The sequence below is a fragment of the Puia sp. P3 genome, from assembly GCF_050632245.1.
Classification (GTDB): domain Bacteria; phylum Bacteroidota; class Bacteroidia; order Chitinophagales; family Chitinophagaceae; genus Puia.
The window spans coordinates 5337716-5392646 of sequence record NZ_CP192583.1; the positions used below are offsets into that span (position 1 = coordinate 5337716).

Annotated in this window: 72 protein-coding genes and 1 pseudogene (1 of these 73 only partly in view); 26 read left to right on the top strand and 47 right to left on the bottom strand. The window is 54.6% G+C overall.

Annotated features, from left to right (window positions below):
• Window positions 1-24 precede the first annotated feature (24 nt).
• The 5 genes from ACQ86N_RS33545 to ACQ86N_RS33565 are packed head-to-tail and all read right to left on the bottom strand — an operon-like array spanning window position 25 to window position 1839.
• The gene (locus ACQ86N_RS33545) at window positions 25-408 is read right to left on the bottom strand and encodes a hypothetical protein (RefSeq protein ID WP_431210845.1); all 384 of its coding nucleotides are present in this window, start codon (window positions 406-408) and stop codon (window positions 25-27) included.
• A complete protein-coding gene (locus tag ACQ86N_RS33550; RefSeq protein ID WP_431210846.1) occupies window positions 330-695 on the bottom strand; it encodes an FAD-binding oxidoreductase in 366 nt (121 codons plus the stop codon). Before ACQ86N_RS33550 ends, ACQ86N_RS33545 begins: the two co-directional genes overlap by 79 nt.
• Before the next feature lie 20 nt (window positions 696-715).
• A complete protein-coding gene (locus ACQ86N_RS33555; RefSeq protein WP_431217700.1) occupies window positions 716-1057 on the bottom strand; it encodes an MBL fold metallo-hydrolase in 342 nt (113 codons plus the stop codon).
• Window positions 1058-1063: 6 nt separating this feature from the next.
• Window positions 1064-1228, bottom strand: coding sequence for a hypothetical protein (locus ACQ86N_RS33560; RefSeq protein ID WP_431210847.1), 165 nt, complete (start codon window positions 1226-1228; stop codon window positions 1064-1066).
• 8 nt (window positions 1229-1236) lie between these two features.
• Entirely contained in the window at window positions 1237-1839 is a 603-nt protein-coding gene (locus tag ACQ86N_RS33565; protein ID WP_431210848.1) for an MBL fold metallo-hydrolase, read from the bottom strand.
• A 97-nt stretch (window positions 1840-1936) separates the two neighbouring features.
• On the opposite strand from ACQ86N_RS33565, the gene ACQ86N_RS33570 reads away from it, so the two are divergent.
• Both ACQ86N_RS33570 and ACQ86N_RS33575 read left to right on the top strand, forming a co-directional pair.
• Window positions 1937-2578 carry a hypothetical protein gene (locus ACQ86N_RS33570; protein WP_431210849.1) on the top strand — a complete coding sequence of 214 codons (642 nt, stop codon included), beginning with the start codon at window positions 1937-1939 and terminating at the stop codon, window positions 2576-2578.
• Between the two features lie 36 nt (window positions 2579-2614).
• Entirely contained in the window at window positions 2615-3982 is a 1368-nt protein-coding gene (locus tag ACQ86N_RS33575; RefSeq protein WP_431210850.1) for a hypothetical protein, read from the top strand.
• A gap of 48 nt (window positions 3983-4030) precedes the next feature.
• On the opposite strand, the gene ACQ86N_RS33580 is transcribed toward ACQ86N_RS33575, so the two are convergent.
• Window positions 4031-4243 (bottom strand): hypothetical protein, encoded by a 213-nt coding sequence (locus ACQ86N_RS33580; protein WP_431210851.1) that lies wholly within the window; start codon window positions 4241-4243, stop codon window positions 4031-4033.
• A 16-nt stretch (window positions 4244-4259) separates the two neighbouring features.
• Between ACQ86N_RS33580 and ACQ86N_RS33585 the strand changes: the two genes are divergently transcribed.
• From ACQ86N_RS33585 to ACQ86N_RS33595, 3 genes are all read left to right on the top strand, one after another.
• Window positions 4260-4808, top strand: coding sequence for a hypothetical protein (locus ACQ86N_RS33585; RefSeq protein ID WP_431210852.1), 549 nt, complete (start codon window positions 4260-4262; stop codon window positions 4806-4808).
• 358 nt (window positions 4809-5166) lie between these two features.
• Entirely contained in the window at window positions 5167-5328 is a 162-nt protein-coding gene (locus tag ACQ86N_RS33590) for a hypothetical protein (protein ID WP_431210853.1), read from the top strand.
• Complete coding sequence (locus ACQ86N_RS33595) at window positions 5313-5507, top strand: Dabb family protein (RefSeq protein ID WP_431210854.1); 195 nt, start codon at window positions 5313-5315, stop codon at window positions 5505-5507. The genes ACQ86N_RS33590 and ACQ86N_RS33595 overlap by 16 nt, the downstream gene beginning before the upstream one ends.
• On the opposite strand, the gene ACQ86N_RS33600 is transcribed toward ACQ86N_RS33595, so the two are convergent.
• A complete protein-coding gene (locus tag ACQ86N_RS33600; protein ID WP_431210855.1) occupies window positions 5504-5938 on the bottom strand; it encodes an FKBP-type peptidyl-prolyl cis-trans isomerase in 435 nt (144 codons plus the stop codon). The two genes, ACQ86N_RS33595 and ACQ86N_RS33600, sit on opposite strands and share 4 nt — an antisense overlap.
• Window positions 5939-5986: 48 nt before the next feature.
• On the opposite strand from ACQ86N_RS33600, the gene ACQ86N_RS33605 reads away from it, so the two are divergent.
• Entirely contained in the window at window positions 5987-7219 is a 1233-nt protein-coding gene (locus ACQ86N_RS33605) for an MFS transporter (protein WP_431210856.1), read from the top strand.
• Window positions 7220-7266: 47 nt separating this feature from the next.
• Here ACQ86N_RS33605 and ACQ86N_RS33610 read toward each other — a convergent pair whose 3' ends face one another.
• From ACQ86N_RS33610 to ACQ86N_RS33630, 5 genes are all read right to left on the bottom strand, one after another.
• Window positions 7267-7683, bottom strand: a complete 417-nt coding sequence (locus ACQ86N_RS33610; protein WP_431210857.1) for an SDR family NAD(P)-dependent oxidoreductase — start codon at window positions 7681-7683, stop codon at window positions 7267-7269.
• Window positions 7680-8015 carry a hypothetical protein gene (locus tag ACQ86N_RS33615; protein WP_431210858.1) on the bottom strand — a complete coding sequence of 112 codons (336 nt, stop codon included), beginning with the start codon at window positions 8013-8015 and terminating at the stop codon, window positions 7680-7682. Before ACQ86N_RS33615 ends, ACQ86N_RS33610 begins: the two co-directional genes overlap by 4 nt.
• Window positions 8012-8701 carry a ribose 5-phosphate isomerase A gene (gene rpiA, locus ACQ86N_RS33620; RefSeq protein ID WP_431210859.1) on the bottom strand — a complete coding sequence of 230 codons (690 nt, stop codon included), beginning with the start codon at window positions 8699-8701 and terminating at the stop codon, window positions 8012-8014. Before rpiA ends, ACQ86N_RS33615 begins: the two co-directional genes overlap by 4 nt.
• A 201-nt stretch (window positions 8702-8902) precedes the next feature.
• Window positions 8903-9430 carry a 3-keto-disaccharide hydrolase gene (locus tag ACQ86N_RS33625; protein ID WP_431210860.1) on the bottom strand — a complete coding sequence of 176 codons (528 nt, stop codon included), beginning with the start codon at window positions 9428-9430 and terminating at the stop codon, window positions 8903-8905.
• 14 nt (window positions 9431-9444) lie between these two features.
• Complete coding sequence (locus ACQ86N_RS33630) at window positions 9445-9642, bottom strand: hypothetical protein (protein ID WP_431210861.1); 198 nt, start codon at window positions 9640-9642, stop codon at window positions 9445-9447.
• 409 nt (window positions 9643-10051) lie between these two features.
• Here ACQ86N_RS33630 and ACQ86N_RS33635 point away from each other — a divergent pair, with 409 nt between their 5' ends.
• Both ACQ86N_RS33635 and ACQ86N_RS33640 read left to right on the top strand, forming a co-directional pair.
• Window positions 10052-10450, top strand: coding sequence for a YciI family protein (locus ACQ86N_RS33635; RefSeq protein WP_431210862.1), 399 nt, complete (start codon window positions 10052-10054; stop codon window positions 10448-10450).
• Between the two features lie 358 nt (window positions 10451-10808).
• Complete coding sequence (locus tag ACQ86N_RS33640; RefSeq protein WP_431210863.1) at window positions 10809-12212, top strand: hypothetical protein; 1404 nt, start codon at window positions 10809-10811, stop codon at window positions 12210-12212.
• A 91-nt stretch (window positions 12213-12303) separates the two neighbouring features.
• Here the strand turns inward: ACQ86N_RS33640 and zwf are convergent, their stop codons facing one another.
• The 6 genes from zwf to ACQ86N_RS33670 all read right to left on the bottom strand — a co-directional run bounded on the left by zwf (window position 12304) and on the right by ACQ86N_RS33670 (window position 16162).
• Window positions 12304-13620, bottom strand: coding sequence for a glucose-6-phosphate dehydrogenase (gene zwf / locus ACQ86N_RS33645; RefSeq protein WP_431210864.1), 1317 nt, complete (start codon window positions 13618-13620; stop codon window positions 12304-12306).
• Window positions 13572-13850 (bottom strand): hypothetical protein, encoded by a 279-nt coding sequence (locus tag ACQ86N_RS33650; RefSeq protein WP_431210865.1) that lies wholly within the window; start codon window positions 13848-13850, stop codon window positions 13572-13574. The genes zwf and ACQ86N_RS33650 overlap by 49 nt, the downstream gene beginning before the upstream one ends.
• Before the next feature lie 53 nt (window positions 13851-13903).
• Window positions 13904-14827: a M1 family aminopeptidase gene (locus ACQ86N_RS33655; protein WP_431217701.1), complete on the bottom strand. Its 924-nt coding sequence runs from the start codon at window positions 14825-14827 to the stop codon at window positions 13904-13906.
• Window positions 14779-15252, bottom strand: coding sequence for a hypothetical protein (locus tag ACQ86N_RS33660; RefSeq protein WP_431210866.1), 474 nt, complete (start codon window positions 15250-15252; stop codon window positions 14779-14781). Before ACQ86N_RS33660 ends, ACQ86N_RS33655 begins: the two co-directional genes overlap by 49 nt.
• A complete protein-coding gene (locus tag ACQ86N_RS33665) occupies window positions 15212-15868 on the bottom strand; it encodes a hypothetical protein (protein ID WP_431210867.1) in 657 nt (218 codons plus the stop codon). The genes ACQ86N_RS33660 and ACQ86N_RS33665 overlap by 41 nt, the downstream gene beginning before the upstream one ends.
• Window positions 15869-16039: 171 nt before the next feature.
• On the bottom strand, window positions 16040-16162 hold the full coding sequence (locus ACQ86N_RS33670; protein ID WP_431210868.1) for a hypothetical protein: 123 nt from the start codon (window positions 16160-16162) through the stop codon (window positions 16040-16042).
• A 78-nt stretch (window positions 16163-16240) separates the two neighbouring features.
• On the opposite strand from ACQ86N_RS33670, the gene ACQ86N_RS33675 reads away from it, so the two are divergent.
• On the top strand, window positions 16241-16645 hold the full coding sequence (locus ACQ86N_RS33675) for a DUF1963 domain-containing protein (protein WP_431210869.1): 405 nt from the start codon (window positions 16241-16243) through the stop codon (window positions 16643-16645).
• Between the two features lie 3 nt (window positions 16646-16648).
• Here the strand turns inward: ACQ86N_RS33675 and ACQ86N_RS33680 are convergent, their stop codons facing one another.
• The gene (locus ACQ86N_RS33680) at window positions 16649-17530 is read right to left on the bottom strand and encodes an ABC transporter ATP-binding protein (protein WP_431210870.1); all 882 of its coding nucleotides are present in this window, start codon (window positions 17528-17530) and stop codon (window positions 16649-16651) included.
• A 33-nt stretch (window positions 17531-17563) separates the two neighbouring features.
• Between ACQ86N_RS33680 and ACQ86N_RS33685 the strand changes: the two genes are divergently transcribed.
• The 3 genes from ACQ86N_RS33685 (at window position 17564) to ACQ86N_RS33695 (ending at window position 19435) form a co-directional block, all read left to right on the top strand.
• On the top strand, window positions 17564-18421 hold the full coding sequence (locus ACQ86N_RS33685) for a HipA family kinase (RefSeq protein ID WP_431210871.1): 858 nt from the start codon (window positions 17564-17566) through the stop codon (window positions 18419-18421).
• Window positions 18399-18782, top strand: a complete 384-nt coding sequence (locus tag ACQ86N_RS33690; protein WP_431210872.1) for a DUF3037 domain-containing protein — start codon at window positions 18399-18401, stop codon at window positions 18780-18782. The genes ACQ86N_RS33685 and ACQ86N_RS33690 overlap by 23 nt, the downstream gene beginning before the upstream one ends.
• An 83-nt stretch (window positions 18783-18865) precedes the next feature.
• On the top strand, window positions 18866-19435 hold the full coding sequence (locus tag ACQ86N_RS33695; protein ID WP_431210873.1) for a DUF4337 domain-containing protein: 570 nt from the start codon (window positions 18866-18868) through the stop codon (window positions 19433-19435).
• A 26-nt stretch (window positions 19436-19461) separates the two neighbouring features.
• Here the strand turns inward: ACQ86N_RS33695 and ACQ86N_RS33700 are convergent, their stop codons facing one another.
• From ACQ86N_RS33700 to ACQ86N_RS33780, 17 genes and pseudogenes are all read right to left on the bottom strand, one after another.
• Window positions 19462-20106 (bottom strand): DUF4412 domain-containing protein, encoded by a 645-nt coding sequence (locus ACQ86N_RS33700; RefSeq protein ID WP_431210874.1) that lies wholly within the window; start codon window positions 20104-20106, stop codon window positions 19462-19464.
• A 58-nt stretch (window positions 20107-20164) separates the two neighbouring features.
• Window positions 20165-20467, bottom strand: coding sequence for an alpha-L-rhamnosidase C-terminal domain-containing protein (locus tag ACQ86N_RS33705; protein ID WP_431217702.1), 303 nt, complete (start codon window positions 20465-20467; stop codon window positions 20165-20167).
• Between the two features lie 15 nt (window positions 20468-20482).
• Window positions 20483-21716: pseudogene (locus tag ACQ86N_RS33710) on the bottom strand (family 78 glycoside hydrolase catalytic domain); the annotation flags it as partial.
• Complete coding sequence (locus tag ACQ86N_RS33715) at window positions 21713-22633, bottom strand: alpha-L-rhamnosidase N-terminal domain-containing protein (protein WP_431210875.1); 921 nt, start codon at window positions 22631-22633, stop codon at window positions 21713-21715. The gene ACQ86N_RS33715 and the pseudogene ACQ86N_RS33710, both read right to left, overlap by 4 nt.
• A 362-nt stretch (window positions 22634-22995) precedes the next feature.
• Window positions 22996-23313: a VOC family protein gene (locus tag ACQ86N_RS33720; protein WP_431210876.1), complete on the bottom strand. Its 318-nt coding sequence runs from the start codon at window positions 23311-23313 to the stop codon at window positions 22996-22998.
• 73 nt (window positions 23314-23386) lie between these two features.
• Window positions 23387-24937: a RagB/SusD family nutrient uptake outer membrane protein gene (locus ACQ86N_RS33725; protein WP_431210877.1), complete on the bottom strand. Its 1551-nt coding sequence runs from the start codon at window positions 24935-24937 to the stop codon at window positions 23387-23389.
• A 79-nt stretch (window positions 24938-25016) separates the two neighbouring features.
• Window positions 25017-28202: a SusC/RagA family TonB-linked outer membrane protein gene (locus ACQ86N_RS33730; protein WP_431210878.1), complete on the bottom strand. Its 3186-nt coding sequence runs from the start codon at window positions 28200-28202 to the stop codon at window positions 25017-25019.
• 362 nt (window positions 28203-28564) lie between these two features.
• Entirely contained in the window at window positions 28565-29611 is a 1047-nt protein-coding gene (locus tag ACQ86N_RS33735) for a PAS domain S-box protein (protein WP_431210879.1), read from the bottom strand.
• Window positions 29612-29691: 80 nt separating this feature from the next.
• Window positions 29692-30924, bottom strand: coding sequence for a DUF2264 domain-containing protein (locus tag ACQ86N_RS33740; RefSeq protein ID WP_431210880.1), 1233 nt, complete (start codon window positions 30922-30924; stop codon window positions 29692-29694).
• Window positions 30903-31199 carry a hypothetical protein gene (locus ACQ86N_RS33745; RefSeq protein ID WP_431210881.1) on the bottom strand — a complete coding sequence of 99 codons (297 nt, stop codon included), beginning with the start codon at window positions 31197-31199 and terminating at the stop codon, window positions 30903-30905. The genes ACQ86N_RS33740 and ACQ86N_RS33745 overlap by 22 nt, the downstream gene beginning before the upstream one ends.
• A 66-nt stretch (window positions 31200-31265) precedes the next feature.
• Window positions 31266-31457: a hypothetical protein gene (locus ACQ86N_RS33750; protein WP_431210882.1), complete on the bottom strand. Its 192-nt coding sequence runs from the start codon at window positions 31455-31457 to the stop codon at window positions 31266-31268.
• Between the two features lie 2 nt (window positions 31458-31459).
• On the bottom strand, window positions 31460-32218 hold the full coding sequence (locus ACQ86N_RS33755; protein WP_431210883.1) for a LytR/AlgR family response regulator transcription factor: 759 nt from the start codon (window positions 32216-32218) through the stop codon (window positions 31460-31462).
• A complete protein-coding gene (locus tag ACQ86N_RS33760; RefSeq protein ID WP_431210884.1) occupies window positions 32215-32649 on the bottom strand; it encodes a sensor histidine kinase in 435 nt (144 codons plus the stop codon). The genes ACQ86N_RS33755 and ACQ86N_RS33760 overlap by 4 nt, the downstream gene beginning before the upstream one ends.
• Entirely contained in the window at window positions 32624-33958 is a 1335-nt protein-coding gene (locus tag ACQ86N_RS33765; RefSeq protein WP_431210885.1) for a histidine kinase, read from the bottom strand. Before ACQ86N_RS33765 ends, ACQ86N_RS33760 begins: the two co-directional genes overlap by 26 nt.
• Window positions 33959-33979: 21 nt before the next feature.
• A complete protein-coding gene (locus ACQ86N_RS33770; RefSeq protein WP_431210886.1) occupies window positions 33980-34372 on the bottom strand; it encodes a hypothetical protein in 393 nt (130 codons plus the stop codon).
• Between the two features lie 88 nt (window positions 34373-34460).
• Window positions 34461-35486: a hypothetical protein gene (locus ACQ86N_RS33775; protein ID WP_431210887.1), complete on the bottom strand. Its 1026-nt coding sequence runs from the start codon at window positions 35484-35486 to the stop codon at window positions 34461-34463.
• Between the two features lie 184 nt (window positions 35487-35670).
• On the bottom strand, window positions 35671-35895 hold the full coding sequence (locus ACQ86N_RS33780; protein WP_431210888.1) for a two-component regulator propeller domain-containing protein: 225 nt from the start codon (window positions 35893-35895) through the stop codon (window positions 35671-35673).
• A 308-nt stretch (window positions 35896-36203) separates the two neighbouring features.
• Between ACQ86N_RS33780 and ACQ86N_RS33785 the strand changes: the two genes are divergently transcribed.
• The 4 genes from ACQ86N_RS33785 (at window position 36204) to ACQ86N_RS33800 (ending at window position 38425) form a co-directional block, all read left to right on the top strand.
• Complete coding sequence (locus ACQ86N_RS33785; RefSeq protein WP_431210889.1) at window positions 36204-36752, top strand: Crp/Fnr family transcriptional regulator; 549 nt, start codon at window positions 36204-36206, stop codon at window positions 36750-36752.
• A 99-nt stretch (window positions 36753-36851) separates the two neighbouring features.
• Entirely contained in the window at window positions 36852-37226 is a 375-nt protein-coding gene (locus ACQ86N_RS33790; RefSeq protein WP_431210890.1) for a sigma factor, read from the top strand.
• Between the two features lie 29 nt (window positions 37227-37255).
• A complete protein-coding gene (locus ACQ86N_RS33795) occupies window positions 37256-37750 on the top strand; it encodes a hypothetical protein (RefSeq protein WP_431210891.1) in 495 nt (164 codons plus the stop codon).
• 123 nt (window positions 37751-37873) lie between these two features.
• Entirely contained in the window at window positions 37874-38425 is a 552-nt protein-coding gene (locus ACQ86N_RS33800) for a hypothetical protein (protein WP_431210892.1), read from the top strand.
• 44 nt (window positions 38426-38469) lie between these two features.
• On the opposite strand, the gene ACQ86N_RS33805 is transcribed toward ACQ86N_RS33800, so the two are convergent.
• A complete protein-coding gene (locus tag ACQ86N_RS33805) occupies window positions 38470-38664 on the bottom strand; it encodes a hypothetical protein (protein ID WP_431210893.1) in 195 nt (64 codons plus the stop codon).
• Between ACQ86N_RS33805 and ACQ86N_RS33810 the strand changes: the two genes are divergently transcribed.
• Window positions 38573-39010, top strand: a complete 438-nt coding sequence (locus ACQ86N_RS33810; protein ID WP_431217703.1) for an NAD(P)-dependent oxidoreductase — start codon at window positions 38573-38575, stop codon at window positions 39008-39010. The two genes, ACQ86N_RS33805 and ACQ86N_RS33810, sit on opposite strands and share 92 nt — an antisense overlap.
• Window positions 39011-39119: 109 nt before the next feature.
• Here the strand turns inward: ACQ86N_RS33810 and ACQ86N_RS33815 are convergent, their stop codons facing one another.
• The 4 genes from ACQ86N_RS33815 to ACQ86N_RS33830 all read right to left on the bottom strand — a co-directional run bounded on the left by ACQ86N_RS33815 (window position 39120) and on the right by ACQ86N_RS33830 (window position 40632).
• Window positions 39120-39263 carry a hypothetical protein gene (locus tag ACQ86N_RS33815; RefSeq protein WP_431210894.1) on the bottom strand — a complete coding sequence of 48 codons (144 nt, stop codon included), beginning with the start codon at window positions 39261-39263 and terminating at the stop codon, window positions 39120-39122.
• Complete coding sequence (locus tag ACQ86N_RS33820; RefSeq protein ID WP_431210895.1) at window positions 39260-39613, bottom strand: substrate-binding domain-containing protein; 354 nt, start codon at window positions 39611-39613, stop codon at window positions 39260-39262. The genes ACQ86N_RS33815 and ACQ86N_RS33820 overlap by 4 nt, the downstream gene beginning before the upstream one ends.
• A complete protein-coding gene (gene pstS / locus ACQ86N_RS33825) occupies window positions 39561-40127 on the bottom strand; it encodes a phosphate ABC transporter substrate-binding protein PstS (protein ID WP_431210896.1) in 567 nt (188 codons plus the stop codon). Before pstS ends, ACQ86N_RS33820 begins: the two co-directional genes overlap by 53 nt.
• 226 nt (window positions 40128-40353) lie before the next feature.
• Window positions 40354-40632, bottom strand: coding sequence for a hypothetical protein (locus ACQ86N_RS33830; protein ID WP_431210897.1), 279 nt, complete (start codon window positions 40630-40632; stop codon window positions 40354-40356).
• Window positions 40633-41684: 1052 nt separating this feature from the next.
• On the opposite strand from ACQ86N_RS33830, the gene ACQ86N_RS33835 reads away from it, so the two are divergent.
• The 3 genes from ACQ86N_RS33835 (at window position 41685) to ACQ86N_RS33845 (ending at window position 43170) form a co-directional block, all read left to right on the top strand.
• Window positions 41685-42017: a lytic transglycosylase domain-containing protein gene (locus ACQ86N_RS33835; protein ID WP_431217704.1), complete on the top strand. Its 333-nt coding sequence runs from the start codon at window positions 41685-41687 to the stop codon at window positions 42015-42017.
• Entirely contained in the window at window positions 41975-42319 is a 345-nt protein-coding gene (locus ACQ86N_RS33840) for a hypothetical protein (RefSeq protein WP_431210898.1), read from the top strand. Before ACQ86N_RS33835 ends, ACQ86N_RS33840 begins: the two co-directional genes overlap by 43 nt.
• A 428-nt stretch (window positions 42320-42747) precedes the next feature.
• Window positions 42748-43170, top strand: a complete 423-nt coding sequence (locus ACQ86N_RS33845; RefSeq protein WP_431210899.1) for a hypothetical protein — start codon at window positions 42748-42750, stop codon at window positions 43168-43170.
• A gap of 83 nt (window positions 43171-43253) precedes the next feature.
• Here ACQ86N_RS33845 and ACQ86N_RS33850 read toward each other — a convergent pair whose 3' ends face one another.
• The 6 genes from ACQ86N_RS33850 to ACQ86N_RS33875 are packed head-to-tail and all read right to left on the bottom strand — an operon-like array spanning window position 43254 to window position 48952.
• Window positions 43254-45902, bottom strand: coding sequence for an efflux RND transporter permease subunit (locus ACQ86N_RS33850; protein ID WP_431210900.1), 2649 nt, complete (start codon window positions 45900-45902; stop codon window positions 43254-43256).
• Complete coding sequence (locus tag ACQ86N_RS33855) at window positions 45856-46401, bottom strand: efflux RND transporter permease subunit (RefSeq protein WP_431210901.1); 546 nt, start codon at window positions 46399-46401, stop codon at window positions 45856-45858. The genes ACQ86N_RS33850 and ACQ86N_RS33855 overlap by 47 nt, the downstream gene beginning before the upstream one ends.
• Window positions 46395-46904: an efflux RND transporter periplasmic adaptor subunit gene (locus tag ACQ86N_RS33860; RefSeq protein ID WP_431210902.1), complete on the bottom strand. Its 510-nt coding sequence runs from the start codon at window positions 46902-46904 to the stop codon at window positions 46395-46397. Before ACQ86N_RS33860 ends, ACQ86N_RS33855 begins: the two co-directional genes overlap by 7 nt.
• Window positions 46873-47649 (bottom strand): efflux RND transporter periplasmic adaptor subunit, encoded by a 777-nt coding sequence (locus ACQ86N_RS33865; protein WP_431210903.1) that lies wholly within the window; start codon window positions 47647-47649, stop codon window positions 46873-46875. Before ACQ86N_RS33865 ends, ACQ86N_RS33860 begins: the two co-directional genes overlap by 32 nt.
• A 57-nt stretch (window positions 47650-47706) precedes the next feature.
• Window positions 47707-48519 carry a metallophosphoesterase gene (locus tag ACQ86N_RS33870; RefSeq protein WP_431210904.1) on the bottom strand — a complete coding sequence of 271 codons (813 nt, stop codon included), beginning with the start codon at window positions 48517-48519 and terminating at the stop codon, window positions 47707-47709.
• Window positions 48500-48952 carry a hypothetical protein gene (locus ACQ86N_RS33875; RefSeq protein WP_431210905.1) on the bottom strand — a complete coding sequence of 151 codons (453 nt, stop codon included), beginning with the start codon at window positions 48950-48952 and terminating at the stop codon, window positions 48500-48502. The genes ACQ86N_RS33870 and ACQ86N_RS33875 overlap by 20 nt, the downstream gene beginning before the upstream one ends.
• Before the next feature lie 78 nt (window positions 48953-49030).
• Between ACQ86N_RS33875 and ACQ86N_RS33880 the strand changes: the two genes are divergently transcribed.
• The 6 genes from ACQ86N_RS33880 to ACQ86N_RS33905 all read left to right on the top strand — a co-directional run.
• A complete protein-coding gene (locus ACQ86N_RS33880) occupies window positions 49031-50104 on the top strand; it encodes an SPFH domain-containing protein (RefSeq protein WP_431210906.1) in 1074 nt (357 codons plus the stop codon).
• Between the two features lie 53 nt (window positions 50105-50157).
• Entirely contained in the window at window positions 50158-52293 is a 2136-nt protein-coding gene (locus ACQ86N_RS33885; protein ID WP_431210907.1) for a zinc finger domain-containing protein, read from the top strand.
• 128 nt (window positions 52294-52421) lie between these two features.
• Entirely contained in the window at window positions 52422-52586 is a 165-nt protein-coding gene (locus ACQ86N_RS33890; protein WP_431210908.1) for a hypothetical protein, read from the top strand.
• 71 nt (window positions 52587-52657) lie between these two features.
• A complete protein-coding gene (locus tag ACQ86N_RS33895) occupies window positions 52658-53638 on the top strand; it encodes a hypothetical protein (RefSeq protein WP_431210909.1) in 981 nt (326 codons plus the stop codon).
• A complete protein-coding gene (locus tag ACQ86N_RS33900; protein ID WP_431217705.1) occupies window positions 53598-54482 on the top strand; it encodes a S41 family peptidase in 885 nt (294 codons plus the stop codon). The genes ACQ86N_RS33895 and ACQ86N_RS33900 overlap by 41 nt, the downstream gene beginning before the upstream one ends.
• Window positions 54483-54591: 109 nt before the next feature.
• Window positions 54592-54931: the start of a DUF7133 domain-containing protein gene (locus tag ACQ86N_RS33905; RefSeq protein WP_431210910.1), read on the top strand. The gene runs 1241 nt beyond the window's last position; 340 of the gene's 1581 nt are visible here — the first part of the coding sequence; its start codon is at window positions 54592-54594; its stop codon lies beyond the right edge, outside the window.

Below are 54931 nucleotides of genomic sequence, written 5' to 3' on the forward strand. Positions count from 1 at the left end.
GTGGCCGCGGCGGAGAAAGTAACCCTATTTCTCGAAAATCAACCCCTCCGCATTCGCCCCCATCCCCGCCAGCAGATCAGCCACCCCCTTCACCATCTCGTCCGGCCCGCAGATATAAAAAGGCTGCTTAAAATCACTAACCCTCCTCTTCAAAAACTCCCCGTCGATCCGCCCATGATCATACCCCTTCTTTTCTTCCCTGCTTAGGACAAAATGCGCTCCATCCCCCAATATCTCCCGCAGCTCGTCCTCAAGGATCACATCCGCGGCCGTACGGTTGGAAAAATAAAGCGTGTTCCCCGCCGCCCCGCCCTTCCGGCGCAGATCCCTCAGTATCGCCAGAAAGGGAGTGATCCCCGCGCCACCGGCAATAAAAAACCCGGCCCCTTGTACTCGATCGCGCCCCAAACGTCGTGCAGCAACAATTCATCACCAGGCTCCAGCTGGTGCAGCAGATCGGTCACCCCATGATGATCCGGATATCGTTTGATCGTAAACTCGAGATATGGATCATCCGTCAGACAGGTAAAAGTGAACGGCCTCCGCTCATTCTGCCAGCCCGGCCTATTCACGCACACATCCGTAGCCTGCCCCGGATGAAAACTATAACCCTCCGGCTTCTCCATCCGGAATCTCTTTACATTATGCGTCACCTGCTTCGTCTCCAGCAGTCGCACTACATATTCCTGTTCCATATGCTGTAAGATTTAATTACTCAAAATCCCACCAGTCCGAATTCGGATAAAAATGTTCCAGCACCACCGGCTGCCCGATCATCGGCGTCGTAATATGCTCGCTGCATCCTGGCCGCCTCCGCCACCACCCGTTTCACCGACTCATTCCACGGATGCAGCGCCAGCGAAAACTTCCCCCAGTGCACCGGCATCAGCTTCTTCGCCCCCAGATCGCCCGCCGCCTGCACCACCTGCTCCGGGAACATATGTATCTTCGGCCAGTACTTCCCATACTGCCCACACTCCAGGAGAGCTATATCAAAAGGCCCGTACCTCCGCCCGATCTCTTTAAAATGTTCCCCATACCCCGAATCCCCACCCAGAAAAAATCATGCCCGCCCATCTTCAGCACAAACAGAAGACCACAAAGTCTGATACCTCTTCAAACTCCTCCCCGAAAAATGCCGCGCCGGCGTCGCCACCAGCGAAAAATCCTGCCCGCCGCCACGCCCCGCGACGTCCACCGGCATTTCCCCTTCCGGTTTCACCCCCATTTCCGGGCTCACTCCCCTTCCGGGCTCACAAACCCACTCCACCGCTCCCACCAGTCCAGCTCCGTCACCTTCCCCATATCAAACCCCCAGGACTCCAGATGACTCCCCACACCCAGCGAAGTAACGATATGTCCTACCCGATCCTTCAACTTCAAAACCGTCCTGTAATCCAAATGGTCAAAATGATCGTGCGTCAGCAACAGGACGTCGATCGCATCGGGAAGCGCATCCACACCATATACCCCCGTCCCTGCAAACGCCTTCGCAAAACCCGCGAACGGCGCCGCATGATCGCTGAACACCGGATCCACCAATATCGTCCTCTTATATACCTTCAGTAAATAAGACGAATGCCCAAACCACACGATCGACACCCGATCATCCGGCAACGCCTTCAGATCAGTCTGAACCGACGGCACCGGCCTTGCCGGTCTGGTATTGGCCGGCTTCCGCATCACATCCCACAATACTTTATAGATCGGAGCACCCTCTACCCCAATCGTCGTGGGCTCCAAATTCTGAAAAACACCATCCCGGTAGTTAGGGGAAGCAAGAACACGCTCAAGCCTCGCTCCGCTGGGATTCCTGCCAAAAACTGGAAATAATGCCATGCCGTCAGCAACAATCGTTTGACAATTTGGTTTAGACGGCTCCAAACTTCCCTGAAAGTAGTATTGCTTAAATCCGAAAAACTCCCCATATTCACGCATGCGTAACTTCCATCTCCTGTTCTGGCCCTTGCTGGTAGCGGCTCTTATTGTCTTATTTATCAAACTTAAGGATAAATCTTACCTGCAGAACGACACCACCCCCAACGGGATCATCTCCCTCGAGCTGGGCTCCACCTATACCGCCGATACCGCCATCGTCCAGTCCTCGAAAAGCGACACGCTCGACCGCACCACCATAACACTCTGCCAGCCACACCCCCGCCCCATCCAGCGCCTGCACAAGGCCCGATTCGACGTCTTCGTCGACTTTGGCTTTATCTTCATCTATACCCTACTGGGCTTCGTCATCATCACCACCCTCCAGTCCCGCATACAAAAGGGCGGACACTGGTCCACCCGCCTCCTCATCGGCCTGCTCCTGCTCGCCGCCTTTCTCGACTGCCTCGAGAACATCGGCCTTCTGAGCTTTATCAACGACGGCATCAACCACGAGCCGAGAGCTTCCGGCACCACCGCCTTCATCACCCATATCGCAGCCTGGGCAAATTCATCATCCTCGGCGGACTACTCTTCCTCTATATTCCGCTCACACTCATCATCAGGGACAACGGCCTGCTCGTCCTCTCCGACTATATTGCATCCAAGACCTTCCAGCTGTTCCGCTACCGCGTCCTCCTGATCGGCCTCGGCCTTCTTTGCACTCCCCATCTGGGTCATGGACCAGGGACAGGACCTCCTCATCAATATCAACTCCTCCGACCAGGGCGTGCTGCTGTTCATGACCGTGGTCACCGTCGCCGCCTTCCTCAACTGGTGGCTGGCCAAACTATTTTTCGAAAACAAAGCGCTCCGCCCCGTCTTCCCTTTGAAAGAGCTGCCCATCTCAGCCGCCGACGAAGAACGACAGGAAAAGAAAGCCTCCCGATTCCTCGGCGTCGCCACCATCATCGTCCCCGCAGTCGCCATCCTCAACGCCCTTCAGGTGATCCGCATCCCCTCCTGGATGGACTTCTTCCCGGCCCTGCTGTGGCTTGTCGGCCTGCTCGGTATCTTTTTCACCCTCATCAAACACAACATCGTCGAATCACTGTACCTCCGGCTGCAACAGCGGCTCGGAAATAAAAAGCAGGAACCTCGCCTTCCTCACCCTCTTCCTGCTGAGCTTCGGGATACCCACCATCATCCGCCTCTCCGTTATCCAGCAATCCAGCAATACACCCCAGTCGCTCATCTATCTTTTCTGGCACCTCGTTTTTCTCGCCTTCGCCTTTTGGTATTCGTCAGCGTCAGGACCTGCATCTTTAAAGAGGGCCTCGTCGGCAGCCATATCGGAGCGCCCATCATCGGCCTCTCGACACTACTCGCCATCGCCTTTATCCTTTTCAACGTATATCCCCAGACTATCCTCTCACTGGACTGCAACTACCTCAGTCTTCCCGTCCTGCTGTCCGGGATAATCCTGTATATCCTCGTTCTCACCATGCTCATCCGATTCAGTCGCCTGCGAAAAACAAACTTCGTCCTGTTCTTCATCGCCACGGCCACTATCGTCTCCGTCACCGTCGACAACGAATACCACTCGGTAAGGACGATGGACAGACCGGCCACCGCCAACACGGCCGCCGTCCAGCTGCCCGACTATTTCAGACAATGGCTGCTCCACCGCAAAGACGAGATCAACTCATCCACGACCTACCCGATATTCCTCGTCAACAGCTACGGCGGCGGCATAAAAGCCGCGACGTTTACGAATCTGGTGGTAACATATCTGGACTCGGTCCTCATCGCGCAGCAGAAAAAGGGCTTTGAGCACTATACCTTCTCGTTCTCCGGCGCCTCGGGAGGCACCGTCGGCTCAGCTGTTCAGTGCGCATGGCGCGCCCGCCACCTCGACAGCGCCGCCTATTCGCTGGACCGCTTCACGGACTTCTATAGTCACGACTTCCTCACACCTACCCTCGGCGCCATGTTTGGCAGGGACATCTGGGCCTCAATAACGGGACAGCATACCTGGCGCGACCGCGCGGCAGTACAGGCCAATATATGGGAAGGATTCGGAAAAAATCGCTGCAGGTCGACCTGAACACCCCTTCGACGCGATATGGGACACCAGCTCGGCTAACCCGGCCCGTTACGAAGTACCCCTCCTTTTCTCCAACACCCTCAACGTCGACGACGGACAAAAAGGCATCTGCGCCCCCGTCACCCTCAGCCGCGCGGACTTCCCCGGCGCCATATTTATCCGCACAAGACTCGACTCACTCAACGCACACCACGGCGACAGACCCGCACAGACGATATCGCTGATGACCGGCGCCTTCCTCAGCGCCCGCTTCCCCTTCATCAGCCCCTCCGGTAAGATGGGACCAGGCTACCACTTCATGGACGGAGGCGGAAAAGACAACTCCGGCGCCTCCACATCGGAAGACGTCTTTCTTCGTCTTAGTAAAGAAATTGAACTCGAAGCAAGGACAAACCCGGGCTCGGAGATGGATAGCCTGATGAAAAAATTGCGCTTCTACTTTGTCTCTATTACCAATAACCCCAACTTCGTCCGCGACCCCCGCAAACTCGTTTCGAATCGGTGGGAACCCATCAGTCCCCTCGTCGGCATCATCAACAGCGGGATCTCCGGCAACGCAGTCGAGGCCGACCGCGCGCTGCAGATGCGCTATTCCTCCAATCCCTCCATCGAAGGTCTTCATGCGGCATACGTCGAAGTATGGATCACCGGCTGCTGTATTGAATACAACGACGGACGACTCTACGAACCCGTGCTGCCACTCGGCTGGCAGATCTCCTCCCCTTCCGTCCAAAGACTAAAAGGCACCTTCGCCACCGACGGCCTCCACGACTTTTACCGCGACGGCGTCCCACGCATCTTGCAGATCGTAAAAGAACGCCACTGACCCGCCTCCGGCTGAACGCGTAGCACCATCGTCCCGACAGCGGGCCCACGAACATTCAGACTCGCCCTGCCACCGGTGATCACACCGGACTGCGGGCCCCTTCCGTCCATCGCGACAAGTATATAAAACAAGCGCGATGCCAAACCACAACATACTGTAAACCAATTACTAAAACGATTGAGGCAAATTTATATTTTCCCCTGATAAGGATTAAAATTCTCCCCTATCTTTAACCCTGGAAAATCAAGTCCATGCAATCATCCAATCGCAGAAAATTCCTCGGCACAGTCGCCGCCCTCGCCGCACGGCTCGGCAGCCGCCAGCCAATAGCTTTAATCATCCGAATCACCAGCCAAATATGACCACCCAAAATAACAACAGCCAACAACGTCCCCCCATCGTCCACCACGTCTTCTTCTGGCTAAAGAACCCTGCCTCGAAAGAAGACCGTGACCGACTGATCGAAGGCGTAAAGACCCTCAAAAATATACCTACGGTAAAGAATTGCACGTCGGCGTAGTCGCCAGTACAGAAAAAAGAGACGTCGTAGACAACAGCTGGGCCGTGTCCGAACTAATGTTCTTCGACGACCTCCAGGGACAGGCCACCTATCAGACGCACCCCATCCACCTGGAATTCATTAAAAACTACAGCCACCTCTGGGAAAAAGTAGTCGTCTACGACGTCGTGGAAGCCTAGCTTACTCCGAGTAACTCCACTTCGAATATCAGCGTGCTGTTGGGCCCGATCTGGCCGCCTACCTGCCTGTCGCCATATCCCAGATGCGGCGGGATAAAGAAACGCCATTTGCTACCGGTGGGCATCAACTGCAGTCCTTCGGTCCAACCCTTGATCACCGCACTCAAAGGGAACGTAGCCGGCTGTCCGCGGCGAACACTGCTGTCGAACACAGTCCCGTCGATCAGCGTGCCGTGATAATGGCACGTCACATTGTTTTTGGCCAACGGCTTGACCCCGCTGCCCTCCGTAATGACCTCATACTGCAAGCCGCTCGGCAGCGCAACTACCCCGGGCTTAGCCTTATTCGTTTCCATAAAATCCTGCCCCGCCTTCAGATTGGCGGCGGCCTTTTCATTTTTCATGTTGAATAACTTATCCGCCAGACTCATTGTTATTGGTTTTATGCAAAGATAAAACATCGTAATTTCACCGCCCAAATGACCAAAAAGACATATATCACCTATATTCTCGTCCTCGGCTTACTCACCGCCCTCGGCCCGTTCTCGATCGACATGTACCTCCCTGGCTTCGGGGATATCGCCCACAGCCTCAACACATCCGTCGCTACCGTCGCCCCTCTCGCTCTCCAGCTATTTCATCGGCATCTCCCTGGGACAGCTGCTCTACGGCCCCCTCCTCGACCGCTACGGTCGCAAACGGCCCCTCTACGCCGGCCTCACACTCTATATCATAGCCACCATCATCTGCATGCAGGCCCGCGATATCCATACCCTCATCATCCTGCGTTTCATACAGGCCGTCGGCAGCGCGCCGCCGCGGTCGCCGCCATGGCCATGGTCCGTGACCTCTTCGGACCAAAAGAAAGTGCCAAAGTCTTTTCCCTTTTGCTGCTCGTCCTCGGCGCATCCCCCATGATCGCCCCTACAGCCGGCAGCGGCTACATCGTAGTCAGCTTTGGCTGGCGCTCCATCTTCCTCGTCCTCGCCATCCTCGGCGCCGTCATCACTGCCCTGACCATCTTTGTCCTGCCCGAAAGCTACGGCGCCGACAAAAATTTTTCCCTCAAGCCACGCCCCATCGTCAAGAATTTTATATCCGTCCTCCGCGAACCCCAGTTCATCGTCTTCGTGCTGGTCGAATCCCTCGCCTTCGCCGGCCTCTTCGCCTACGTATCCGGTTCCCCCATCGTCTTCATGGATATCTTCCACGTCGACAAAAAGACCTACGGCTGGATCTTCGCCTTCCTCTCCGTCGCCTTCATCGGCCTCAGCCAGTTCAACAGCCTCCTGCTGAAAAGATACAGCAGCCAGCAGATCATCTGGGTCGCACTCTTCGGCCAGGTCCTCGTCGCAGCAGTCTTCCTCGCCGGCAATATCGCCGGCTGGTATGGCCTGTCCCACACCATCTTGTTCATCTTCCTCTTTCTCGGCTGCCTCGGCTTCACCAACCCCAATGCCGCCGCCCTCTCCCTCGCCCCCTTCTCCAAAAACGCCGGCAGCGCATCCGCCCTCCTTGGCGCCCTCCAACTGGGTATCGGCGCAATCGCCTCCTTTGGCATCGGCGCCTTCAGCAACGGCACCGCCAACCCCATGATCGCCATCATGGCCATCTCCTCCTTCGCCGCCCTCCTCGTCCTAATCATCGGCAAACGCTCCGGCAAACTCACCGCCACCACCAGATCGACCATCACCAGCCCACCGGCACACTGACCCGGCCACCAATCACCCCATCCACTAACCGACCACCGGCTCACCCCCTAAGGCAACTTCGCCACCAACCCCTCCGGCAACACCTTCAATATTCCATAAATGATCTTCCATTTCCACCCCGGCACCACCACAAACCTCCGCGGCGCCTCCACCACAAACCGGGCTACATACGCCGGCTCCATCAGCAGACTTCCGGGCAAATCCAGCCCCGCCGTCAACTTGCTTCTTATATACCCCGACACGATCGCATTCACCACTACTCCCCTCGTAAAAAGATACTGACGCAATCCCGCAAGATAGGTCGTGAACGCCGCCTTTGTGCTTCCATAAATAAAATTACTCTTGCGTCCACGCACACCCGACAACGACGAAAGCCCAACTATCCGCTCGAGCCCCCTATTTCCGGCGTCCATCGCGATAATATTGAGTATCGACACAGCCCCCGCATACAGCACATTCATCATCCGGTAACTCCCTCCCAGGAAACCAGCGCCTCCTCATTCGTCACCTGAAACCCCGCCGCATACACGACGATATTCGGCTTCTCACCCAACCCTTCATAAAAAGCCCGGTGACTCCCAAAATCCACAGCGTCGAAATACTCCACGCTCACACCGGGCGAATCCCTCACGGCGGCCGCCCCGGTCAAACCATTCAACCCCCGGGCCTCCACAAACTTCGACAACTCCCCCACACTCCGCGAAGCGGCAATCACCCGATATCCCTTTTTCACATACAACACGATCGCCTCCTTCGCCACATCCGAATTGGCGCCAAGCACGAGCACTGTCTTCATGGCTTACCCAGAATTTCGACACCACCGGGGCCGGCAATCACCGCCCTGTGCGCCATGTTAAAAAATAAGGAATGCTCCACTACCCCCGGAATAGCCCTCACCCGGTCGTTCAGCATGGCCGGCTCGGGAAACACGCCAAACCAGTTGTCGATCAAAAAATTTCCCCGCTCCGTTACAACCGTACCATCCTTCCCTGGCGCACCCATCCGCAACTCCGACTTCGCAGGATTAAAGAATTTCTTCATACAGGATGACACATACTCCAGCGCCTCCGGCAATACTTCCACTACCAGCGGGAATTTGCCGTCCAACCGGTCCGCTTTCTTCGATATATCTCCTACCAGCACAAACGAACCCGCCATCGCCGCCAGCACCTTCTCCGAAACAAAAACCCCGCCCCCGCTCTTCAGCGCCGTCAGCCTCCAGTCGAACTGATCGCAACCGTCGAAATAGATATCGAGCCCGGAAAGCCACCCCGCCTCCACCACGGTAAAACCCTCAGCAAGCAATAGCCGCCGCGTCGTAAACGACGACGTCACCAGCTTCACTGACCCATATAGCCCCGGCTCCCCTTTCAATAAATTGACCATATGAGCCATCGTCGTCCCCGCTCCCAATCCCACCGTCATCCCCGGCTCTATCAGCTTTAGCGCCGCTTTGGCAGCTTGCATCTTAAGATCAGACATGCTTATAATTTGGCGGTAAGATACCGATTTACCTCGTCCAACGCCACAAACCGCCCATTCACCGATTCCTCTTTTTCAGGTTTCACTACCGCGGCCGGCAGTTCCTCCTCTCCCCCGGCGCTTCCACCGCGGTCTCCATCAGCCGGCGACCCAAACCCATGACCTATTTCAACACATCCGCAGGTATCGCCCCGATCCCCCTTATCTTAATTTGTTTATAAAATACTTCTGCCCCTCCGACTGCAACTGTATCCTCCCCTTCGTCAGCGGCTGAACATTCCCGCCGTCCACCTGCGCATTATTATACAACACCATCATCACTACCCCATTTACCACATGCACACTCGTATCCCCATGACAATAAAGATCCAGCTGGTTCCACTCCCCCGTGGGCTTCTCCGCATTTCCTTTTTTGATACAATGCCTCCCGATCTTCGCATCCGCCCGAAAAGTGAACATTGCCCCCGCCGGATCATACACATAATCAGTGTCATTCATCTTCACCGCGGGGATCGCCGCAATCCCTCCCGCACAACCCCAGTAATCACCGCAGTCCCCCTCCTGTATCTGAAACTCCTGGCTGCGCATCCACGCTCCATAGTCCGCTCCATAAGGACCCACTGAATGATACAACAACCCGCTGTCCTTTTTCTTCCCCTTCTTACTTCCCCAACTCTGCGAGCCCCAGCGAAACAACAGCTGAAGATGATAATCGGAATACTCCTTCACCGTCGTGATCGCCCCTACATCCTCCCCGAGATCCGGATCACATTCTCGTCCCCGTCCTTCACCACCGTAAAAACATGATGTGGATCCTGATTCAAGCCTATCGGCATTTTCAAATAACTATCCCAGCCTTTCAGGTTCTTCCCATTGAACAAAGAGGTCCAGTCTCTCCCCGCGGCCCACGAGGTAAAATCGCCCTTCCCACGGGCAGCCATTTTCCCAAAAGCACAATCGCCCTTCCCACGGGCAGCCACCAAACCTGTCACCCCCACCACCAGGCAAAAACAAATAAATCGTACCATAGTCAAAGATTATACCCTAATATACCAAAAATCCCCAGTTAGTTCCCCCGGACTCTTCTCTCCGACCCGGCAACCGACCATACCGCCTCGGGCACCGTTCGCCGCGTCAACGAATTCATCTACGCCAGCGCACCCCTGGATCCCGCTGACCGCGAGCGCATCAGGGGCGCCTTCCCCATCCAGATCCAGGCTACCTCCGCACCTGACTATACACCGGCGGCCCTGTAGGCACCAATGGCAACAAAGGCAGCCCCGGCAACGCACGGGACTTTTTGTAATTTTATATAGATACATCTTTCACTCACCACAAATTCACCCCAAAATGAAAGAGTTCATGCTGATCATCCGCAACGAAGGCGACGCAAAAGCCGACATGTCCGCCGAACAGCAGCAACAGTTCCTCAACGCCTGCAGGATCTACATAGAAGACCTGAAGAAAAAAGGCCAGCTGAAAAACGCACAGCCCCTCGTCCGCGAAGGGACAATGATCTCCGCCACCAAAACCCCCGCCACCCCTGACTCATTCACCGAAAACCCCTGGAACGAAACCACCGAAATTCTCGTCGGCTACTACCACATCCTCGCAAACGACATCACCGAAGCCATCACCATCGCAAAAGCCAACCCCGAATTCGCGTTCGTAAAAGGCGCGAAGGTCGAAGTCCGCCCCATCAAGACAAAAGAAGCATCAACCAACTACGAATACCCCTCCGGCCAATAATCCGCGCCTCCCAACGCCGGCCAATAAGTACATCTACCTGGCCGCACAACCCTACCACCCGACCCACTGGCATCCTGCACCATCTCGCTACAAGCCTTCAACCAGTGGTTCGTCAACGGCCGACCCGATACTAACGGCGCCGTACAGCCTGCCAACAGCGTTCTCTTCCCTTCCAGCGACAACTGCGACTTCTACCAGTGGTCCCAGCAAATGTTCCTGTGGATGACCTCACCCGCATCCGGAATATACGGCGGCAACTCGATCGTCCTCGGAATCGCCCCTGTTCTACGACGTCTCTCCCGAGAATGCCGACACCCAGCGCTTCCTCATTCCCCACCTGCCCCAACATGTCTTTAATATGTCGTCCCACCTCGTCAAGAACGGCCCCGAAAGGCTGCCGCTCGTCAAAGCCACCGATGGCAAAATGTACGAGGTCGAACCCGCAACAACAACAGACAAGGGAAAACCCCAGGTCAGCGATGCCGCCGGCAACCAGGTCGTCATCGATCGAATAGAGACCAACAGCAACGGTACACACCGCTTCTACGACAAGACAGGCAAGGAGATCACCCATCCAAAAGCCATCCTCACCCATCGCCAGAACAGGATCCCGATAGCAAAAGAATTGATTGCCGGTAACACACACGCCTTCGTCGACACGGCAGGAAATGAGGTCGGCTTCGAGCTCGACCAGGCCACCGGCGACGTCCTGATGTCCCAAACCGGCTCCCTCGTCTACTACCTCACAATGGTCAACGACGTATACGCCTGGTTTCTTACCGCAGCAAAGAGCAAGGCCATCAGCGGCCAGCACTTCCCTGTTACAGCCGCGGACAAAGACAGCATCTGCGCCATGGCAAGACTGTACAACCAGACACTTCCCGATTCCAACGCACTTGCCATAGAAATAAAATCGTCGTGGGTAGAAGCATCCTCGATCCCGCCCGCAAACCTCAACAACTACATCACCGTGAACGCCGCCATCCCAGTCTATAAAAAAACCGCCTCTTACTGGGTCCCCGACAGCACCCGCCAGGCCAAAATGGCACTGGTAGGGATCCACGTCGTCGGCAGCGTTGCCCACCATCCCGAAATGGTCTGGGCTACCTTCGAGCACGCCGGCAACGCACCCAATGCAGCTTACACATATCTCGACTCCAACAAGAACCTGAAGACTGTCCCCGCCGATAACGGCGCCAACTGGCTGTTCTCGAATAACACCGCCGATACGGCCTTTAACAGGTCCCATATGACGGCCTACAATCCGAACCTGCCCTTTAAGATCACAGATACCATCTATGCACAGCCCAACCATACCATAAGTCCGAGCAATACGAACCGGACAACGCCCTGGGGCAGCGTTGCCGACTCCGCCACCAACCAGCAGGACCTCAGCTCCGCCGCTTCGAACAGCGAGATCATCTCTTTCGACAATAACATACAGTCCTTCCTTCCCCGCGACAAAAGGAACAACTACCTCCTCATTGGCGCCACATGGACCTTCGGCGGCACGCCACCCAACGGCGGCAGCTACGGCTCGGATACGACCCACGGCGTAGCCATCGGCACCAGCGCCCTCGCCAACACGACGATGGAGACCTATTTTCAAAACAATAATCCACCCGCCCACACATTTACCCAAACGACCTGTTTCCTTTGTCACTCCAACAACAACAGCAACCTCCCCGGAGACCTCAGCCATATCTATACAGCTACACAACGGCTATTCCCCGACCCGATGAAGTCCAGAGCAACTCACTGAGTCCAATGCACCTCACTGAGTCCAGAGCAACTCACTAAAAACGCAAATGCCCCGCCAAAGCGGGGCATTTATAAAATCAATAATTTAACCTCTACGTCGCCGCCACCAGCTGAGCCTTCTTCTCCGGCTCCGACAGTTTCTGCTCCACCCCATTCTCATGGCTCAGCCTGAACCAATCCTTTGCAAACGGCTTCAGCAGCGCATTCGCAGCCTTCGGGCCCCATGTCCCCGCCTCATAGGTGAGCAGCCCCTTCTTCGGCGACTTCTTCCAGGCATTCAGCATCGGCATCACCACCTTCCACGCCGCCTCGATCTGGTCATCCCGCATGAATTGCGTAGCATCACCCTCCAGCACGTCCAGCAATAAAGCCTCATACGCCTCGGGCAGCGACTCCTTGAAATTGTCCTTATACATAAAGTCCATTTCCACCGACTCCAGCTTCATGTGAAGGCCGGGCACCTTGCCCTCGAACATCAGCCCGATCTCCAGCTCCGGCTGGATACTGATGATCAGCTGATTCGGCATCAGGTCATCCTTGAATATTTTATGCGGAGATTCCTTGAACTGGATCATGATCACCGAAGACTGACGCGGCATACACTTCCCGGTACGCAGATAGAACGGCACTCCCTTCCACCGCTCCGTATCGATGAACATCCGGGCCGCTACAAAGGTTTCCGTGCTCGAATCCGCCGCCACCTGGCCCTCTTCTTTGTAGCCGACCTGCGGCTTCCCGTGGATCTCACCCGCCGTATACTGCGCGCGCACCACGTCTTTAAAGACACCCTGCGGCGTAAAAGGCCGGACATTCTTCAACACTTTCACCTTGGCATCCCGGATCGCCTCGGCTTCATACGCCTTCGGACAATCCATCGCGACTATACACAACAACTGCAGCAGGTGATTCTGGATCATATCCCGCAACGCCCCGCTGCTGTCATAATAGCCGCCCCGGCTGCCCACGCTGACCTCTTCCGCCACGCTTATCTGAATATGATCGATATACTTGTTGTTCCACAATGGCTCAAAAACGTAATTCGCAAACCGGAACGCCATTATATTCTGCACCATCTCCTTGCCCAGATAGTGGTCGATATGATAGATCTGCTTCGCCTTGAAACGTTTGTTGATATAATGGTTCAGCTTCCGCGCAGACTCGAGGTCGGTTCCGAACGGCTTCTCGACCACGATCCGGTCAAGCGCATCCCTGTTGCACAGCTTCTGATTACAAAGCGCATCGGCAATTGCCTCTATGAATCGTGGTGCGACCGCCAGATAAAACATCCGGACCCCACGCTGCTGCTCCCGCTCTTCAAAATCCTTGATCCTGTCCTTCAGCGTCGTATAAGTCTCCTTATTCATAAAATCCCCTGGACATAATTGACCCGCGCCGCAAAACTCGCCCATTTCTCCCTGTCTGCTTTTCCTTTCCGGCTGAACTCGTCCACACCCTCCAACAGATAATTCCTGTATTCACCCTCGTCGACCGTCACAAAATCCACACAAAAGATCGAAAAAATAGGCGGGAGGTGATCGTCTACATATAAATTGAAGAGCGCAGGTATCAGCTTGCGTTTCGTCAGGTCGCCCTTGGCGCCGAAGATGGTGATCGCGGATGGGAATATTTTTCTGCTCATATCTCAAAACTAATGAAAAACCCGCTGTCTCGCAGCGGGTTTTGATGGTTAAATTACTGTTTCCATGTATTATTCGTCACATCCACATCCGGGTATCGCTGATCCGGATCCACCGTCACCTGAACAATCTTACTGGTCGAAGCATAATGGAACTTCCATACCGGACCATGCATCCAGATTTCCACGGGAAGTTTGACCCGGGACGTCTTCCCATTCTCCTCCTTCACTTCCACGGTTACAGGCATGGGTAGCTTTTCCTTGTTCTCGATGGTGATCAGCGCCCCTTCTGCCTGGTTGCCATTGACATATTCCACTGCATTCACAGCCTGGTCGATCTTCCAGTTGTTAAAGAACCATCCCCGCCAGAACCAATCGAGCGTCTCCCCCGAGGCATTCTCGATCGCATGAAAAAAGTCATAAGGAGTCGGATGCTTGAACGCCCACTCGTGTACATAATACCGGAACGCGTAGTCAAATCTGTCCTTGCCCAACACTTCCTCCCTCAACAACTCCAGCCCCGTCCCCGGTTTGTTATAGGACAGGGTCCCCCACTCCCTCGTCGGCATCGCATCAGGAATGGTCATTATCGGATTGGTTGCATTGAAGAACGCATTGGCGAACCGGCCCCTGTCCTTAACAACACGCAGATACTCCCCCTTGTTAAACGCCGAATCCGCCACCGTGTTGATAAAAGTATTGAACCCTTCATCCATCCAGGGATACTTCCGCTCGTTGCTTCCCACGATCATCGGAAACCAGTTGTGACCGAACTCATGACGCGTCACACCCCAAAGATTCCCCTTTCTCGCCCGCTCGCTGCAAAACACGATCCCAGGATATTCCATCCCCCCAACAACACCTGCCACATTGGTCGCGGAAGGATAGGAGAACTCATACAAATAATTGGAGTAATATTCGATACAACCCTTTACAAACTCCGTGCTGCGTCCCCAGGCCGAATCCCCCGCACTCTCCACAGGATACAGCGACTGAGCCAGCGCCTTCTTGCCGCTGGGCAGATCGATCCTCGCCGCGTCCCAGATAAAAGCCTTCGAAGCTCCCAGGCGACGTCCCGGGTATTGATACATTTGAATTTCCATACCAGTCGTCCCTTCGCAGGACGGCTCGAAGCATCTGTCAGCTCACTCCCGCTCCTGATCGCTACAGTCTTCTCACTCGCCTTTGCCTCCTGATAACGCTTCAGCTGCGTGGGCGTCAGTACCTCCGCCGGATTCACCAGCTCTCCGCTGCCACCGACGATCATATCCCCCGGTACGTCTATACTGTACTCGATATTCCCGTATTCCAGATAGAACTCGCCCTGACCCAGGTAAGGCAGGGTATTCCAGCCAGCGACATTGTCATAGACACACATGCGGGGATACTGCATGCGCGACCTCATAGATCCAGCCGTTTTTAGTATCCAGCCGCCCCGTACGGTCGGTTCCGTATTCAGGTATCTTAAAGGAATAGCTGATACGGATCTTCAGTATACCGCCGCCGCCTTTCAACGCAGCAGGCAGCTTCACCTGCATCCTCGTGTCCGATACCAGATAGTCCGCCTTGCTCGTTTTGCCAGTCGTCACACTGACCAGCTCCACGGACTTCAGCTCATACCCACCCTCAAAAGCATTCTTGTTGGCCCAGCGGCCACCCGAGATCTCAGTCCCCGCAACACCCCTCGAATCCAGACTGTAAATATTCTGATCCATCTGCAGCCACACAAAAGGAAGCTCGTTCGGGCTGTTGTTCTTATAGGTAATCGTTACCGTTCCGGACAGCGACTGGTTCACCTCATCCAGTTTCGAATCTATCTTATAGTCGGCGCTGTTCTGCCAGTACTTAGGTCCTGGCTTGCCATCCGCACCACGGACATCGTCCCCGTAAGCCGGATAAAATATCGGCGCAAAAGCCTCATGCGAATCGAACACCGAAGAAGAAGCACCGGACTGGGCATGGACAATCTGTTGTCCCAATATCAGCCCCGCCAGCGCCAGACCACGAATTGATTTTCTCATATCAACACTGATTTTTTTATTATGGTAGCGAAGGTATATTTTCCTAACTTTCATTCCATGAATATCGCTGAAATTAAAAATCGATTGGCAAAAAGGGGCTACAGAACTGTCGGCTGGCGGCTTTAAACCCACCTACACCGACAAGGAAAGCTGGATCGGACGCGTAGCCTTTTACAAAGAAGACGAGTCGATCCCCCTCGACGCCGACGGCACACCCATGCTCCCCCTGCTGCAGCTAAGCCCTCGAAGGGCTCCCCATATCCCCGACGGGTTGGAGAACACCAAAATGATCACCCTCTTCGTCAGCGAGAATCTTCCAACCGACGGAAGCCCCCGGGTAGCGGTGCCCCCTCCAACAACGGCCAGGGCTGGGTGCTGCGCGAATACAGCAAGACCGACCAACTCGTCAACAAAAGACTCGAGAACATCGACTCCTATATCCGCTCTTTCCCCCTCAAAACCACCTTCATCCCCGAAGACTACCCCGTATGGGACGCCGGCGGCATCCCTGCCGATGTAGAAAATGAAATTAACCGCATGGAAAAAGAGGGAGAAATCACCGACTACTATGATATAGTAGAAAATAATTATGGACACAAGCTGGGGGGCTACCCCACCTTCTGCCAGTCAGGTATCGACTTTGGTGAAGACTTCGAATTCATACTGCAGATCACATCGGATGGAAAGGCCAACCTAAATATCGTCGACGCCGGAACGATTTTCCTGGCAAAAAACACGAAAACAGGCGAGTGGAGGCTATATATCGATTTTTTATAATAGTCATCTCAGGGCTATTCTCACACTATCCCCTTTCCTGATTCCCACATTCGTGGTCCGCAGGACCACCCTGCTATTTTTTAATCGTACTTCAACATCATAGTAACTCCCCTGAAAGATAACACCCTCCACCACTCCTTCCAGACTACCCTCCTCCACAATATCGATATCCTCGGGACGAACAAAGGTCTTCCCGATCAGGTTGTACTTCCCGAACAGCCCCGCCACATATTCGTTTATGGGTTGTCGGTATATGCGCTCGGGCGGTCCCTGCTGCTCGACACCGCCGTTTCGCAGCACCAGCACCTCATCCGCCCAGGCCATCAGGTCCAGCGGATCATGCGATACCAGTATACAGGTAATCCCCAGCTGCTCGCCGATATTCCGGATCACCCGCTTCAGGGTATCCTTGTGGATCATGTCCAGATTGGAAAAAGGCTCGTCCAGCAGGAGCAGACGCGGCGGCTTCACCAGCAGCCGCGCGAGTGCGATACGCTGCCTCTCCCCACCCGAAAGCGCATCGGTCCGCCGCCCCAGCAGATGGTCGATATGGCAAATGGCATATAATTCGGCAGACTCATCCGAACTCATATCATTCGCATAGGAAAGTATCTCCTCAACCCGGTAATTATGCCACAGCTCAAAATGCTGCGACAGATAGGCGATACCCGGCTGGCCGGGCACCAGACGTTCCCTCGGTGCCAGCACCCGTTCCCCCTCAAATAATACAACTCCCGCCGAAGGCTCCGCCAGACCCCCGATGATCTTCAGCAGCGTGCTCTTCCCTGACCCGGTTTCCCCCGCGATGGCCAGATTCTGTCCCTTCTTCTGTACAAAACTGATCCCCCCAACACCTCCAATGTCAATTAATTGTAATAGGTCCATAAATCCAAAAATAAGCTAATTTGCCCCCGTTTTATGTCAATCGAATCACCATCAGTCAGGACCGTCCAGGTTACCCGCTACGTTACCCCGCTGCGGGAAGGCGGCTTCCTGCCCGCCATCGCCGAGGCCGATGACGAGTTTCTCTATGTACTAAAATTCCGCGGCGCCGGACAGGGCGTAAAATCCCTTGTCGCAGAGCTCATTGGCGGCGAGATCGCCCGTCTCCTCGGCATGAAAGTGCCGGAGATCGTCTTCGCCACCCTCGATCCCGCATTTGGCCGCTCGGAACCCGACGAAGAGATCCAGGACCTCCTGAAAGCCTCCGTTGGCCTCAATCTGGGTTTGCACTACCTCACCGGCTCCATCACCTACGATCCCGCAGTGACCGCCGTCGACGCCCTCACCGCATCCCGCATCGTCTGGCTCGACAGCCTGCTTACCAACGTAGACCGCACGGCCCGCAACACCAATATGCTGTTTTGGAACAAAGAACTCTGGCTGATCGACCACGGCGCGGCGCTCTACTTCCACCATTCCTCGGACGGCATCGCTAACGTCGGGCCTTCGGCCGATACGACTTCGTCGTATCTGGACCAGTCCGCCCGGCGACCCTTTACACAAATAAAGGACCACGTTCTGCTGCCCTGGGCCTCCAGACTGGACGAAGTCGACCAGGCCTTCCGGGCGATACTGACACCGGACCGCGTCAATGGCATCGTCGCCCTGCTGCCGGACGAATGGCTCGTCAACTGGCCCTCCGGACAGTCGCCCGACGCCGCACCGTCACCGCGCGAGATCCGCGACGTCTACGCCCGCTTCCTCAACACCCGAATCGGGTCCTCTTCTATCTTTGTAAACGAAGCCCAGAATGTCAGAAAAAACACTATTTGAATACGCCGTCATCCGGGTAGTGCCGAGGGTAGAACGCGAAGAATTCCTCAACGTCGGGGTCATCCTCTATTGCCCCAGACTCAAATACCTGCAACTGATCTATACCCTGAACACCGATCGCCTGCAGGTCTTCTGCCCCTCCCTCGATATCGGCGAGCTGGAAGAACACCTCCGTGCCTTCGAAGCGATCACCCTCGGCAATTCGACAGGCGGCCCCATCGCCCGCCTCGACATCGCCAGCCGCTTCCGGTGGCTCACAGCCACCCGAAGCACCATCCTTCAAACTTCAAAAGTACACCCCGGCTTCTGCTCCGACCCCGCAGCAGCACTCACCCGCCTCCACGCGACACTGGTCCTGTAGGCGCAATACCGACAAAACACCGGCCACTACCCATCCAATAAAAATCACCGATTTTCGTTTAATCCCCCAACACGACCTCTACTATGGCAGATATTTCGGAAACTATCCAGCAGCCGCTCGAAGAAGCCTCCAAGAGCAGTATCAACGCCTTCGTCGCCCTCTTCGTCGCCATCACCGCAACCTTCATGGCCATCTGCAACGTAAAGGACGGCAATATCGTCCAGGCCATGGACCAGGCCCAGGCACACAGCATCGACTCCTGGTCATACTACCAGTGCCAAAAGCACCAAACAAGCTACAGTGGAAAGCGTTCTCGAACTGGCCAAACTCCAAAAATCAGCCGGCACCGACGACCTGATAAAAAATACGAAGCGCAGATCGCGCGCTACGACTCCGAAAAAGCTGCTATAAAGAAACAAGCGGAAGACTATCAGAAACAATACGACGACCTCAACCTCTTCGACGACCAGTTCGATATGACCGAGGCCCTCCTAACCATCTCCATAGCCATGTTCGGCATCGCCTCCCTCACCCAACGGAAATGGCTGCTCTGGTTCGCCAGCGGGATGAGCCTGCTCGGCATCATCTTCGGAATCACCGCCTTCTTCAAGGTCAGCCTGCACTCCGACTTCGTCTCAGGCATTCTCAGCTAAGCGCGGCCCGGCCCCCAAGGCGCGGCCTACATCTTCTTATACCCCTCCGGTATCACAAAATTATACGCCGGAGGCATCCTCGTCTGGTAATTCGTTAGCGTAATTACCTGACCCCCCGACTGACACTTCACCACAACCCCATCCCCGCCCGCACTCTTTATCTTATTCAGGATCATCGACCCCATCGGATAGTACACAAATATTCCCGCCAGACAAATATTCGAGCTGCCAAGATCTTTTGTGATCCACAGATCCCGCTGGTCCCCCTTTATCTTCACCACAAAATGCTGACACTCCAGCTTGCCGATCTTCTCAGCACCGACATTCGCCACGCTGATATCCCCATCGGCGAGCTTCATCTCCTTCTCCGTATTTAGCTGGCTAAAATCCCCCTCCGTATACGCGTGATGCTTGTCCAGAAAATGCACCTCCTTGTTGGTCGTAAAATCCAGCAGCGTATTGTCCTGCTCCTTCCCTTTGGTGATATCCGCGGCCCCCTCCTTCATCGGATAGATCTTGGACTCTATCTTCACCTTCGACTTCGTCTCATATAAGGTCATCATCACCTTGGTCTTCATTGTACAGTCATAAACCAACGTACCCTCGAACTGGGCAAACGATACCTGAAGAATGGTCAGTAAAGCGGCCAATACGGTTAGCTTCTTTTTCATACCTGGAGTGAATGGAAAGATCAAATTTACAACTTCCTCCCCTCCCCCCAAATTAAGATTATGGCTGCCGAAACTCATAAGTACCCGCCGTCAATCCCACCTTCTTCCACGGCAACTCCAGCTCCGCCGTCGCCCCAGGTGGCACCACCGCCGTATAAACGATCTTGCCTCCCACCGTCTTCCACGACGAAACGATCTCCCCATACGGACAATCATGGCTCGCCCTCAACTCCTCCAAACCCTTCGCAAAATGCGGACGCAGCAGAATATGCCTGAACCCAGGGTCACCCGCGTCCGGCAAGATCCCGCCCAACCCCTTGAACAGCCAGGCCCCGATCTCCCCAAACATGATATGATTCATTGATATATCGCTCTTCGCATCGATAGGCCAGTTCTCGTACAGCGTGGTGGCGCCGTTGACGATCCACCAGCCCCACGAGGGATAGGTTCGCTGCGTCGCAACAGTATAGGCAAGATCGGCATACCCGTTCTCGCTCAACGCACTCAGCAAAGCCTTTGTCCCCAGCAACCCCACATTCAGATGATTCCCGTCGGCCTGCACCCTATGCGCCAGGCTCGCAGCGACTCGCGCTTTCATTTCGGCGGGCACAAGCCCCCAGTACAACGGCATACACTGCTCGGTCTGTAACCCGCTGCCATAAACACCCTTCACCGTATCGAGCCACCTTGCCGTTAAACGCCTTCTTTATCTTCTCCGCAAGCGCCCAATACTTCTTTTCATCCCCTTTCTTCCCCAACAAACCCGCCGCCTTCGCAAGTATCGACGCATCCGCATAAAAATAGACCGTCGACGTGAACTCCACCGGCGGCTTCGTCGTCACCGGTATCCAATCCCCCAGCCCCCAGTCCGTCAGCCCCGTCGAACTCACTCCATTGTCCCCCCTCTCATCGATACGATCCACATATCTTCTGATATTCTCATAGCAATTCTCCAGCAACCGCGAGTCCCCATAAAACAAATAGATATTCCACGGTATTAGCGCGATCGTGCTCGTCCAGTCCGGACCATTCCCCCACTCATACCCCCACCCGTCCGTCGGCACTATCGAAGGCAGCACGCCATTGGGCTGCTGCTCATCCCGGTGGTCGGCCATCCACTTCTCATATACGTTGATCCCATTGAAATTGTAAAGCCCCGTCTCCACCGCGATATGCGCGTCTCCCGTCCAGCCATTCTTCTCCCGCTGCGGGCAATCTGTGGGATAGCCCATCAGGTTAGACAGATACGAGTTATTTGTGGCAGACCAGAGCCGGTTGACCAGCGTATCCGAACTTTCTATGCGGCCAACCGATGCTACATCGCTGTGCATGAACCAACCCGTAAGACTATTCGCATCCAGCACCACCCCCGGCGAGGACGACACGACCTCCACGTACTGAAAGCCCTTGTATCCCATCAGCGGCTTGAATACTTCCTCTCCCTTTCCGCTGAGGGTATAGATATCCGTTTGAAAAGGGTCTCCGTCGCCGACGGGCCGGTAGTGCACCGAAATATTCGACTGATCGACATGTCCGTTCGGATAAAGCCGCTCCCCATGCACCAGCCGCAGCCTCGTCCCCGCCGGGCCCTGGACATGCAGTTCACTCACACCCGCGATATTCCTCCCCAGGTCATAGACCCAGACGGTGTCGCTGAGCTTTTTACAGAAACCGGCGCTATCTTCTCCACATCCCGGATCGGCGGCAATACCTGCGCGACCACATTTCCCGACGGCGCACTCCGGAAGACCACTTCTTTCCACGCGCTATCATTAAATCCCGGTCTGTTCCATCCCGCCTGCTGGCGACGGTCGTCGACATGTTCCCCCGTATAAATGCTGTTGAAAACGATCGGACTCAATGAAGTTTTCCAGTCCTTCCCCGAAGAGATGGTCTCTACCGAACCATCGTCATACCTGATGCGAATATCCATGCAGAAACAGGGCCGTCCCCGCCACGGCGCCTCATGAAAATACCATACTGCCGTAGACTGCATATTGTACCATCCATTTCCCAGCAAAACACCCACCGCATTATCCCCCTGCTGCAGATAGCTGGTAATATCGTACGTCACATAAAGATTCCTGCGGTCGAAACGCGTATACATCGGGTCCAGCCGGTGATTCCCAACCTTTTCGCCATTGACATACAACTCATAAAGACCCGCCGCCGCTATATAGGCCCTCGCGGACCGAACCTTCTTCCCCATGCGGAAAGGCTTCCGGAAATACGCCGCCGGCCCCGTCCTTATATCCCTCGAGTCACTGATCCAGGCCCCCCTCCAGTTCGCCATCCCCATCATCCCCGTTTCAAAACTCGCCACCCCCGGCAATGCCCCCTTCTTCCCGTCTTTATCCCAGACTATAACCCGCCAGTAATATCGCGTCCACGGCCTGAGCCCCGGCCCCCCATAACTCACCAACTGCGCCGCCGACAACCTTCGACCCGACCTCCAAACACCACCATCGTCCCCCCTCTCCACCGATAAAGAATCCACCCCCACCACCACCTCATATGCCGACTGCACTGGCCCCCTGCCTCCCGTCTTTCAACTTCCACCCCAGCCGCGGATGCACCTCATCAATACCCAACGGATTCTCCAAATATTCACACCTCAGACCCACCGGCCGGCATGGCTCCTGCCCCATCCCAATCACATAACAACCAAATATTGCTAAACAGCTAAATAGATACCTCATGCCCAAATCTAACAAATATCCCAAACTGCCCATCCTGTACCTCCCTACCCCAGCCCCCTCTCAACCCGTCCCCGCAGAGTAACCGCTCTCCCTTATTCCTCCGGCCGCTGCATGAACATCCACCGCTGCCCCTCAAGATCCTCCGCCCTATACCTTGTGCCCGGCCCCCCATGCTCCAAACCCGTAAGGATCAGCGCGCCCCCTCACTCGCTACCCTGAAATGCTCCTCCACATCCGCAACATAAACCAACACCCCATTGATAATATACGGCACCTGATACCACCGCGCCGCCGGCGCATACTCCTGCCTCAACCGTTTTGGGCTCTGATACCCCGGCGTCGGAGAAGCCAGCATGATCACCTGGTCTCCCATCACAATCTCCCCATGAGACAACCTGCCGCCATCGTCCAGCCACCGAAGCTTCTCAGTAAAACCAAACACCTCGCAAAGCCACTCCATGGCGGCTACCCCGTTTTCATAGGCCAGCATCGGAATTATCAGTTGCATAACAAATAAGGATTTGCTACCTAAATTACCACTATTTTCTTCGTGATTTCCTTCACACCCCCGCACCCGCGGGCTAGTACCCCGGATTCTGCCCCAACCCAGGGTTCACCTGCACCTCCCTCGACGGTATCGCGTAAATCAACTTATTCTGCGTCACATTATACGACTGCGGCAACAAATACGGCAGCGTCGCCCGCTGCTTTACCCCATACGCAGACATCACCGTCAGCGCCTGCCCCGTCCTAACCAGATCAAACCACCTCTTATTCTCAAACGCCAGCTCCACCCTCCGCTCATGCGCGATCGTATCCCTTAGCGCAGACTGATCCGTCACCGTCGACGGCGCCAACCCCGCCCGCGCCCGCACCTGATTCAGATACGGCAGCGCCGCCGCCGACTGCCCCTGCTCATTCAACGTCTCCGCCAGCAGCAGCAGCACATCGGCATAACGATACACCGGCCAGTCATCATCGGTATTATAGATCAGCGGCGTCTTCAATGGCAAATGAAACTGTTTTTTGACAAATTTCTTGTACAGCTCCCCATTCTCCGCCGTCGTATCCGGATTCAAAATACTGATCACCCCATCCGGCTGAAAATCGGCATTGTCATCCAGTTTGCCCTTCACCACCCCTATACTCGCGTCCAGCCGCTTGTCCCCTTTCTCATAAGTAGTCACCAGATCATCCGTCGGCGTATTCCACCCACCCTCTGTATTGTTATAGTCCACGCCCAGGATATTGGTCGTATGCGGCGTGACCGGGATAAAATAGTAAATGAACTGGCTCGCCTGATTATCCGTCCCCGTCTTATACTGCACTTCAAATACTGATTCCTGATTATTTTTATTCGCCGGATCGAACACTGCCGCATAACTGGGCAAAAGCGCATACCCCATCTGCGTCACCGACTGCAGCAACGGCTGCGCCTTGTCGTACTGATGCAGGGTCATATACACCAGCGCGAGCTCGGTCGACGCCATCCCCTTCGTCACCCTGCCCGACTGCGGAAACCCGGACGGCGGCGCCAGCTTCGCCACCGCATCCGTCAGATCGGAAATGATCTGCCCATAGACACTGTCCACCGGCGACCGCCCGAGAAAGGCGTTCTGCGCATTCGTCACCTCATGCAGATATAAAGGGACGGCCCCATAACACCGGACCAGCTCAAAATAATAATGCGCCCTCAGCGCCTTCGCCTCCCCGATGATCTGGTTCTTCACCGAATCCACCATATCCGACGGCGGTGTAGCGAGCTTGTTCAGCACAATATCCGTCCGCTGAATACCCATATAATCAGCCGTCCACAACGCGAGTATCGTAGGATTCGCCGAATTGTCCATAAAATCCGATAACTGCTCGCTGGTCGCCCCGCCACGATCCTTCGAATTATAGTCATAATGCGTGTTGTCCGAACGCATCTCCTCCATATAAAAGGCCACATTCGCCGCATCCCGCAGCGGACCATAAGCCCCCGCCAACGCCTCCTGAAAATCACCGACACTCTTAAAAAAATTCCCCTCATTCACCTGTCCCTCCGGATACTTCGTAACAAAATCCTTTTTACAGGCCCCGAGCCCAAAAACCAAAACCCCCAGGACCCCACAAACAAAATAATATTTCATAAGAAAACCTTTAATAAGAGAAATAAAAATTCACTCAGAGGCTCACCAATAAACAAACCCATAACCGGGCCCCGGAGGGCTAAAAGTTTACGTTAGCCCCCACCATAAATACCCTCGGCACCGGATAAGACCCATTGTCCGTCCCACCCACAGTCGCCGCATCCTTCGAATCATTCACCTCCGGATTCTGCCCCGGATACTTCGTGAACATAAAAGCATTCTGCACACTTCCATATACCCTTATCCCCTTGATCGCGTGCAGCCACTCCCGGCCGAAGGTATACCCCAGCGTTATATTCTTCACAGCCAGGTAATCCCCGCTAAATACCCACGTCGAATTGATAGTCCGGTACAACTCGGTCGTATTCGCCAGCGTCCTCGGCACTCTTCCATTTCCCGGATTAGACTCGCTCCTCCAACGGTTCTGCATCTGCTTGTCGACATTAAAAACTCCATCCAGATTATACAGATTCTGCAAATTCACATTCCCGATCTTATTCCCCACCTGGCCCGCGATAAGCACGCCCAGATCGAAATTCTTATAGGTGAAATTGTTCGACATCCCATAGATGAACTTCGGGTTCGTCCGCCCGATAAAGGTCCGGTCATCGATATTGATGGTGTCGTCACCATTGACGTCCTTCATCTTCGCCGTACCTATCGCCGACGTCGCTTCCTTCGGAGACTTGTCCAAATCCGCCTGGTTCATATACAAACCCTCGAACACGTACCCGTACAATTCCCCGATCCGGTGTCCCACTGCGGTACGGTTGTAGTCGCTGTATTGGTTGAAACCTCCGATAGGCGTCCCGTTGACCAGCGATTTGACCTTATTGTCGTTGAAGGAAATATTGAAGTCCGTCGTCCACGTGAAATTATTCGACCGGATATTCTCCGAGCTGATCTGTATATCGTGACCCCATATGTTAAAAGCGCCCTCGTTATACTGTATCGACTCGTATCCGGACGCAAATGGGACAGGCAGCGGCGTCAGCATCCCCTCCGTTCGCTTGCTGTAATAGTCATAGCTGATATTGATCCGGCCATGCAGCAGCGCCAGCTCGGCGCCGATATCCAGCTGCTTCGAAGTTTCCCACGTAAGATCCGAGTTGCCCAGATTGGTGATCGACTCGCCCAATGTCGTCGCGCCGTTAAAAACATAATTCGTCGAGCTCAGCAGCGAGACCCAGGTATAATTACCGATATTGTTGTTTCCCGTAAGCCCATAACTGCCCCTGAACTTCAAAAAATTCAGCGCGCCCATCTTCGGAAAGAACTTCTCCTCGCTGGCTACCCACGCGACACTGACAGACGGAAAAGTTCCATATTTCTTGACCGCGCCGAACCGGCTACTTCCATCATTCCTGATCGTTCCCGAAATATAATACCGCTTCTTATAGTCATAGTTAACCCTCGCCAGCGCCGATGCCAGCGTCCATTCCTGGCTGTTGGTCGTACCCGTCGTCGTCGTCGCCGCCTGGATAAATGGGGTCTCGTCCGTTGCAAATCCCGTACCCGTCACAGTCCGAAGTGTCTGGTAGAACTTCTGGGTCGTATACCCCGCCAGGACTTCCAGCGAATGATTCCCGAATTTCGTATTGTAGTCGAGGGTATTCTCGTTCAGCCACGAGTAGGAATTGTTGGAATTGTTCATGGCAGTAGACTGCGTCGGCGACCGCGGAGGTACCTGTCCAAACAGACCAAACTGCGTCCCGTAATAAGCGTTGTAGTCCTGCGTAAGGATATTCCCGTTGATGCTCGACCTCGCCTTTAGTCCGCGCAGTATCTCCACCTCCGCATAGAGATTCCCCAAAAAATGAAAATTCGTCTGGTCATTGTCCATGATCTCCGCCTGCTGCAGATAGTTGGGCAATTTATACATGCCATAGCTAGCCGTGGAAGGTATCCATTTCCCGTCCTGCGTCTTCGGCTGTATCAGCGGCGAGCTCAGCTCCGCACCGGCCACCACCTGCCTGTTCCCGTTCAGCGCCAACTGCCCGCCCCTGGTATTGTGATCGATCTGGTAGGTGGGGGCAATATTGAGTCCCAGCTTTATCCGCTCGTTCGGCCGGTATTCCGTATTCGTTCGAAAAGCATAGCGCTTCGTCCCCGTATTGTAAAGAACCCCGCTCTGGTTGAAATAATTCATCGTCGTGCTGGAGGAGATCTTGTCGGTACCGTGCGAGATATTGACCGTATAGTTCTCCATCGGCGCGACGCGGACCAGCGCCTTATACCAGTCCTCGCCCTTCCCATACTGACTGGGATTGGCATAGTCCGCCGGTACCGTGGCCGTACCCGTCACAGGGTTCACCCAGTTCTCATAGGTTATCTTGTCCTCATAAAACCCTTTCATATAGGTGGCAAACTCCTGCGCATTCATCAGATTCGGATGACCGCGGTCCGGCACAGCCTGCAATCCGTAATAGGCATTGACACTGACACTGCTCTTCCCGATCTTCGCCGTCTTCGTCGTGATGAGTATAACGCCATTGGACGCCCGGCTGCCGTACAAAGAGGTCGCCGCCGCATCCTTCAGGACGCTGTACGACTCGATCTCATCGGGGTTGATCAGGTTGATATCCCCCGTTCCCCCCGTCGCATCGCTGTTCACCGGCTGTCCGTCCACGACGACCAGGGGCTGGTTACCCGAGTTCAGAGACGCAGCACCCCGTATCCGGAAAACGATCGACTGCCCAGGGAGACCGCTGGTCTGCTGTATCTGAATGCCGGCTACCTTGCCCTGCAGCTTCTGACCGAACTCCGTCGCATTGATATCTTTGACATCGGCGGCGTCGACCTTCGCCACCGAACCCGTGATATCCCGCTTCAGCTGCTTTCCATAGCTGACGGTCACCTGCTCGAGCGTATTCTCCTCCTTGGTGAGAGTAAGATTGATGGGTAATTTACTGTCTACACTGACCTCGGTCGTCTTATAACCGACATGGCTGAAGACCAGCGTCTGCAAAGGCGCCACCAGAATGGAAAAATTCCCTGTACTATCGGTCTGCGCAACTTTAGTCGTTCCCTTGATCGAAACGCTGGACCCCGACTGATCGGTGCCGCCACCCGACAAAATGATCTTCCCCGTTATTTTTATCTTGTTGCTGTCGCCTACTGATGTATCTGCAGCGGCGCCGGACGAATCCTTCAGATCCGAAGCCCTCAGCTTCGCCGTATCCTTCACGGGCTTCCCCGGAACAGTATCTTTCGCCGGCGGTGGTTTTTTACCGGTAGTATCCTGCGCATTCAGACTAAAACTCAAAAACGTCAGTAAAAACAATAGTAATAAGGTGACTCCGGCCCTCAAGGACGCGGCGACTCCGGCTGATGTACAAATTGCCATAAACAGCCAATGATTTTAGTGTTAAACTCAATATTATGTCACTACGCTTCCCGCAGCAGGCCTTCGGCCATACTTCCGCGACACGCGTTTTCCCCGGGTTAAAATCCGGTTCAATTTTTCAATTTTTATCGGGAAACTGAGGAGATGGGGGCATCAGAACGTCTGTACTCTCCGGCTCAGGACTCTGGGTGGTGGGACTCGTCCAGCTATGCCTCAAACAAATACCTTGCCACTACGAATACGTGTCTCGTTCGCAGGTATACGAAGTTGTAAAAAATAATTTAGAGGATATTTTTCCCCACGGATACACATATCCTGGTACCGTTGCCGATCCCGCTATGTATCGTCAGCTCTCCATTGATGGAGGCCGCCCGCTCGCGCATACGCACCAGGCCGGGCTTGCGCTTCTGTAGTTCGGCATCAAAACCTTTACCATCATCCGAGATCACCATCCGCACCCTGTCGTCACTCTCTTCGATCACGACCCGCGCACCGCTCGCCTGTCCATGGCTGAGCGTATTCGATAGACATTCCTGACAGATCCGGAACAGGTCGGTCTTGACCTCATTGCTGAGCGCCGATTCGTCAAACGACCCTTCATAAAAACACGACAACCCGTTCATCAACGAAAACTCCCGGCAATACCAGGCCAGCGTAGCACCCAGCCCAAGATGCCCCAGCATATTCGGGCTGATGGCGAACGAAATTCGCCTTATCGCCTTTATCAGCCGCTGTCCCACCGTCGACGCATGTTCGATCTTCGTCCTCGCAACAGGAGACAACTCGTAGGCATTGCTCTTGATCCACTCGATATCCGTCTTCAACACTTCAGCCAGATGCGCCAGCTCCTCCTGTAATTCGTTTGCCAGCGTCTTCCTGTCCTCTTCGATGCTGCTTTTGAAATGCGTGGCCAGCCCCTTGAACTTCTTGTACTTCTCCACAACCTCCAGCTCTTCCTCCTTCCGCCCGGTGATATCCTTTGCAATGGCGAACACCACCTCATCTTCCGGAAAATAGATCGAGGTCCATTCCAGCCAGACCGTAGCCCCGGCCTTCGTCACATACCTGTTCTGAAAATTCAATAGATTCTTCCCCCGCAGCAGCTCGGACCTGCGCGTGGCGGTAAAATGTCTATCTTCCGGGTGAATGAAATTGGAAATGGGCACCGACATCAGCTCCGGCTCACTATAGCCCAGCTTGTCGATCACAGCCTGATTGACCTTCTTGAAATACCCGTTCCGATGGGCAATACAAACCAGGTCCGGCGTCTTTTCGAAGAAATTGGATACAGCTAGTTCGGGTTGTGGCACGCGCAAATTCGGGGTCATGTTCTCCAATATACTTATAATTTTCTATACTGCGGGGGCATCCAATGCTCCTTCCCGTTCTTTTAATGTCCGCGTTCAGCTCATTTGATATCCAGTGCATGATCGGCCTTCACACTGTCCATCCCTCCCCATACTTTCACCGACGTCCACGGCACAGCCGGCGCCCGCCAAAATTCATCCTCAGGCCCCAGCCCCAGCGGCAAAAACACCTCCGAACAAAGATAAAGACTTCCTCCCGTGATATAACCATCCGCCAGTCCCTCCTGATGTCCATGCAGGCCGATATTGAGCCACCCCCGCGAACTAAACGTCTCCGCAGCCCCCAGGGTCTTTTTGATCACCGCCGTCAGCGCGCCACGCACCTGACCCGCCGGCAGCGACACCGGCAGCTGCCCCCGCCATGCCATATCCGCCAGCTGATGGAACGCACCGCAACGGTAAGTGATCGAACGCCCAGTCACCGGGAAACTGCCGTCTTCATTGACCATTCGCTCCTGTATCTCAGCATACCGCCGCGTGATCCTGTCCAGCTTCTCCCCAAATGCCCTGTACCTCGATCCGGCAACACCGACCACCATCGACAAATAAGGCTGTATCACATAGCTGTTGTAATAGTCGTCATGATAGCTCATGCCGTCGGAAAAAGTCCCGTCTCCAACATACCAGTGCTCCGAGAACTGACGTACCGCGTATTCGATCCGCACCGGATCGTAGTCATAACCGTATTTGCAGAAGAAAGTCTCTACCATCGCAGAGAACAATACCCAGTTGTTATAAGGCGGGACAGTACTTCTTGTCAGCCTCAGCGCCTCCACAACCCGGCCCCTGACTGCCGGGTCAAGATGCTCCCACAACCACGGACAACGTATCAGTCCCAACGCAAAAAAGGAGGCGTCCACCAGTGGCTGCGCCCCCGTCCATACCATATAGTCTTTTGAAGAAGGGTCCACGGAATTAGCCACCGCCTTCAGCGCCCACGCTCTGTACTGACGCCTCAGCGCGACCTCATCCTTGTCACCGGCCTCGGCATTCAGCCAGGGCCCGATCCCACTGAGCAACCGCCCCCACGCCTCCAGATAGCTCACCCGGCTCCGGGTCTCTTTGTTGTCGGAGATCCTCGACAATACCACCGGCATGGTCGCTTTCAACCGGTCCTCCGCCAGTGCCGAGACCACAGGCCTCGCCACCTTGTCCATATAATTCAGCCAAACCTTCCTTTCCTCCTGAGCCCATCCAATGTGACTAACTACAACCAGAGCGGCAAGCAATATTCTTTTTTCATCAATTGTATTTAAATATAGCTCAGCCACCATTTCGTCGCCTGATACGATCGTTTGTAGTTGTCAAACCACTTACACATCGGGTACAGGACAACAAGGAGGCCAACCCAAACTAAATATACGACAACCAGCGGGAATCCGTATCCCTTTAGTCCCGGCTCGTCATTCACAGCCATCTTCAGCACCATTTCCGACAACGGTCTGCCGCGGATAACTACCCCAACAAGCGCCAGCACATGGATCAGCAGGATATGCGCCAGATAATAGAACATCGCCGTCCGGCCAAACACCGCGATCCTCTCCCCCAAAACCTTCCCTCCCCCACGACCTCCTTTCCGCCACCGCAAGAAAGATCATAGCGGGTCCAATCGTCATCAACACATATAACAGGGAAGGAGGAAATGCGTCACCCACCTCGTAAAGAATAGCACAGCACTGGTCCTGCCAATATCCGTCGGGCTAAATAGAAATGCTTCCTTATGAAAATAGTCACGGACATGATCGAGGGCCATGATGATCATGACAATCCCCCGAAGCAGGTCCAGCGACCCGATACGCCGTCTCAAACTCAATATTTAAAATGCTCCTTCACCTTGGTCAGGAACAACTCCTTCTTCCTGCGGCTGACTTCGATCTCCATTCCATTACTCATGATCACCGTCCCCCCTTCTCCGCGGATATATTCCTTTACGTGCAGAAGATTGATCAGATAGGATTTATGGATCCGGAAGAAGATGGTGTCGGCCAAAAGACGGTCGTAGTCGAACAACGGCTTGGAAATAATGATGGTCTTGTTGTCGACAAGCCGGAATATCGTATAGCTCCGCTGCGCCTCGCAATAGACGATCTCCTCCAGTTTGACCACCGAAAAACCCTTCAGCGTCGGCAGACAAAGACGCATCTCCATCGGAGAACCTACCTTGTTGATATTGTGCAGCAGCGTCTCCGTCTGCTCCGGATCCTTCTCCTGCCTCACCCGCTCCTTAGCCCTCATCACCGCCTCTATCAGCCGGTCCTCATCGACCGGCTTCATCAGATAGTCGACCGCGCTGAACCGCAAAGCCTGCAGCACATACTCGTTATGCGCCGTGACGAAGATGACCTTGAAATTCATCTCGGTCAGCCCGGCCAGCATCTCCAGCCCGCTCTTCCCCGGCATCTGGACGTCCAGAAAGACAAGGTCCGGCTTCAGCTCGCCCAGCTTTTGTTCAGCCATCACCGCATTTGAACAGGTAGCCACGATCTCTACTTCCGGACAGTGCAGCTCAAGCAGTTTCTTTAACGTACGTATACCGTCCGGTTCGTCATCGACCAGGATTGCTCTCATATGTATAGTTTATTGGTTATAACTTTAAATCTTAGTACGACACGCGTCCCCGACCTGCTGCTGTCGATATTCTGCAGATCTGTGATCTCCAGCGTACATCCCGTATCGTATTTCTCGTTCATGATCTTTATCCGGTTGCGAAGATTGCTCAGCCCTACACTTTTATGACTCGGATTGCTCATCTTCTTCAGCTGCTCGCTCTTATTGATACCGATCCCGTTATCCTCGATACTGCAATAGATCATCCCCGCGCTCCGGAAGAATCGGATCGTAAGATTCTTCTCCCCGTTCTTATACATCAGCCCATGCCAGATAGCATTCTCCGCCAGCGGCTGAATCATCAGCGTCGGGATCAGCGTGTCCTCCCGGTCGATATCCTCGTCGACGATCACCTCGAAGCAAAAACTATCCCCGAATCGTAGCTTCTCCATCACCAGATAATTCTCCGAGATGCTCGATATTCTCATACAGGGTAGTAAAGATCTCCTTGGATTGATTCAGCGTCGTCCGGATCATATTGGCGAACTTGCTCAGATAGCGCGACGCCTTCTGCCGCTCGTCGTTAAGGATCATCCCCTTGATACTGTTCAGACAGTTGAAGATAAAATGCGGGTTCATCTGCGTCTGCAGGGCCGACAGCTGCGCCTCGGCCAGCTGCTGGTTGATGACAGTGATCTCCCGCTGGTGGCTCTCCAGCGACTGTTCGGACTCGATCTGCTTGATCTTCGCGCCCACCAGCGCGGCAATAGTGATCAGGATCTTCATGTCTCTCTCCTTGAAATAGTCGGCCACCGGATGCTCTGAGTCCAGCACCCCGATCAGTTCCTCATTGTGCATGATCGGCACCGTGATCTCGCTCAGACCCGGAATATTGTCCACCCGGTAGCGCCGGTCCTTCCTCGTGTCGGCCACCACGATCGGCTCCCTGGTTTGCATCACATAACCGACCAGCCCCTGCCCCGGATAGACATCAAAGCTCTGTGTCGCCAGCAGCGCCGGAGTCCCCTTGGGACCATAGGCCGCCCGCTGCACCATCTTCGTCTTGTCGGCATTCCATAAATAAATGATACAGTCCACATATCCCAGCCGGCTGATCAGATTGTCCATAACGTCCCACAGCACGTCGGTTATATCGGTCTTGTCGGTAAGGGATGACGAGAAATAGTTGATGATCTGCTCCAGCTCCAGCCGGTTCTTGTATTCCTCCGCTATCAGCTGCTGCACCTGCGAATACTCCCGCTCTTTCCTCCGAACCGAATTGACCCTCGTCTTATACACCAGGATGATCACTCCCGTCACTCCTGCCACAAGCAGCACGATGAACCACGTCGTCTTCCAGTAGGGCGGCTTTATATAGATATGCAGCGACCTCACCTGCTGCGGCCAGTGGTTGTTGGCGGAATACAGTTTGATCTGTATAGGATGCATTCCCCAGTGCAGACTCGTAAGCGTGATCAGGTTCTGCGTATTCAGGTCCTCCCATGCCGTGTCGCTTCCATGCATCATCCGCCAGGCATAACGGTTCTCCTCGGGATCGTTGAAATTGACGGTGTTGAAATGGATCGACATATTGTTCTGGTTATACGCCAGCCTGATCTCCTTCTCCGTCGGCACGATCAGCGAATCCCGGACCTGCATCTTCTCGACGAACAGCGCCGGCGCGACCTTGTGCGAAAGCCCGAGGTCCGGAACAAAAGAGATCAGCCGGTGCCTGGCGCCGATATACATTTTATTCTCCACCTTGTCGTAGTAGCTCGCCCCTTACGCCATGTCGTAAGATTGACGGAAGGAAGACCATCCGCATAGGTCGAGCTGCTGAACCGAATAACTCCGGACATTAAAGGCCGATATCCCGTTGTCCGTACCCAGCCATATATTGTCCCCGATAACCGGCGAGCTCGTGATCGTATTTCCGTCTATCAGATTATTCTCCTCCTGCCGCAGGTACATCGTATTCGTCGTACAATTATACTGGATGATCTCGTTGTCGTAGGAAGACAGCCAGAGATTGTTCTTTTCGTCCCGCCCGAGGATGAACATATAGTTGCGTAACGATTTGCTCACACCGGGATAAGGGATCAGAGTATCTACCGCCTGTTTCTTCACGTTCCAGCGGCACAGGCCGTCGCCCGCCAGCCAGATATTGCCCTGCATGTCCTCCGCCATGCTGAATGCAAAAGTTATCTTCAGTTGCGGGTTATGTTCCGGCCCCGACTGGTCCGAAAAAGTTCCGGAGGCGCGGTCATACCGGACAAGTCCGTTCGAGCTGGTTGAACCCCATCCAGATATTCTTCTTCGAATCTACCAGCACACTCGTTGTATTGGTCTGCTCCATCCATTTCAAAGCCGGAGGAATGGCTACACGTCCATAGTGGTAATTCTTTTTATTTACCCATACGACGCCCGAACTGGTCGTCAGCCATAACGTATCCTCCGCATAGGGGATCACGTCATAAACAGTATTGCTGTACACGAACTGAGGTGCAAATTCCACCCGCTTCCTGATCGTCAGAGTCTTCTTGTCGAGGACCAGCAGTCCTCCTCCATTGAGCAGCCCGGCGTATATCGAAGACCCATCGACATAGAGGCTCCTTATCGCATGGTCTACCATAAAAGGAGACTGCAGCGACAGATCAGTGACCGAAAAGAAAGACCCCTGCAGGTTCTCCTTGTACAGCCCATCGGCCGTGCCTACCCACAAGCGCGACTCCCTGTCCCTGTATACCGTCGTACACTGGATGCCCTTGAAATATTTTTGGCCGTCACTGGTCAGCCTCTTCGCCCGCGAATCGTAATGGAAGACATAGAACCCATTGGTTCTGCACGTCATAACCAATACACTATCATTTATATATGAAAGATCGCTGTACCAGCCCAACTCCGAGTCGATCGAGAAGGGCATCATGTTCGGCACACCCTGGGCAGAGTTGATGTCTACTACGTTGATGGAATTCTTCTCCCGGTCAAAAATGAACAATTCATTCTTCCTTCCGACCCAGGCAGGTCGTAGTTCGCCAACGTCATTGGTCATCTGCTTCCTCAGCACCTCCCGCCGTCGCATATATGCCGTATCGATCGTGTTGAACACGGGATTGTAGATCGTACCGATCAGGTCATTGATCTGCAGCGTCGACCCGTCGGATAACATCCCCGCCCGAATCCCAAAGACCATCTCTTTTACCCCCACATCGGCCGGAATATAGTGGTCATAACGGTTGATCAGCTTCCCCGCCCGGTTAAAAACATACATACCGGTCTTGGTTGACACTATATAATTTCCCAGCTTGTCTCTTATGATCCCTGTACCATGATTGGCCCAGAAATAGATGACAGAATCACAGGGGACGATGAGCTCCCTGATACGCCCACGAATAGGGTTGAAAGCGAACGCCCCAGCCCGCGTTACCCCAATGATCTCAGAATCAGATGGATGTCCCAGCTGCACCACAAAATTACTTGGCAAGTGGCGACTGGGGCGACCCCTTGAATACCGACTGAAAAATTTTCCCGTCAAATCGGTTCAACCCCTTGTGCGTAGCCACCCAGATATACCCCAGGGAATCCTCTTCGATCCCCGATATATAATTATTGGAAAGCCCCTGCAACCGCGTATACCGGCTGAAATTGCTCTGGTCAAAACACTGCGCCCCCACCCCGCCGCCGGACAATAGGATCAAAGCCCCCCAGCGGGATTAAAATGGAGAGTTTAGGTAGTCGCATGAGGCGCAATAATTTTAATTTAAAGGTAACACACTTGCCAATATAAATTAATGCGTCCGGGCTCATCCCATTTTATGTCCTGCCATTGGGAAACCTATTCCCAGCACTGATACCCTGGGACCCGCCGATGGTTAAAGCCCCGGTACCAAATATTCTTAGGGTTGCGTCCACCCCCTTCCCATTCGGAAAAATACTGGGGCCGTTGGGAAATGTGCCTGCATGGAATATGACTGCCTTTTTACTTTCGCGCAGGTAAACCTTCCCCATGTATAAGATCGACTTCTTTCCCGAGGTTTCAGAAGAAGCCAAATGCCTCTTGCTGAACATCGCCCGCATAAAGGAGTATAAGCGAAAAGACTACCTTCTGCGGGAGGGTCAGGTATGCAAGCGCCTCTACTTCATCCAGAGCGGCCTGCTCCGCACTTTCTATAACAACACCGGCAAAGACGTCAACCTCCACTTTGCCACCGAAGGCCAGTTCTCTACCGATATTAAGAGCCTCAGACGCCAAATCCCCTCGGAACTCTGGATCCAGGCCTACGAACCCACCACCGTCCTCGAATTCGACGCCAACAACCTCCTCAGCCTATACGCCCGCTCCGAAGAGATCCAGGAAATTGGCCACCGGCTCATGGCCCAGCTCCACCAGGAACTGCTGGAACACACCGACCTCATCAACCTGCTTTCCCCCGGCGATCGCTACCTCTACCTCCAGCGCTGCCGCCCCGACCTCGTCCGGCGCATATCCCTCACCCACCTCTCCTCCTACATCGGCATCTCCCGCGAAACCCTCAGCCGCCTCAAAAATCCATAAAAGGATCCCCACAACAGTCACAAATCCCGCCGGTCACCCACCCCCCAAAAAAATCCCCCGATCTGTCACAAATCACCCGGCTATCTTGTCTACTGTGATATGTTGAACAAATCCGACATCTTTTTAGAATACAAACCCCTCTTATTCTCAATAGCCTACAATATGTTAGGACACGTTGACGAGGCGGAGGAGATGGTACAGGACAGCTTCCTCAAATGGATGGACGTGGAAATAGCCAGCGTCCGCCAGCAAAAGGCCTTTCTCGTGAAAATGGTCACCAACGCCTGCATCAACCACATGAACAGCGCCCGCGCAAGAAGGGAAAAATATGTCGGCATCTGGCTGCCCGAGCCCCTGCAGAACTACGCCCCCGACTCCGGCCAGGCGCGAATAGAGAGCTATCACGCCCTCTCGATCGGCATGCTCGTCCTGATGGAAAAACTCACCCCCAGGAAAGAGCCATCTTCCTGCTAAAAGAAATATTTGCCTATGATTATTACGAGTTGGGGGAGATCTTTAACAAAAGCACCGACAGCTGCCGCCAGATCCTCAAAAGGGCAAAAGAAAACCTCGGCAAAGACAAAAAAAGATTCGAGATCGACCTGAAAGTCCACGAAAAAGTGCTCCAGAATTTCCTCCGTGCTATCGACGAGGGCAATATGGAAGACCTCATCGACCTCCTCAAACAGGACATCCAGATGGTCACCGAAGGCGGCGGGGCGGGCCTCACCCTCAAAAACCAGCGTCTCAGGGCCCTGCCCAAACCGATTCTTGGAAAAGAGAACGTCTCCAGACTCATACTCACCCTTTTACCCAAGATCCGCGAATCCGTCCCCAACTTCACCGAAGACATCACCTTCGCCAATGGCATGCCCTGTATCATCACCTACTCGGGCGACCAGCCGCTAAGCCTCGTTGCCCTCGAGACCGACGGCGAACAGATTCGGAATATCTACGTCCAGACCAACCCGGAAAAGCTGAAACATTTTAAGAAATAGACCCGTACACCCGGCCCTCTCGTAGGCAACACGATCCGATTAAACCCAACCCCACCCCGAGCGGTTCACGACCTGAACAAATGATCATCAGAACAATATAACACCAAAAGAAAAAACACAAGTATGAATTCCCAGACACTTCTCAACCCGGCCCTCATCATCCACATCAGCGGCTTCACCATCATGGCGGGTACCATCGTCGCCGACTACGTCATCAGCCGCCGCCTCAGCAAATTCCTTGTATCGGACAAACAAAAAGCCATCGCCGTCCTCGACACAACCTCGGGACTCGGCAGGCTCATCGGCATCGGCGGCGCCCTCCTCCTCATTACCGGCGTCTGCATGGTCATCATCTTCAAAGGCACCGTGTCCCAGATGCTATGGTTCAAAATTAAGATGGTCCTGGTTTTGCTGGTCATTATCAACGGGACTGCCGTACTGGCACGCGGCACCGGACGGCTGCGCAAAATGCTCGAACCCAACAGCACAGCCAACAACGGTCAGATCACCAGCCCTGAAAAGCAGGCTCAACACCTTCCATTTTCTGGAGATCCTGCTGTTCCCGCTAATCTTTATACTCAGCGTCATCCGTTTCTAAATACATCGCTTATGAAAATTCTAGTCATCGGGGCCTGCCGGAGGCATCGGCCACGAGGCCGTGCGGCTGGCGCTTAAAGAAGGCCCATCACGTCACCGCCGTCCTGCGAAATCCGGCAAAACTATCCATCAGCCACACCAGTCTGACCATCGTAAAAGGCGATATCCTCCAACCCTCGACCTACGAACCCTCTGCTCGCGGGGACCGACCTCATCTTCTCCGCCATCGGCGTCACCGGCGCCAATTTCTTCAACGACAAGCCGACCACCCTGTATTCCGAAGGCAACGCCAGCCTCGTCGCAGCCATGCAGCGCACGGGCGCCAAAAGAGCCTTCTTCATTTCCGCCAGCGCCGTCGAGATCAGCCCCGTACTCCCCTTCTACGTCCGATTTGTAGCAAAATACATCATCCAGAAGATCCTCCGCCATATGTACGCCGACCTTCGAAAAATGGAGGCTACTATAAAGGCCACCGAACTTGACTGGACCATCATCCGTCCCCCGCAGCTGACCGACGGCCCCGCCACCGGCCACTATCGGTCATCCATAAATGCCTTTCTGAAGAACGCCCTCAAAATATCCCGCGCCGACGTCGCCCACTACGTCATCCACAACGCCTTCAACGAAGCCACATTCAAAGGCATCGTCGAAATAGGCTACTAGCCGAAAAACCACCGAACGAAAAAAGCGCCCGCAAAGGCGCTTTCACGTTATATACACCTGGTTCGTCAAATTCAAGTCCGCTCACGCGTCCCAAATGGACTCCGTCCATTTACAGTACCGGCTTACCATCAAAAGTCACCGACTTCAGCAGCGCATCCCCAACCTTAACGGCAGCAGGAGACAGCGGAGCATAGTTCAACCCCGTGCTGAACTTCTGACCGTCATGGATCATCCACTGCAGCAGCTTCATCATATTCGCTGCGCGGGCACCTTGCTGCGGCTGTTGTAACTCTGTTCCTTGTAGAGTACAACCCAGGAGAAGCCGGAGATAGGGTAACCATCGACCGCGTCCGTGTTGGTCAGAGATACCTTCGAGTCGGCGGGGATCGCGATATTGGCGGCAGCGCTGACGCTGGCCGTGCTGGCCACGACGAACTTCCCTGCCTTGTTCTGCATCGTTGCATAAGGCATCGAATTCTGAACGGCATAAGCCAGCTCGATATACCCGATAGCGCCCGGAGTCTGCTTGATCAGACCGGCTACGCCCTCGTTACCCTTCCCACCGATGCCGGCGGGGCCAGTTGACGGCGGAACCCTTTCCAACCTTGCCGTTCCAGTCATTGCTGACCTTGGCAAGATAAGTCGTAAAGATATTCGTGGTACCGCTGCCGTCACTGCGATGCGCGATCAGGATGGCGGTGGAAGGCAGACTAACACCCTTGTTGATAGCGGCGATCTTGCCGTCATTCCACTTGGTGATATTGCCGAGGAAAATATCAGCCAGTACCGACGGGGTCAGCATCAGCGGCTTCGTCACCTCGGGGAGGTTATAGCTCAGCACAACCGCGCCGGCCGTTACGGGAATATGTATCGCCGGGCCCGTCAGCGCCGAGTCCTGCTTCCCGCTCATCGGAGCATCCGTCGCACCGAAATCCACCGTCTTGTTCGTCAGCTGCGAGATCCCCGCACCCGAACCTACGGACTGATAATTGATCTCGACACCGGTCTTCGAGTTATAATCGGCAAACATCTTGGTAAATAAGGGGTAGTCGAAAGTACTACCGGCGCCGATCAGTTGCTTGTCATCCTGAAAATCAGCGGTCCTGGGGGCCAGCATACTCATGCTGATTGCAGCTACTACAACACCTGCAGCTGCGGTCCTCGGTTCCGGACAAATGAAGCTTCATTTGATTTAAAAGTTTAGTTAGTTAAGAGAATTTCATAGATAGCCTGGACCGCAAAAGAAAATCTATTAACCAGCATTTCACCAAAATCCACTTTATCGTAATATTATCATTTTCAGCCCCCAGGACGGAGGCTATTTCGATCCCCAGGCAGGGTGGTTATCGCAAACCGAAGAAAATACACAAGGAAAGGACCACAACTCCCGCATTAACAAGCATCGGTCCCACAAAATCCCGGCGCCCCACAATCCTCCCGATCAGCGAGAAAAGAAAAAGCGCCAGTCCCACCATCGGTGTAAATATCAGGACCATTACCCCCAGCCCCGGCGTACACGGCCCACTCGGCGCCACCCTCTCCAACACCCACGCCGCCACACAATAGACCGCATAAAAAATAACGGTCCGGACAGTATACTTTCTTCCATTACCCATGGTCATATTATATAGGACAGAATTACAAACACTACCGAGCTTACAATGTAATAGACTATAAATTTCCCGTTTCGTTCCCTCCGCTCCTGCGGTTCCTTCTTGAAATCATCCATTCTTTTGGAGATCTTTCGCCGGTTCAACCCGAGCAGCATCATTACGCCGAACGTCACTATGAAAAGTATTATTCCATTGACCGAGGATCAGCAGCGGAGGAACTTCCAGATCCGATCCCGTAAAATAAATGACAGATCTCGTTACGTAATTGAAGATGGCCGCCAAATTCAGCGCCAGAAAGAGGGCAGGCGGGGCATCCGATCTATGTCGCGAATTATTGAATTGACAGGTTCTGTAATAAAAATAGTACAGCAAGCTCATAGCATAGGAGGTTCAAAGCCTAAATGTATAAAATCATACGTCATTGACCCAGAAAAATAAAAAGAAATTAGCCATATCCACTCCCCCTAATTACCAGCTATTTAGACGCCCCCCTGTCCCATATAGTAATTCCCCTCGTAAAACCCGCTATGAGATGCCGGCTCCGGCAGCGCTATCTTTGACGGATAGTTGCCTTAACAGGTTACTATAATTTCCTTACGGGTCACCACGCAGCTGTTATTGAAAAACCCTTATTACCGTACCCACAGCACGCAGTGATCATTCCCACCAATATTCTATGTTAGCCTTCGCTTAAACATCCAACCACTGGGGCCGGCATTGTTTTACCCAAAAATTAAAACGATGTTGAAGTCATCAGTACCCTTTTGTATTTGTTCCGTGGCGTTGATCCTCGTCCCGCCACCCAAGGCTGATTCCGGCCAGTCCTCGGTAGAATTGCCGAAGACCGTGCCCTACACCACAGCCAAAACCAAAAGCTTCCTCCCATACACGGGCGAAAAAGAATAATTTCTCCGTCACACCTCCTGACCGGCAGGGGATGAAATTCGTCAATCATTATATAAAGAACAATGACGACGACCTGCTGATCCATCAAAAAAAGGAGCGAAGGCCCCTTTACCATCATCGATTCCGTACTCAACCACTACGGCCTGCCCCTTCAACTGAAATACCTCGCCGTCATCGAGTCCGAGCTAAAACCCTCGGCCCTTTCCCGCGTCGGCGCAAGAGGCCCTGGCAGGCTGATGCCCGGTACCGCCCACGAACTCGGATTGAAGGTCAACCACCGGTCGGACGAACGCACCAACTACTATAAAAGCACAAGAGCCGCGGCAAAATACCTCAAGGACCTGCACCGCGAATTCGGAGACTGGCTCCTCGTACTCGCCGCCTACAACGGCGGACCCTGCCCGTCTACAACGCCATCCACAGAGCGCACAGCAAAAATTTCTGGATGCTCCAGCAATACCTCCCCGCCGAGTCGAGAATGCACGTAAAAAGATTCATCGCAACCGCCTACTATTTCGAACGCGCAGACTCACTGAACAGGACACTCCAGTCCCAGACTGCGCAGGCACAACCCCGGTCCCAGGGCACACTGGCCCAAATCCAGTCCCGGACCACACTGGCTCAAACCCAGTCGCCCACCACCGGCACACTAGCCCAGACCACGGCGTCCTTTGCTCAGACTACATCCATCAGGACCCTGGCCGGCGAGACGGCCGACGAAAAATTCAACCGTCTCATGAAAGTGTCCGCAGCTTCTCTCAAAACCTCACACGAACTTCTCTCATACTAAACCAGCACAACAGGAACACAACCCGCCGGCAACGGCGGGTTTTTTCATTCCGGACCCACCCCAGTCACCGGCGCCCCGACCAATCCCCATTCCTCCGGCTCCGTAATTCGTCGTACCTTCCCCCTAGTAGAAGATCGCCACCCCTACAACGTCAACATGAGCGTCAACGGCCGCCTCCCCGTCCTCCTCCGCTTGGCTCGAAGAGTCCGCACCCGGACATCGCCTGCCTCCGTGAACTAAAAGCTCCCCAGGGAAGAATTCCCCGAACAGGCCATCCGCGACGCCGACGCTACCACGCCATCTGGCACGGACAAAAGAGCTGGAATGGCGTCGCCATCCCTCTCCCGCAAGTCCCAACCCGTCGAGATCCGCCAGCGTCCTCCCCTGGCGACCCCGAAGACAGCCACAGCCGCTATATCGAGGCGGAAGTGAACGGTCTGACAATAGCCTGCCTCTACCCGCCCAACGGCAACCCAGCCCCCGGCCCCAAATTCGACTACAAACTCAACTGGTTTCGCCGCTCCTCACCACCCACGCCGCCGAACTGTTCGCCTCCGGCAAACCCGTCATCCTCACCGGCGACTACAACGTCATGCCCACCGAGATCGACGTCTACAAGCCCTCCAGCTAGGTCGACGACGCACTCTTCCGCCCCGAGACCCGCCTCGCGTTCCAGTAACCTCGTCGCACAGGGATGGACAGACGCCATACGCCACCTCCACCCCGACGAAAAGATCTCATACTTTCTGGGACTACTTCCGCAACGCCTTCGCCCGCAACGCCGGCCTGCGCATCGACCACTTCCTCCTCACCCCCACAACTCGCCAAACGCCTCAAATCAGCAGGCGTAGACCGCGACGTACGGGGCTGGGAAAATCCAGCGACCACGCCCCCGTCTGGATTCAGCTTTCGTAAATTAAATTTTAAATATTCGTCAACCCCAGTTCCTCCTCCTCGATATCCCGTTTCCCTGGAAACCTTTTCCTGCAGCGCCCGGAACATCACAAACAACACCGGTATAATAAATATACCCAGCACTAACCCCCACAAGCATCCCCCCGACAGCACTCCACCCGATCGAGTGATTGCCCTGCGCCGACGCCCCCTCCGTAAAGATCAGCGGAAGCATCCCGATCACAAACGCAAACGACGTCATCAATATCGGACGAAGACGCAGCCTTGCACCCTCCAGCGCCGCCTCGACCAACCCCATCCCCGCCCTTCTCCGCTGCACCGCAAACTCCACGATCAGGATCGCATTCTTCGACAACAGACCTATCAGCATGATCAGTCCGATCTGCACATAAACGTTATTCTGCAACCCCGCAAGCCCCACAAAAGCAAACACACCCAGTATCCCCGTCGGCACCGTCAGTATCACCGCCAGCGGCAGGATATAGCTCTCATACTGCGCAGACAACAGGAAGAAAACGAACAACACGCTCAACACGAACACAAACACCGTTTGATTCCCAGCTTTGATCTCCTCCCTCGTTATACCCGTGAACTCATAGGCATATCCCTTCGGCAACGCCTTTTTGGCCGTTTCCTGCACTGCCTTGATGACATCCCCCGTACTGAAACCCGGCTTCGGCGTCGCATTGATCGTAACGGCATTGTACAGGTTGTTTCGGGTGACCGTCTCCGGACCATACACCCGGACAAATTTTGCCACAGAAGTCGCAGGCACCATCTGACCCGAACTATTCTTTACATAGACACCCCCAAGCGAATTGGCATCCAGCCGGTAGGGAACATCGGCCTGAGCCATCACACGGTAATATTTTCCGAACCGGTTGAAATCGGATACGAAACTACTGCCGTAATAGATCTGCATGGTATTCATCAGGTCCGTAACGGACACCCCCAACTGCTTAGCCTTGTCTTCATCCACCTCGATGGTATACTGAGGATTTCCGGTATTGAATGTAGTGAACGCCGAACCGACCTCCGGCCGCTGTGACAACGCCCCTACAAACCCCCAGGCCGTCCCGCCCAATTTCTCCAGCGACCCGCGCCCCCGGTCCTGTAGCATCATCTCCACGCCGCTGACATTCCCGAAACCCTGCACCGTAGGGAAGTTGACAAAGATGGACATCGCGTCCTTGACCTGGCCCGTCTCCCCGATCAATCTGCCCGCTATCTGATTAGGATCCTTTACCGGCCCCCGTTCATTCCTGGGCTTCAGCCGGGAAAAAACTACGGCATTCGGTGAGGCAAACGAACCCGTAACAAAATTAAATCCATTCACATTCCAGACATCACTGGCAGACCCATCCTGCCTCACGATATTATTGATCGCATCGGTAGCATGCGCAGTCCTGCTCAACGAGCTGCCCGCCGGCGTCTGCGCTACGGCGATGACAAAACCCTGATCCTCATCCGGAATAAATCCGGAGGGAGTCCTGCGAACGAGCAGAAAGGCGCCGACGGCCACGATCAGAAGCCCGATAATCGCCACCCATCTGCGCTTGATCAGGAACTGAATGCTGCGGATATATTTATCCGTCATCGCCGTAAATCCGGTGTTGAACGCAGAAAAGAACCGTGCCGTAAAACTCTTTCTTTGATTCCCCTCCGCATGCGGATTCTTCAGGAACAACGCACACAACGCCGGACTCAGCGTCAACGCATTCACAGCCGAAATAAGGATCGCAGTAGCCAGCGTAAACGCAAACTGCTTGTAGAACACCCCCGCAGGCCCCTGTACAAAACTCACAGGGACAAATACCGCCGCCATCACCAGCGTAATACTGACGATCGCCCCCGATATCTCATTCATACTTTCGATGGTCGCCCTCCTCGGCGGCAGATGCGTCCGCTCCATCTTCGAGTGTACGGCCTCCACGACCACAATGGCGTCGTCCACGACGATACCGATCGCCAGCACCAGCGCAAACAGCGTCAGCAGGTTGATAGTGAAGCCAAACAAATTCAGGAAGAAGAATGTCCCGATAATAGCGACAGGCACGGCGATAATGGGAACCAGCGTACTCCGGAAATCCTGCAGGAATATAAACACCACAAAAGCCACCAGCACGAACGCAATCATCAGCGTCTCTTCCACCTGCCCGATCGAGGCATCGAGGAACTCCTTGGCATTGTACATGATCTTGAAATGCATGCCATCGGGCAAATTCGAATCGAATTCCTTGATCTGCCTTTCCAGCTCGGTCAATATCTCGTTGGCATTCGAACCCGGCGTCTGCAACACACCAAAGCCGGAAGCCGGCTTGCCATTCAGCTTGTTGGAAGAGATATAGGTGTAAGCGCCGAACTCCACCCGAGCCACGTCCTTCAGACGAAGCAAAGACCCGTCGGCGTTAGCCTTTATCACCATATTCTCGTAATCCTCGTTCTTATTCAGCTTGCCCTTGTATTTTATTACATATTCGAACGACTCCGGACTATTTTGCCCCAGCCGCCCCGGCGCCGCTTCCAGGTTCTGGTCCCTGATCGCATTCAGTACATCCTGCGGAGCAAGATTATTGGCGACCATCCTGTCCGGCTTCAGCCAGATACGCATCGAATAATCCTTAGAACTGAATACCTGCGCCTGCGCCACACCCGGAATACGCTGCAAGCTCCGGAATGACGTTTATGCGAAGGTAGTTCTCAAGAAAAAGCTCGTTATACTTCGCACTGTCGTCGCTATACAGCCCCACGAACATGAGGAAGCTATTCTGTATCTTCTGGGTGGCTACGCCGGCCTGTATTACTTCAGGCGGCAGCTGACTGTTCGCCCTCGTCACCCTGTTCTGCACATTCACCGCATCGATATCCGGGTTGGTGCCCTGCTTGAAAAATACCGTCAGGTTCATCGTGCCGTCATTGCTGGAGTTGGAGGTCATATAGCTCATGTTCTCCACACCATTGACCGCCTCTTCTATCGGGACGGCTACTGTTCGCGCTACCACCTCGGCATTGGCGCCGGGATAGACCGCCGTCACCTGTACGCTCGGCGGCGCGATCTCCGGGAACAGCGTGATGGGCAATGACAGCAGGGACAGGCCCCCCAACAACAGCAGTATGATGGAAACGACCGTAGACAATACCGGCCTTTCGATAAATCTCTTTAACATAGAATTAGTTTTAAGATAAGGCCCGCAGGGCCCCTCCGGTTGATCAAAGCTGGCTTTGCCTTTAGCAGGCTGTCTGTAGAGATCATTTGCGGATTGATGACCATCCCATCCCTCAGTCCGCCGAACAGCGTCTGGGACATAGAGCTCAATACAACCTTATCGCCCTCTTTGACACCTTCCGAAACAAAATAATAGTTGGTTGTGCTGCCCGAAATGGTCAGCGGCCTGGTTACTATCTTATTGCTATCGGCCACCGTATAAACGAAGACCTTCCCCTGCAGCTCAAAGCTGGCTTCCTGCGGGATCACCAGCGCGGATTTGATCGAAGTAGGGATCCTTACCTTTCCGGTATTGCCGCTGCGCAGGCTTCCGTCCGCATTTGGAAAGCTCGCCCGGAGTCTGATAGCGCCTACCGTCTTGTCGAACTGACCTTCCACCAGTTCCACCTTCCCCGGCTGCGGATAAACGCTGTTATCCGCCAGCACCAGTTGTACAGGCGGCATTTGTTTTACCTTCTCGGCGATGGAATTTCCCGCGTATTTTTGCTTGAATTCGAGGAATTCGGGCTCGCTCATGGAAAAATACACCCGCATGTCCCGCGTTTCCGACACCACAGTAAGCGCCCCCGCCTGTGCTCTTCGTAACAAGACTTCCCGTCTTGAAAGGAATGATCCCCACATATCCGTCGCTGGGCGCCGTAATAGTCGTATAGGTAAGATTGACTTTGGCGTACCCGACCGAAGCCTGCGCCTGATCGACTGCCGCTTTGGCCGTGTTATACGACGCCTGCGCCGACTTCAGCTGTATATCGGATACAACATTGTTCTGCACCAGCGGTTTCAGCTTGTCAACATTGATCTGCGCATTTTCCAGCGAAGACTGGGCAGCCTGCAGATTGGCCTGCGCAGTATTCAGCTGCTCCTCATACGGCCGCTTATCGATAACGAACAGCGTTTGTCCCCGATGCACATACGCACCCTCATCCACCTCGATGGCCGTTAGATAGCCATCTATCTGCGGCCTTATTTCTACGTCCTGCTTGCCCTGCACGGATGCCGGATAGTCCTGGTAAGTAGTGGCAGGCATTGATTTCACCGTAATTACCGGCAGCGATGGCGGAGGCATCGCCCCCTGTCCCGCCTCTGCATTTCCGTTCTTACATCCATATAAGAGGATACCGGCAGCCAGCGGGAAACAGAAAGCCCTCAGCGACCATAAAATAGGCGGGAGTGATTGGGTGCATTTCATTATGTTGGTATTTGAGATGTTATCATAAATTTAGGAAATTCCCCAATCCCGCAGCACCTATGCCTTTCTCTTAAGTGTGATCACCGTCACCTCAGGCCATATACCCAGCCTGCCCGAGAACGCCAGAAAGCCAAACCCCCTGTTCACATACAGATACCGACCCCGGGTCTCCATCAGTCCCGCCCAGTTCAAATACCTGTATTCCACCGGACTCCAGCGAAACCTGTCCGTCTCTACCCCAAACTGCGCCCCATGCGTATGCCCTGACAAAGTCAGATGGATCATCGTCGGATTATGCCGTATCTTCTCCTCCCAGTGCGTCGGGTCATGCGACAGACAGATCTTGAACGCACCCGGATCCATACCCGCCATCGCCTTATCGAGATCCCCCATCTGAATAAACCCCTTCCCCCAGTTCTGTACTCCGATCAGCGCGATCTTCTGCCCGTCCTTCTCCAGCTCGACATGCTCATCCAGTAACAATCGGTAACCGAGTTCCCGGTGATGCCCCTTCAGACGCTCCAGATTGTCCGCCTTCTGCTGCTCGGAATCCCACCGGATATAGTCGCCATAGTCATGATTCCCAAGTATGGAGAACTGCCCGTACGGAGCCTTCAGCTGACCAAATCGGCTGATATAAGGCTCTATTTCCCACGCCGCGTTATTCACCAGATCCCCGGTAAAGACGAACAGATCGCTCTTCTGCTCTTTGGCCAGGTCGATGCCCCGCTGCACAGCGCCCACGTTATCGAAACTACCCGAATGGATATCCGAAAGCTGAGTGATCGTAAATCCGTCGAACGCCGGCGGCAGATCGTCAAAGAATAAGGTCGTCCTGTGTACCCGATAGTCATATTTGCCTTTCAGCATGGCATACATAAGGGACGTAAAGGGAATCGCGGCAAACAACGTCGCGGCCTGGCTGATGAACTGCCTCCTGCTGCCATCTACCTTTTTCCCCGACACCCGGCCAACACCCCAGTAAAAGAACCGGACCGATATCCCCCAGCAAAAGCACTACCACAAAAAATACCCTGGTAACAGTCAGCGCCAGCACCAGACTCAACACCCATTCGTGATACGGCCGCATCCCGCTCGCCGTCCTGAAACTGCCCAGACCCAGCAGAAACAACAGCGTTACCCCAATTGATACGAACAGATATCCCCACTTGACAGCCGCCGCCAATCGTCTCGATTTCCATCCTTTCGTCAGCGTCTTCAGACCGCTGAACACATACCAGTCCATCAGAATGCCCGCCACAAGAATGATCAAAAGGATCCTTATAATTCCGCTACCGTGCATATCCTGCAGATTTTTATATAAATGTATGGCATTTTATACCCCCTTTAACTATCTTCATCTCACTATAAACAAACAACCATGGGCCTCTTTGACAAAATTCGAAATGAATTCATAGATATCATCGAATGGGTCGATACCACCAGCGACACCATCGTATGGAAATTTCCCCGCTATCATAACGAGATAAAAATGAATAGCAAGCTCACCGTCCGCGAGACGCAGTGGGCCGTATTCATCAACGAAGGCGCCATCGCCGACGTCTTCACCCCGGGCATGTATACCCTCTCTACAGAGAACATGCCGATTCTCACCACGCTAAAAGGCTGGAAATATGGGTTCAACAGCCCCTTTAAAGCCGACGTCTTCTTCGTCAGCACACGCCAGTTCGTCAACCAGAAATGGGGCACCCGCAACCCCGTCATGCTCCGGGACGCAGAATTTGGCCCCGTTCGCCTCCGCGCATTCGGCAGCTTTGCCTTCCGCGTCAAAGACCCCGCCGTATTCCTGAAAGAGCTGGCCGCGACCAACCCCGAGTTTACCATCGACGGCATCAACGAGCAACTCCGCAACCTCGCCGTTTCACGCGGCATGGACGCCATAGCCGAAGCAAAGATCCCCATCCTCGACCTCGCCGCCAACTACGACGAAGTATCCGCACGCATAACCGAAAAGATAAAACCAGAATTTGGCGAACTCGGCCTCGAACTCACCAAGTTCCTCATCGAGAACATATCCCTTCCACCCGAGCTGGAAGCCGCCCTCGACAAACGCAGCAGCATGGGCATCGTAGGTAACCTCGGCGCCTATGCGCAGTACCAGGCCGCCAACGCAATGGAGGAAGCAGCCAAAAACCCCGGCGGCGGACTCGCGGGTGCCGGACTCGGCGCCGGAGTAGGCATAGCTATCGGCGGACAACTTGGAAATATCTTCCAGCCCAACACCGTCCAGCCCAACTCCACCCAGTGCCCCCGATACCCCCCACCCCTGCCGTCAGCCGACCCCTTCTACGCCGCTATCGACGGCAAACAGGCCGGCCCCTTCACCATGGAACAACTGGCCCAGCTGATCACAGCCGGTACCATCAACCAGCAAAGCCAGGTCTGGAAAAAGGCATGCCCGGATGGACCACCGCCAGCACCATCCCCGAACTGACCACCCTATTCAGTAACATGCCCCCGCCACTTCCATAAAAAATATCCTATCGCATGCCCCAGGCCGAACAGACCGTTATCCAAAATAATTCATTACAATGTAGCAGCTGCGGCGCAACCCTGCACTTCGCACCCGGTACCCACCAACTGCAATGCAGCCACTGCGGCGCCGCCAATGAGATCGCCGACACCGCCGATAGCCCGATCACCTCATACGACTACGCCGACTTCCTCGCTACCCAGCAGGGCGCGGGCCTCATGGCCAGCGTCGTATCCTGCCGCAACTGCGGCGCCACCACCACCCTGCCCCCGGAGATCAACTCCGACAACTGCGCCTTTTGCGCCAGCCCCCTCGTCATCAGCGAGGCCGAAAACCGCCCCATCACAAAACCCCACTACATCCTGCCCTTCCTGGTTCCACAGCCCAAAGCCCTCGGATACTTCCGCACCTGGCTCCAACGGCTCTGGTTCGCCCCTTCCGACCTCTCCAAAATTGTCAGCGGCGACGCCCGCCAGTTCAAAGGGGTCTATATCCCCCACTGGAGTTACGACGCCAACACCGTCTCCGACTACTCCGGCAGCCGCGGGGAATACTACTACGTGACCGAGACCTATACCGAAACCGTAGACGGCGAGCAGGTCGAACGCACCCGCGAAGTACGCTACACCAACTGGTACCCCGTCTCCGGTCGCGTAGAGGTCGACTTTAATGACATCATGATCTCCGCCAGCAACTCCCTGCCCCAAAAGGTGGCCAGCCGCCTCGAACCATGGCGACTGGAGGCGCTTACTCACTACAACGAACAATACGTCAGCGGGTTCCGCAGCGAGCTCTACCAGATAGACGCAGAAAAAGGCCTCACCGAAGCCCAGCGCAGAATGGCGAATGACATACAGAATACCGTCGTCCGGGACATCGGCGGCGACGAACAGCAGGTCCACGGCATCGATACCCAATACTATAACCTCGCCCTGAAATACCTGCTCCTCCCCGTATGGATCAGCACCTATAAATACAACAACAACCTCTATCACTTCACCGTCAATGCCTGTACCGGCGAGGTCGTCGGCGAGCGCCCCTATAGCGCGGGGAAGATCGCCCTGCGCAGTCATTGTCGGCATACTTATCATCATCGGAATAATCCTCGCATTGCAAAATCATTAACCCAAAACGCTCCTCATATGCGCGCCTTGCAACAAACCATCCTACTGCTCACCCTAACCCTTACCGCCTTCGCCCAACAGCCCCTCCTGCTCCGGCAGCCCGCCATCAGCAAAGACGGCTCCCTCGTCGCTTTCTCCTTCCAGGGTGATATCTGGACCATACCCGCCGCGGGCGGCAGAGCCACCCGCCTGACAGTCCACGAAGGCTACGAAGGACATCCCGTCTTCAGCCCCGACGGCAAACAGATCGCCTTCTCCGGCGCGCGCTACGGCAACAACGATATTTTCGTGATCCCCACCGAAGGCGGCACACCCCGCCGCCTGACCTTTCAGTCCGGCGAAGACATCATCTCCAGCTGGACCCAGCCCGACAAAATACTCTTCTCCACATCCCGCGAATTCAACGCGATCGAACGCTCCCTCGAAGTATACGCCATCAGCCCTTCCGGCGGCACCGAATCCCGCATGCTCGACGCAGTCGGCTACGATCCTATCCTTTCCCCCGACGGACGCTGGATCGCCTTCACCCGCGGCGACATCAATCCCATCGCCCGCGAAGCCTACAGAGGCAGCTCCAACAGGGACATATGGCTCTACGACACCCGTAAAAAAACATTCCAAAAACTGCCCGGCACAGCCGCCAACGACATCCTGCCGCAATGGGGCAGCAACAACTCTCTCTATTTCCTCAGCTGTATCGACGGGCCCTACAACCTCTACCGCTGGACCCTCGACGGAGATGGCCGCTCCGCAGCCCCCGAAAAGATCACCAGCTTCAATACAGAATCGATCCGTCACTACAGCATCTCCGCCGACGGCTCCTCCATCGTACTCGAAAGGGACATGCACCTCTATACGCTCAGGACAGCCTCGCCAAAAGATATAAAGACCCTCGACGTCACCATCAACGCCGACGACCGCCAGGACGCAACCGAACAAAAACGCTCACCAGCGGCTCATCGGAATACGCCGTCTCCCCTAACGGTAAACTCATCGCCTACGTCAACCGCGGCGAAGTCTTCATAAAAGAGGCCGACAAGGAAAAGACCAGAAGCGTCGACGTCTCCAATCACCCCTTCCGCGATATCCAGCCCGCATGGCTCAACGACTCGGCCCTCCTGTTCTGCAGCGACCGCGCCGACGGCAACTATGACATGTACCTCGTCCACTCCTCCGACACCGCCGAGCACAACATCTTCAAAAGCCTCAAACACGAACTGACACCCATCACCCATACCGGCGAAGACGAGGCCAAACCCGTCATCTCCCCCGACGGGAAAAGATTGCGTATATACGCGGCCGTGGCACTCTCGTCGTAGCGGATATCTCCCCGTCAGGCAGGCTGTCCGGCGAAAAACTCCTCACAAAAGGCTGGGCCACCCCCGGCGGTGTGGTCTGGAGTCCCGACAGCAAATGGCTGGCTTATTCCCAGTCCGACCTCTACTTCAACGACGAAGTATTCATCCAGCCCGCCGACAATTCCTCCGCGGCAGTCAACGTCTCCATGCACCCCCGCAGCGACATGACCCCTTTCTGGAGTCCCGACGGCTCCAAACTTGGCTTTCTCTCCGAACGCAGCGTATCCCGCAGCGTCGACGTCTGGTTCGTCTGGCTGAAAAAAGACGACTGGGAAAAGTCGAAGGAAGACTGGCAGGATAAAGATACCCCGGCCGCCGACAACGCAGGCGCGGCAAAACCAAAAAAGCCCGTCACAGTAACCATCGACTTCGACAAGATCTACGAACGCGTGGTCCAGGTGACCAGCTTCCCCGGCGACGAAGACGACCTGACCATCAGCAGGGACGGCGAAACATTTTACTATACCACCGCCAGTAGCACCGCCAAAGGACGCGACCTCTACAGCATCAAATGGGACGGTAAAGACCTGAAAGAACTCACGAAGGGCGGCGCCAACCCCTCCAACGTCAGCACCGACAAAGACGGCAAATACCTTTACTATAATACCCGCATGGGCGCCATGGCAAGGATCGACCTCAAAACAGCCGCATCCGAGAACCTGCCCTACAGCGCCAGGCTAAAGATCGACTACGTGAAAGAACGGACCCAGGTATTCGAGGAAGCCTGGAGGACGATGCGCGACGGCTATTACGACCCCAATTTCAACGGCTATGACTGGAACAAGCTCCGCGAAAAAATACCACGACCGCTGCGTATACGCCAGCACCAGCAACGACTTCCGCGATATGTTCAATCTCCTGCTCGGCGAGATCAACTCCAGCCACGTCGGCTTCACGGCCGCCGACCGCACAGAGACACAAAAAGACGCTACCGGCAGACTCGGCGTCGAACTGATACCCGTTCCCGCTGGCATGAAGGTCACACACGTCATCCCCAACAGCCCCGCCGATAAACACCTCAGCAAGCTCAGCACGGGTGATATCATCACCGCCGTCAACGGCGAGCCGGTTCGCGCGGAAGACAATTTCTACAGCCTGCTCAACGGCCTCAGCGACGAAAAGATCCTCCTCTCCGTCCAGTCCGCCGACGGCAAAACAAAAGAAGTTCCCATCCGTCCGAAAGCCAGCCTCCGGGACGACCTCTACGAGGAATGGGTCGACCAGCGCAAAAAACTCGTCGAAAAATGGTCGGGAGGCAAACTCGGCTATATCCATATCCGCGGCATGGACTTCCCCAGCTTCGAAGTGGTCGAACGAGAATTCACAGCCGCAGGCTTCGGCAAGGAAGGTCTCGTCATAGACGTACGCTACAACGGCGGCGGCAGCACCACCGACTATCTCATGACCATACTCAACTACAAACAACACGCCTATACCATCCCCCGCGGCGCCAGCGACAACCTCGAAAAAGACAAAAAGAAATTCAGGGACTACTACCCCATCGGCGAACGCCTCGTCTACGCCGCGTGGACAAAACCCTCCATCGCCCTCTGCAACGAAGGCAGCTACTCCAACGCTGAGATCTTCTCCCACGCCTACAAAACCCTGGGCATCGGCAAACTCGTAGGCACCCCAACCAACGGATCCGTCATCTCTACCGGCGGCAAACAGCTGATGGACGGTTCCTTCGTCCGCCTCCCCGGAAGGGGCTGGTACGTAAAAAGTACCGACAGGAACGAAGAACTCGGCCCCTGCATACCCGATATCCAGGTCGAGAACCAACCCGACTGGATCGCCCGCGACACCGACGACCAACTAAAGGCCGCCGTCGACGAGCTCCTGAAAGAACTCAAATAACCCCTCCATAACCTCATAAATTATCCACCATGGCCGGGCTCTCCCCGGCCATTTCCCCCCTCCACCGACGGGCCCCTCCCCCGGCCATTTTTTTCCCTATATTTAATCCATGAACCGTCTGATCGTCATCTCTACATTTATTTTATTGGCCGCCTGCAACAATCCGTCTGCCTCTTCAAAAAAGACCGACTCTCTTTCCCTGCGGAACAACATTCCCGAATCGAAAGTCCTCGCCCCCGATTCCGCCATCGGCAAAATGCACATCCAGCCCGGCTATAGCGTCCGGCTCGTAGCCGCGGAACCCCTGATCGCCGCACCGGTAGCCCTCAGCTTCGACGAAAAAGGCAGGATCTGGACCGTGGAAATGATGGACTATATGCCCGACACCTCGGGAACCGGCGAAGACGCACCCAGCGGAAGAGTCGTCATCCTCTCCGATACCAACGCCG

Bases quoted from the DNA above. Each gene is read 5' to 3' on its own strand.
- ACQ86N_RS33680 (WP_431210870.1), bottom strand. From the start codon at position 17,530: ATGGACCTATTACAATTAATTGACATTGGAGGTGTTGGGGGGATCAGT.
- ACQ86N_RS33865 (WP_431210903.1), bottom strand. From the start codon at position 47,649: ATGAAATGCACCCAATCACTCCCGCCTATTTTATGGTCGCTGAGGGCT.
- ACQ86N_RS33885 (WP_431210907.1), top strand. From the start codon at position 50,158: ATGCCCCAGGCCGAACAGACCGTTATCCAAAATAATTCATTACAATGT.
- ACQ86N_RS33690 (WP_431210872.1), top strand. From the start codon at position 18,399: ATGTCAGAAAAAACACTATTTGAATACGCCGTCATCCGGGTAGTGCCG.
- ACQ86N_RS33585 (WP_431210852.1), top strand. From the start codon at position 4,260: ATGGGACCAGGCTACCACTTCATGGACGGAGGCGGAAAAGACAACTCC.
- ACQ86N_RS33550 (WP_431210846.1), bottom strand. From the start codon at position 695: ATGGAACAGGAATATGTAGTGCGACTGCTGGAGACGAAGCAGGTGACG.
- ACQ86N_RS33570 (WP_431210849.1), top strand. From the start codon at position 1,937: ATGCGTAACTTCCATCTCCTGTTCTGGCCCTTGCTGGTAGCGGCTCTT.
- ACQ86N_RS33640 (WP_431210863.1), top strand. From the start codon at position 10,809: ATGTCGTCCCACCTCGTCAAGAACGGCCCCGAAAGGCTGCCGCTCGTC.
- ACQ86N_RS33840 (WP_431210898.1), top strand. From the start codon at position 41,975: ATGCTCCAGCAATACCTCCCCGCCGAGTCGAGAATGCACGTAAAAAGA.
- ACQ86N_RS33890 (WP_431210908.1), top strand. From the start codon at position 52,422: ATGTACCTCGTCCACTCCTCCGACACCGCCGAGCACAACATCTTCAAA.
- ACQ86N_RS33790 (WP_431210890.1), top strand. From the start codon at position 36,852: ATGTTGAACAAATCCGACATCTTTTTAGAATACAAACCCCTCTTATTC.
- ACQ86N_RS33830 (WP_431210897.1), bottom strand. From the start codon at position 40,632: ATGACCATGGGTAATGGAAGAAAGTATACTGTCCGGACCGTTATTTTT.
- ACQ86N_RS33815 (WP_431210894.1), bottom strand. From the start codon at position 39,263: ATGATGAAGCTGCTGCAGTGGATGATCCATGACGGTCAGAAGTTCAGC.
- ACQ86N_RS33720 (WP_431210876.1), bottom strand. From the start codon at position 23,313: ATGCAACTGATAATTCCGATGCTGGCCTATGAAAACGGGGTAGCCGCC.
- ACQ86N_RS33900 (WP_431217705.1), top strand. From the start codon at position 53,598: ATGAAGGTCACACACGTCATCCCCAACAGCCCCGCCGATAAACACCTC.
- ACQ86N_RS33575 (WP_431210850.1), top strand. From the start codon at position 2,615: ATGGACCAGGGACAGGACCTCCTCATCAATATCAACTCCTCCGACCAG.
- ACQ86N_RS33580 (WP_431210851.1), bottom strand. From the start codon at position 4,243: ATGAAGGGGAAGCGGGCGCTGAGGAAGGCGCCGGTCATCAGCGATATC.
- ACQ86N_RS33740 (WP_431210880.1), bottom strand. From the start codon at position 30,924: ATGGTGGCTGAGCTATATTTAAATACAATTGATGAAAAAAGAATATTG.
- ACQ86N_RS33635 (WP_431210862.1), top strand. From the start codon at position 10,052: ATGAAAGAGTTCATGCTGATCATCCGCAACGAAGGCGACGCAAAAGCC.
- ACQ86N_RS33590 (WP_431210853.1), top strand. From the start codon at position 5,167: ATGACCACCCAAAATAACAACAGCCAACAACGTCCCCCCATCGTCCAC.
- ACQ86N_RS33700 (WP_431210874.1), bottom strand. From the start codon at position 20,106: ATGAAAAAGAAGCTAACCGTATTGGCCGCTTTACTGACCATTCTTCAG.
- ACQ86N_RS33660 (WP_431210866.1), bottom strand. From the start codon at position 15,252: ATGAGGTCGCGCATGCAGTATCCCCGCATGTGTGTCTATGACAATGTC.
- ACQ86N_RS33600 (WP_431210855.1), bottom strand. From the start codon at position 5,938: ATGAGTCTGGCGGATAAGTTATTCAACATGAAAAATGAAAAGGCCGCC.
- ACQ86N_RS33800 (WP_431210892.1), top strand. From the start codon at position 37,874: ATGAATTCCCAGACACTTCTCAACCCGGCCCTCATCATCCACATCAGC.
- ACQ86N_RS33785 (WP_431210889.1), top strand. From the start codon at position 36,204: ATGTATAAGATCGACTTCTTTCCCGAGGTTTCAGAAGAAGCCAAATGC.
- ACQ86N_RS33725 (WP_431210877.1), bottom strand. From the start codon at position 24,937: ATGAAATATTATTTTGTTTGTGGGGTCCTGGGGGTTTTGGTTTTTGGG.
- pstS (WP_431210896.1), bottom strand. From the start codon at position 40,127: ATGCTGGCCCCCAGGACCGCTGATTTTCAGGATGACAAGCAACTGATC.
- ACQ86N_RS33565 (WP_431210848.1), bottom strand. From the start codon at position 1,839: ATGGCATTATTTCCAGTTTTTGGCAGGAATCCCAGCGGAGCGAGGCTT.
- ACQ86N_RS33760 (WP_431210884.1), bottom strand. From the start codon at position 32,649: ATGGAGAAGCTACGATTCGGGGATAGTTTTTGCTTCGAGGTGATCGTC.
- rpiA (WP_431210859.1), bottom strand. From the start codon at position 8,701: ATGTCTGATCTTAAGATGCAAGCTGCCAAAGCGGCGCTAAAGCTGATA.
- ACQ86N_RS33735 (WP_431210879.1), bottom strand. From the start codon at position 29,611: ATGACCCCGAATTTGCGCGTGCCACAACCCGAACTAGCTGTATCCAAT.
- ACQ86N_RS33870 (WP_431210904.1), bottom strand. From the start codon at position 48,519: ATGCTGAAAGGCAAATATGACTATCGGGTACACAGGACGACCTTATTC.
- ACQ86N_RS33855 (WP_431210901.1), bottom strand. From the start codon at position 46,401: ATGTTAAAGAGATTTATCGAAAGGCCGGTATTGTCTACGGTCGTTTCC.
- ACQ86N_RS33560 (WP_431210847.1), bottom strand. From the start codon at position 1,228: ATGGGGGTGAAACCGGAAGGGGAAATGCCGGTGGACGTCGCGGGGCGT.
- ACQ86N_RS33755 (WP_431210883.1), bottom strand. From the start codon at position 32,218: ATGAGAGCAATCCTGGTCGATGACGAACCGGACGGTATACGTACGTTA.
- ACQ86N_RS33875 (WP_431210905.1), bottom strand. From the start codon at position 48,952: ATGCACGGTAGCGGAATTATAAGGATCCTTTTGATCATTCTTGTGGCG.
- ACQ86N_RS33685 (WP_431210871.1), top strand. From the start codon at position 17,564: ATGTCAATCGAATCACCATCAGTCAGGACCGTCCAGGTTACCCGCTAC.
- ACQ86N_RS33615 (WP_431210858.1), bottom strand. From the start codon at position 8,015: ATGAAGACAGTGCTCGTGCTTGGCGCCAATTCGGATGTGGCGAAGGAG.
- ACQ86N_RS33650 (WP_431210865.1), bottom strand. From the start codon at position 13,850: ATGAGCAGAAAAATATTCCCATCCGCGATCACCATCTTCGGCGCCAAG.
- ACQ86N_RS33605 (WP_431210856.1), top strand. From the start codon at position 5,987: ATGACCAAAAAGACATATATCACCTATATTCTCGTCCTCGGCTTACTC.
- ACQ86N_RS33770 (WP_431210886.1), bottom strand. From the start codon at position 34,372: ATGCAGGGCAATATCTGGCTGGCGGGCGACGGCCTGTGCCGCTGGAAC.
- zwf (WP_431210864.1), bottom strand. From the start codon at position 13,620: ATGGGCGAGTTTTGCGGCGCGGGTCAATTATGTCCAGGGGATTTTATG.
- ACQ86N_RS33705 (WP_431217702.1), bottom strand. From the start codon at position 20,467: ATGAATCATATCATGTTTGGGGAGATCGGGGCCTGGCTGTTCAAGGGG.
- ACQ86N_RS33630 (WP_431210861.1), bottom strand. From the start codon at position 9,642: ATGGCTGCCCGTGGGAAGGGCGATTTTACCTCGTGGGCCGCGGGGAGA.
- ACQ86N_RS33695 (WP_431210873.1), top strand. From the start codon at position 18,866: ATGGCAGATATTTCGGAAACTATCCAGCAGCCGCTCGAAGAAGCCTCC.
- ACQ86N_RS33610 (WP_431210857.1), bottom strand. From the start codon at position 7,683: ATGATGAATGTGCTGTATGCGGGGGCTGTGTCGATACTCAATATTATC.
- ACQ86N_RS33860 (WP_431210902.1), bottom strand. From the start codon at position 46,904: ATGCCGCCTGTACAACTGGTGCTGGCGGATAACAGCGTTTATCCGCAG.
- ACQ86N_RS33880 (WP_431210906.1), top strand. From the start codon at position 49,031: ATGGGCCTCTTTGACAAAATTCGAAATGAATTCATAGATATCATCGAA.
- ACQ86N_RS33665 (WP_431210867.1), bottom strand. From the start codon at position 15,868: ATGAGAAAATCAATTCGTGGTCTGGCGCTGGCGGGGCTGATATTGGGA.